The organism is Mesorhizobium sp. M0615, from assembly GCF_040320805.1.
Lineage (GTDB): Bacteria > Pseudomonadota > Alphaproteobacteria > Rhizobiales > Rhizobiaceae > Mesorhizobium.
In genome coordinates this window covers 1-57,334 of record NZ_JAMYQI010000017.1, presented here as the reverse complement: position 1 = coordinate 57,334, position 57,334 = coordinate 1, and the positions used below count along the sequence as shown (strand labels likewise).

Genomic DNA, 57,334 nt, shown 5'->3' with positions numbered 1-57,334 from the left:
GATGATGCTCCTGAGCTGGCCCGGGCTTCCCCAACCGCGAGCGGATCAGGATGTTCCATTGGGCGGAATCGCCGACAACGAGGAGCAAATTTCAGATAGCCTTCAAACAGATGTCCCTGGTGGCAACGCGGGCCTTGCAACCGGTCAGCACCGGATTGGTGGTCTCGTTGTAGTCGGCCATGGTCGGCAACGCGGCAGATTCGGCAAAGTTCCAGTCTGGCTCGCAATGCCCGCTTACGCACACCGCCGCTCGTTGACCTTGAGCTGGCTCGTTCCAGCCACTCCAACCCAAATTGCCAGTCCGGCTCCCGGCGGCGCGCTGTTTGTATTCCGTGGGAACATCAACAGCGCCAGCGAGTTCGGTATGTGCAGCGAGTTCCCTGTTCGCCGCATGGCCAACGTCCGGAACTCTTGACCGTCTCGCGTCTTCGCTCCTGGAGCGCGGGCCACTCCTCTTAGCCCAAGGTTGCGATCATGAGCAGAAACATTCCGGAAAAGCGGGCCAGGCAGGGTGGCTTGGGGCGACCGGTCCTTGGCGTGCTCTTGGCAGGCCTTGTCTTGGCGCTCGTTGCCTGGGGGATCGCTGAAATCTATGGCGAGCAGGCTAAGACACCGGCGACACAGCAAAACAGCCGGGTTCCATCGCCAGATACTTACAGCCCAAATCCTGGCCAAACGGACCCTGCAAACTCCAAGGCCGATGATGTGAATGGCGAACCGGTGGACCGAAATCCCAAGCTCGACAAGGATCCCACGCCGCGATCAAGCACTGGCGGGGATCAGCCAGGAACGCCGCCAGCTCAACCTGCTTCGCCATAGCGTTCGCACTAGTTGATAGACACAATTCAAACAGATGCGGAAATGTGGAGCGGCGATTTCAGCCAATTTCAAGAGCCGGGTCTGTCAATAATCGCCGGCGCTCTCTGATAGCTGGGGAGCCACAAAACCTCCGCTGATTCTTACCGCTTGCTGGATGGCACTGGCGGCTCCAGACCGACTGCGCGCTGTGTCACGCCGGCAGACCTTTGCACCTCTGGGCGCTTTTGAAGTTGCAAGTCGATGGAATCGGGCAAGCTGGGTGTAGATGATGCAGTCGTCATCTTATCGAGGTCCGGCAGCAACACCATCTTTGCGTAGCGTGGAGGAACCAGATGGCCTCCGAAAACAGCGAATATCCCGCACACGAATAAAGCGAGAAGCAGGGCCGTAAGCACATCTGTGAAAATCTCGACAAATCTCATGTGCTCGCTCCGCGCGTAAGGATCCCGCCGCGCTCTCGACAGTAAGAGCGGCGGGATCCTCAACCGGCGATGAAGGGACTTTGATCGACGGTCTTCTCCTAATGTGGCTTCCGGTTGCGTGTTCCCTGGTTCGGACCTTATCCACCGACTATGGGACTAAGGTCCGGAACCTAAATGGAACCAATGGGGAAGAGCGGAATCCATGTGCCTTTAAGAGGCTTCAACCTGAGGGCACGACGGCTGATCGTCAGCCTCCCGCCAGAGACAGTCCACGGGCGCGCTCGCGCAGCAACGCAAGCAGTTCGTCGCGCCGTGGCTCCGGCGTGTCGACGGGTAACACCAAACACAAGGTCCTTTTGATGGCGCCGTGGCCGTCACGGATGGGGGCCGCCATGCACCAGGTGAAACGGTCGGCCAAGGCTGTGGTCTCGCTGAAACCCTGCCGGTGGGCCAAGGCAACATCGGCAAAGAATTCGGCTGGTGCAATGATGCGGCCGTCGGGAAGCCTGTAGTCGCCAGATGGGATGAAATCCCTCAACTCTTGCTCGTTCATATGGCCGAGGAGCAGCCGTCCGGATGCCGTCCATGGGATCGGCACCTCAACCCCGACATCGCTTGAGATCCGGAACGGGCCCGGCGAATCTCGGCAGTCAAGAACGACGTATTTGTTGCCACGCAGGCCGCATAGCTGGACCGTCTCGCCTGTCTCGGCGGCCAACTTATCCAAGGTCTCGATGATGCGACGGTAATGGGCATTGTGATGTGAGTAGGCCCAGCCGAACAGATGCATGGCGCGTCCGAAATAGACGTAACCTTCACCGCCGACGTTTTCGAGCATTTCGGCGTCGAGCAGGCTGTTGACGATCTCGTAGGTGGTCGAACGCGGCGCGCCGATCATTTTGGCGATGTCGCCGACGCGCATTGGCGCGCGGTGCCGCAGCAACGCCTCGAGCAGCATGATGACGCGGTCAATGCCGCGTCGTCGTTCGCCGTTGCGCGGCTCCGCGCCGGCTTCCTTCCCGATCGCATCGTTAGTGCCGTCGCTCATGACCATCCACCAAAATCATTTCGGTTCTCGTCTCAAGGCGCTTGAAAGATGTCAAGGCTCGGTCTAGCATCCAGTTTGTCCGATATACAGACACATTGTCTGAAATACCAGACAAACTAACGAGCCTGACGCAGACAAATCCCGAGGCGACACACGGTTTCCAAGATCCGGCGACCGACGGGTTTCCTCGCCCTTGTTCTGCACGTCGAGGCCACAACCTCTGAAGGGAACAGTCATGATGAAATCACCGTTTTTCGCATCCGCCAGCGCGCTTTGCCTCGGTCTCGTGCTGAGCTTTGGCGCCGGCTCGGCAGCCAATGCCGCCGCCAACTGCATCAAGGGCGACCGCAAGGCGCCGTACACGATCGGCTGGGCCAACATCTATTCCGTGCCGACCTGGATGAAGCAGACCCAAGGCACGATCGAAGCCGAAGTCGAGACCCTGAAGAAGCAGGGACTGGTCGACAAGCTCGTCGTCACCGACGCTCAGGGCGACGCCAACGTCCAGATCCAGCAGATCCAGTCGATGATCGATTCCGATGTCGACGCCATCATCCTGATCGCCGGTTCGTCGACCGCACCTGCACGCGTTCTGGCCGATGCCTGCGCCAAGGGCATCGCCATCATCAACTTCGACAGCCTCGTCGATACCGACAAGGTCACCGCCAAGGTCAATACCGATTCTTCGCAGTGGGGCGACCAGGCCGCCAAGTTCCTGATCGACGCCATCGGCGGCAAGGGCAAGATCCTGATCCTCAATGGCCCCGCCGGGGTTTCGGTCAGCGATGACAGGCGCAAAGGCGCCGACGCTGAGCTCAAGGCCCATCCCGACGTGACGGTGCTTGCCGAGACCAACACGCCCTACAACGTCGCGCCGGCACAGGAAGCCGTCACCAGCCTGCTCTTCGCCAACCCCGAGATCGACGGCATCCTGTCGCTCGGCGGTGCTCTGTCGGCAGGCGCCGTGCTGGCCCTCGACAAGCAGGGCCGCGAACAGGTACCGATCACCGGTGAGAACGCCCGGCAGTTTTTGGAACTCTGGAAAGAAAAGGGCTTGAAGAGCTGGGCGACGATGCAGCCGAACTGGCTCGGCGCCTTCGCCACCTACACCGCCGTCCAGGCGCTGGAAGGCAAGGATGTGCCGGCTTTCGTCAAGATTCCGCTGCCGGTGATCGACAATTCCAACATCGACGAATACCTCGCCCGGGCCAAGGACTTCCCGGCTGACGGCTACATCTTTTCTCCTTACGATGAGGAGCTGTTCAAGAAGCTGCTGGCTCAGAAATAAGCCTGAAGGGTTGTAGCGTTGACAACCATGGCTCCGCTGCTCGCGGCGCGCGGGGTGTCGAAGTCTTTCTTCGGCAACCCCGTCCTGCGCGACGTTTCAATCGCTCTCCAGCCGGGCCGCGTGCATGCGCTGCTCGGCGAGAACGGCGCCGGAAAGTCGACCTTGATCAACCTTTTGTCCGGCGCCTTGAGACCGGATGGCGGGACGATCGAGGTCGATGGACGCGCGGTCTCACGCATGACGCCGGCTGTTGCGCGGCAGGCCGGCATCGCCGTCGTCCAGCAGGAACTCAGCCTGACGGCCAGTCTTTCCATCGCCGAAAATGTTGGTCTCGGCGCCTATCCCAAACGGTTCGGCCTGATCGACTACCGCGAACTCGCTGCGCGGGCGAGGGCCGCATGCGAACTTGTCGGGCTGCACGAGCCGCTGTCGACGCCGGTCGGGCATCTGTCGCTCGGCCGCCGCCAAATGGTGGAGATCGCCAAGGCGCTCTACCGCCGGCCGCGCGTGCTCATTCTCGACGAACCGACATCGTCGCTATCGGCAACCGAAACCAAAATCCTCACCGATCTGCTGCAGCGGTTGCGCGGCGAAGGCATCGCCATTCTCTACATCTCGCACCGACTGAACGAAGTCATGGCGCTGTGCCAGCACGTCACCGTTCTGAAGGACGGCACCTGCACGGCCGACCGCACCCTGGAAGGCACCGACGCCGCCGGGTTGGTTCGGCTGATGGTCGGCCGCGATCCCGGTGATCTTTTTCCGCAATGGCAGCCTTCCAGTTTGCCTGCCAACGCTATCTCCGTCCGAAATCTTTCGGCCGGCCTGATGCGCGACGTCGATCTGGATATCAAAACGGGCGAAGTGCTTGGCATTGGCGGCCTGGTCGGGCAAGGGCAGGAAGATCTGCTGCTCGGTCTCTACGGCGCCATTCCGGCACGGACGGCGTCGGCGACCGTCAACGGCGCCTCCGGCCTGCCCGGCGGCGTGCCGAAAGCCAACGCGCTGGGGCTGGCCTATGTGCCCGCGGATCGCAAGCGCGAGGGCCTGCACCTGATCCATCCCATCATCACCAACATGATGCTGCCCGCCTTTGCCAGGCTGCCGGCGCTGAAGCTGCGCAGCCGCCGCGCAGAGCGCGAGACGGCCAAAAGCCTTGCCGCCCAACTCGGCATCAAGGGCCACCTCGGGCGGGCGGCGCAGGCTCTATCGGGCGGCAACCAGCAGAAGGTGGCGCTGGCGAAATGGATGCCGCACGACCCGCTGGTGCTTCTGCTCAACGATCCGACGCGAGGCGTCGACGTCGAAACAAAACGTGAGATCTACATGATGCTTCGCAATTTCGCCGCCGCCGGCAAGGCGGTCGTGCTGCTCAGTTCCGACACGCCCGAACTCGTGCACCTTTGCGACCGTGTAGCCATCGTCCGCGAAGGCCGCATCGTCGCCATGCTGGCGCGTGGAGCGCTGAGCGAGGAAGCCATCGTCTCCGCCGCGATGGGCGCCGAACAGCGGAAGGTTGCGGCATGAACACATCTTCCTCCGCCCGGCAGACCGATGCGCTCTACTGGCCGGTGCAGCTGCGTCGCAATGTCGGCGTGCGCAGCCTGTTTGTCGTCGTCCTGGTGTTTCTCATCGCCTATGGCGTCCTCTTTCCGGGTCTGTTCACGGCGTCCGGCTTCGCCAAATTCACGCAGAGCTGGTTTCCATTGGCTCTGGTCGCGATGGCGCAGGCGATCCTGATGCTCACCGGCGGCATCAGCCTGGCCATCGGCGCGACGGTCAGCTTGGGCGCGGTCATCGCCGCGACGACGATGGCCGGGCAGCTGGGCGTCGCCGGGGGCACTGCCGCGGTGGCGCTGACGGGCCTCGGCATCGGGGCGGCGACCGGCTTCGTCGTGGTACGGCTTCGCCTGCCGGCGATCGTGGTGACGCTTGCCGGGTCCTTCATCATCGGCGGCGCCGCCCTGCTGATCCTGCCGCGGCCCGGCGGCGCAATCCCGGCGTGGCTGTCCGACCTGCTTGCCGGCAACACACCGGCGGCATTCGTGCTGCTGGTGGTCATCATTCTCCTGTGGAAGCTCTATCTCGCCACGCCGCTTGGCTTGAGCCTCTATGCCGCCGGCGAGAATCCGGTCGGCGCCTATCGCTCCGGCGTGCCGGTCGACAGCGCGCGCATTGCGGCCTATGCGATCAGCGGTCTGCTCTCCACCGGCGCCGGCTTGTTCGTCGCCGCACAGACCGGTTCGGGCGACCCGGTCATCGGCGCCGCCTTTACCCTGAACTCGATTGCCGCTGCGGTGCTCGGCGGCATCGGCTTCCTCGGCGGCCAGGGCACGATGCGCGGCGCGCTTGCCGGCAGCCTGCTGCTCAGCCTGATGATCAGCGTCATGTTCTTCCTCGGCTTCACGCCGGTCGCACAATATGTGGCCCAGGGCCTGATCATCATCGGCGCGGTCGCCATCCCGCAATTCCGCAAGGCACAGCAATGACAGCATGGAATGACAGCGCGGGCGGCAAACGCGCCCTGACGGTCCTGCGCAGCCGGCCGTTTCTCACCGTTGCCATCGTTGCCGCGGTCTGGATCATGGCGAGCTTCGTTTCGCCCGGCTTCGGCGCTTATGGCCATCTGCGCTATCTGGTGGAGCTCGGCGCCGTCATCGGCCTGGTTGCCGCGGGCCAGACTTTTGTGGTGATCGCCGGCGGCATCGACCTTTCCGTCGCGGCCATCGTCACGGTCAGCGCCGTCAGCCTGCCGCTGCTGTCGTGGCAGGTGGATCCGACCGGCATCACCGCCATCCTTGCCGTTCTGGTGCTAACCACGGCAATCGGCCTGGTCAACGGGCTCGGCGTCGCTTTACTGCGCGTCCACCCGATGATCATGACATTGGCCATGGCGACATTCCTGCAGGGTCTGTTGATCATCATCGCCGGCGGCAGCGCCGTGACCGCCGAGAACCCGCTGGTCCACTGGCTCGGCAATGGCCGGCCGGCCGGCATTCCCGCTGGCGTATTGTTGTGGGTGGTCGTCTCGGTGATCGTGCTGACCACGATGCATGCGACATCGCTCGGCGCCCGGATTTTCGCCATGGGCGCCAACCCGCTTGCCGCGGCGCTGTCCGGTGTTCCGGTCACGTCCACGACGCTTGCGGTCTACGGCATCAGCGGCTTCTGCTCGGGACTTGCCGGTGTGCTCGTGTTGGGCATGAACGGACAGGGCTATGTCGGCATCGGCGATCCCTATCTGCTCGCCTCGATTGCCGCCGTGGTCCTCGGTGGCACCTCGATCCTCGGCGGGCTTGGCACCTATGCCGGCACCATCCCCGGCGCCATCCTGCTGGTCACCATCACCGCGCTGATCACCGTCGTCAACGCATCGCCCGGCTGGCGCAGCATCCTGTTCGGCTCGCTGATCCTCGGCCTGCTGCTGCTCTCAGGCCGGGAGCAGGCGCGCCGATGACACATCGTCGAGCCGATAGATGCGCCTTGCGTTGCCGAAGAACAGCGCCGTCTGCTCGTCGGCGGAAAAGTCCACTGTGATGGTTTTGAAGCCGTCATATATGTCATCGAACGAGGCATGCAGGCCGGCGACCGGAAAGTCGCTGCCGAACATGGCGCGACCGGTGCCGAAACAATCGATGCAATGCAGGACGACGGCCTTCAGGCTGTCGAGCGTCCAGTCATGATCGTAGGCGACCAGATCCGATATTTTGATGGCGACGTTGTCGCATTGCGACAGAAGCCGCAGCCCGTCGCGCCACACCTGCATGCCATCGGCGTCGCGGTCGATCGGGCTACCGCAATGGTTGAGCACGAATTGCTGGTTGGGGAAGGCCCTGGCAAGCCGCCCCGCGTCGGCGAGCTGACGCGGAAACACCATCAGGTCGAAGCCCAGCCGATGCTGGCCAAGCAAGGCAAGCCCGGCGCGCCAGGCCGGATCGTCCATGATGCCGTCACGTGCCGCAAAACGGCGGGCAGGGTCGGGATCCCAGCTCAATATGTCGCGCACGCCGGCGACACGCTCGAACGCGGCTTGCGCTTCGATCAGCGCAGGCGCCTGGCGATCGGCGAGCGGCACGTGAACGACATAGCGGGCGGCGACGCCGCGCGATTTGTCGAGTGTTTCAAGCCAGCGCGTTTCTCCGATGCAGTCGCCACTCGCCCAGCCGGCTTCGACATGGACGGTCGCGAGGACATTATGCCCTATGGCATCGCGCGCATAATCCCCGGGCAGATAGTTCCGCCGCAAGGGGCCAAGCTCGCCGAGGCCGCCGCGCTCGCCGGCCGTGGCGGCGAGCCAGGGATGCCGTCCCAGTCTGAGATCCCAAAGATGATGATGGGCGTCGATGATCGGTCCGGCGTAAGGTTCTGGCACGTATCTCTCTCAGGCTGTGACCGGCGATCGATCCTGGCTTCGTTCTGCGACGGTAAAAGGGTTAGCATCGCATGACTGAAAACTCACCGGTTCGAGCCCTTTCAGTGCGCGAAAATTTTCGGCTCGACGACCGCATCCGCGGCGTGCCTCCCGGCACAACCGGGCTGGACAGCAGCCTTGTCGCAGCCGAGCACTGGCATCCGGCCGATGGACGCATGGCGCTTCCGGTGCTGACCCTCGACGAGGCGGCCTTCTCCGCCAATCGCGACCTGTTCCTGCGCTATGCGCGCGAACACAATGTTGCGATCGCTCCGCATGCCAAGACGCCGATGGCGCCCGACCTTGCCCGGTCGCTGGTCGAGGCCGGCGCATGGGGCACGACGGTCGCCGACATCAGGCAAGCGACAGTGATGCTGAAGGCCGGCTTGACACGGCTGATCATCGCCAATGAGGTTGGCGGAGCCGGCGGCGCCAACCGGCTGGCCGCGCTTGCTGGTGCCTGGCCGGATGCCGAGCTCTATGTCTTTGCCGACTCGGTCGACGCCGTGAACGCGCTTGCCGAGGCTTGGCGCGCCAATGCGGCGCTGCCGCCGCTGCGCGTGCTGGTCGAACTTGGTGCGGGCAGGGCGGGCGCCCGCACCACCGCGCAAGCCGAGGCCATCGCCGATGCGATCACGGCTGCCGGCGGGCGGCTGCTGATCGCCGGCGTTGCGACCTATGAAGGGGCGGCGGCGCAACCCGAGCCCGGTCGCACCGATGAGGTGATATCCGGCCTGCTGGCAATGACCGCCGACATGTTCCTGCGGCTGCGTGCCCGCGTCGGCGGCAACGCACCGCTGATCGTCACAGCCGGCGGCTCCGCCTTCTTCGACCAGGTGGTCGCGGCGCTTGCACTCCTCGTTTCCAGCGACGGCAACGCAACGCTGGTGCTGCGCAGCGGCGCCATCTTCTTCCACGACCACGGCACCTATGACCGTTCGCTCGGCGCCCTCGATGCCCGCAAGGGTTTTGCCATAGCCGGCATCAGCGCTTCGGCGCGGCATTCCTTTCGCCCTGCGCTACGCCTGTGGGCCGAAGTATTGTCGCGGCCTGAGCCGGGCCTCGTCATCTGCGGCATGGGGATGCGCGACGTGTCGTTCGACCAGGGCTTTCCAACGCCGCTCACCGTCTTTCGTGCCCGCAAGCCGCTGCCGATGCCGGCGGCGCACGCCGAGGTGGTCAAGCTCAACGACCAGCATGCCTTCCTGTCGATTGCGCCGAGCGACGACATCGCCGTCGGCGACGTCGTCGAATTCGGCATCTCGCATCCCTGCACCTGCCTCGACCGTTATCGCGTGATCTTCGGCGTCGACGCCACCGGCCACGTCCGCCACGCTTTTCCCACCTGGTTCGGCTGACCAGATCCCCCAAAAAGAGAACGTCGAAAGGATCCGATATGATCAAGTATTTTCAGTCCGGCTCGCGCATGTCGCAGGCAGTCGTCTATGGCGGCCTCGTTCACATAGCCGGCCAGGTGGCCAACGATCGCAAGGCCGGCATCGAAGGCCAGACCAGCGACGTGCTGGCCAAAGTCGAGGCGCTGCTGGTCGAAGCCGGCAGCAGCAAGTCGAAGCTGGTAGCGGTCAACATCTTCCTGCCGCAGATCGGTGATTTCGAGGCCATGAACAGCATCTACGATGCTTGGATCGATCCTGCCCGCCTGCCGGCGCGGGCCTGCGTCGAGGCGCGGCTTGCCGACCCTGATTTGCGCATCGAAATCACCGCGGTCGCGGCGGTCTGACCATGCACACCGGCCTCGCCCACACGCTCGATTTCGACCGCGACGGCAAGACGCTCAGCCATCTAAGCATTCCGTTCTCGATCGATCGCTCGCCCTACTTTCAGGTCAAGGTGCCGATCTGCCTCATCCGCAATGGCGACGGCCCGTCACTGCTTTTGATGGCCGGCAATCACGGCGACGAATATGAGGGCGAGCTGTCGCTGGCAAAACTGGCGCGCCGGCTCGATCCGAGGCGGATCAAGGGCCGCATCACCATCATGCCGATGGCCAACGCCCCTGCGGTGATGGCCGCCAAGCGCTGCTCGCCGCTCGACGGCGGCAATCTCAACCGGGCCTTTCCCGGCGACCCCTCGGGAACGCCGACAAGCCGGCTCGCCAATTTCCTCGAGACGGAGCTGTTTCCCCGTCACGACGTCGTCTTCGATATCCATTCGGGCGGCACGTCGATGGAGCATCTGCCGACCGCGCTGGTCGAACGCAACGCCGATCCCGAGCGCCACCGGGGTGGCGTCGAGCTGATGCGCACGCTCGGCATGCCCTACGGCTTTATCGCTGACAACGGCCAGGCCTCGCCAACCTCGATGGGCGCAGCGCGCCGCGCCGGCGCCGTCGGCGTCAGCGGTGAGTTCGGCGGCGGTGGCACCGCAACGGTCGATTCGATGGCGATCACGGCCCGCACGCTCGACCGTCTGATGACAGCAATGGGTGTGGTCGACGCGCCGGTTCTTGGCGCGGGCGAAAAGCCTTCGGCGCCGACAAGGCTGCTGTCCCTGTCCAGGCACAGCCAGGGCCTCTATGCCACCCGCCGCGGCTGGTTCGAGCCCGCCGCCAGGCTCGGCGACAGTGTCACTTCAGGACAATTGGCCGGCTGGTACCACGATCTCGAACGGCTCGATGTTGCCGAGGAGGCCCTGCATTTCGCCGAAAGCGGCTTGGTGCTGTCGCGCCGGCTGCACACGATGTGCGAGGCGGGCGACTGCCTCATGCAGGTCGCAGAGCCGGTCGACGGCTGAGCCAAACCCGGATCAGGCAGAGGATATTCAATGCAGCAACTGTCCATGTGGACCTATCCCTGGGACATCCAGGATCTCGGCCTGGAGACGGTCGAACGTGATCTTGTCGAGCGCGCCGGGCTCAACATGATCAGCCTGGCGACATCCTATCATGCCGGGCGCTTCCTGCAGCCGCGCAGTCCGCGCCGCAAGGCCTATTTCCCTGAGGACGGCACCATCTATTTCAAGCCGACCGCTGCGCGCTGGGGAAGTCTAGCCATCCAGCCCAAGGTGGCTGACGTGATCACCGAGGGCGGCGACGTGCTCGGTCAGCTCATCCGCCATCGCGATGCGGGCGGGCTAGGCGTTTCGTGCTGGACGGTCTGCCTGCACAACACCCGCCTGGGCATGCTGCATCCGCAGGCCGTCACCCGCAACGCCTTCGGCGATGCCAACTACTACAATCTCTGCCCCTCCCATCCCGATGCGCGCGCCTATGTCCGCGCGCTGATCGCCGACATCTCGCACAGCTACCGGCCGGACCGGATAGAACTTGAAAGCCCGTCCTTCATGGGCTTTGCCCATGAATACCATCACGAGAAGGACGGTGTCGGGCTGACGCCGGAAGACGATTTTCTTTTGTCTCTGTGCTTCTGTCCGTCCTGCGTCGCCGGTGCGGCAAAAGCCGGCATCGATGCCGAGGCGGCGCGCAAGCTCACCAGGCAATGGATCGTCGAGACCTGCGAGCGTGCGGTGCCTGAACGGCGCTTTCCCGATTTTCCCACCTGCGGGCTCGACGCCTTTGCCCCATGGCCGGAACTCCATGCCTATCTGTTGTGGCGATTCGAGCCAGTGACCAGCCTGGTCGCCGAACTGCGCGAGGTAGCCGATCCCACGACGCGGGTCGTCATTATCGATCTGAAAGACGGCTGGCTTGGCGGTTGCGATCTGGCAGCGCTGGGCAAGGTCTGCGACGGGGCGATCCTGTGCGCCTACGACATGCAGGCCGGCGATGTCGCCAGCCTGATGGCGGCCGGCCGTGCGGCAATGGGCGCGGACAAATTCCTCGGCACCGGCTATCGGCTGTTCTATCCGGAAATGGCCGGCCCCGACATCTTCGCGGCCAAGGTGAAGCCGGCGCTGGCGCCCGGTGTCGACGGCGTCAATTTCTACAATTACGGCCTCATTCCAGCCGCGCGGCTCGACTGGATCGGCGCTGTTCGGCAGCCTTGAGCCAGCCGGCCAATGCTCGCCGGCCACGAGGCGTTGAGGCCGGATTCGGGCGCGAGCGCTGCGGGGTGAATCAAATCAGCGAAACCTGAAGCCATCCATGGTGTAATCCGGGTATGCGTCCATCGTGTCGAACAGGTCGAACAGGTCAGGTGTGTCCGCCAATATTCCTGACAGAACCAGCACCGTGGCCACGCCGGCAGCAAGTCCGCCAGCGATGTCGTGTTCGACACTGTCGCCGACGCAGACCACAGTGCCGCGGTCTGGATTGCCTGCCAGCGCTAGTGCGGCGCCGAATATGGCGGGGTAAGGCTTGCCGATACGCGTGACGCTACCACCGAGGTCCTCGTAGAGATCCGCCAGCCGGCCGGCACCGAAGCGCGGCCCCACTGCCGTCAGCATGATCTTGTCAGGGTTGGTGCAGAAGCATGGCACCTGCCGCACCGCAGCCGGCGCAAGAAGTCGGCGATAGTGCTCAAGATCATAGCGGTCGCCCTCGCTGGCCGAAATCAGCACCAGCCCGGCATCGTCACCGTCCTTAGTCAATGCGAACGGCAGACCTTCGATCGCCGAGCGGTCATCGTCGCGGCTTATCAACAGGCATTTCGTGTTTGGCAGTAGCTTTCCGGATATCGCCATGTCGTGGAAGAACTCCCACGCGACCTCGCCGGAAGAAACAAAATGGTCCCAGCTTCCCGGTTCGAAGCCGAGCTTTAGCAGCCGGCTCTCGTTAGGCCCCGCCCGCTTGCCGGAGTTCGAGATCAGCACAATGGTCTTGCCGGCGCGCTTCAGCGCCGACAGTGCTTCCACTGCCCCTGGATAGGGGCTGGCGCCGTCATGCAGCACGCCGAACTGATCGAGCAGGAAAAAATCATAGCGCTCGGCCAGCTGGTTGACGCCGTTGAGGTGTTCGACTGTTTTCGCGCTCATAGAAGCCCCGCCGCGCTTGCGCCCATCAGCGCCAGCCGCGCTGTGCCGGCGGCGGCTTCGTCCGAAAGCGCCGGCAGGAAATCAACACCAAGTCTGCGCTGCCGGATCGCCGTCCAGGCGGCATTCGCCGCACCGCCGCCGACGCTTCTGACCGACGTCAGCTGCGGAGCGCCGAGCTCGGCGAGCCTGTCATAGCCGAGCGCCTCGATCGCGGCGATACCCTCCAACATGGCTTTCAGATAGTCGGCGTCCTCCACCGGTCGCGGCACAAGACGCGGCGGCAGTGCCGGATCGGCGATCGGAAAGCGTTCGCCTGCAGTGGCAAGAGGATAGTAGTCGAGGCCGGTCTCGGTCATCGGGTCGATCGCCATGCTCAGCTCGACGATGCGCGCCAGAGGGAAATGCTGTGTCAGCACCTTGCCGCCGGAGTTCGATGCGCCGCCCGCCAGCCAGACATCTCCAAGCCGATGGCTGTAGATGCCGAAGCGTGGCGCCGAGATAGGCCGGTCGGACAGGATCTTGACGGTCAACGACGACCCCAGCGCGGTGACGCCGTCGCCCATTGCCGCGGCACCTGTCGCCAGGAACGAGGCGCAGCCATCGGTCGTTCCGGCGACGACGGCGATTTCGCGCGGTAAGCCGAACATATCCGCGGCATCCGCGGTGAGTTTGCCGACGACATCGCCCGGCCTGGCGATACCGGGCAGCAACTCCATGCGCATTTCGGTGGCCGCAATCCAGTCCGGCCAGCAGCGGGCCGTGATGTCGTAACCGGTTTTCAAGGCATTGTTCTCGTCGCTGACATCGAAGCGACCGGAGAATTGTCCCGCGATCCAGTCCGCCTGATGCAGCACCGCGGCAACACCGGGCGTGCGCTGGAACCAGAGCGCCTTGGCGAGACCGGACGTCGCCCCAAGTGCGGCACTGGTCGCTGGGGCTTCGCGAGCGATCGCGACCAGAATGGCGTTGTCGGCGACCGTATCGTTGTACATCAGCGGCTCGGCCAGCGGCCGCCCGGCGCCGTCGACCGGCAGCAACGTACCTGAAGTGCCGTCAACAGCGATCGACCGGACCGCTGTTCGGTCGATGCCCGAAAGCAGTTCCGCCAGCGCTGCGCCGACCGCTGACCACCACACTGCAGGGTCGCGGGCATTCCGGCCAAACAACTCGAGCGAAACGGCGGAACGCGCGGCAATGGAAAAATCCGGACGCATGGCGACCGCGCGCGCGCCGGACGTGCCGATGTCGATGCCTATGGCAAGCGGCGTGTCAGCGGCTGGCGGCATTGAGTTTCTGGCGATACTTCTCGGCGTCCCAGTTGACCAGTTCATCGTTCTCGGCGGCGGTGAGGTAGTTCAGCCGCGCTGCAATGTCGATGCGTGCCGTCACGTCGGCAAGGCAGCGTTGCATGGCGTCGGCGCCCGCACTGGCATCGCCGCGCATCAGCACGCCCAGCCCGGGAAACAGGATCGCCACGGGGTTTGTACCGCACCGCTCGATGACGCGCGGCACATCCTCACCGGGCTTTGCCACCACCGACCCCCGACCCAGAAAGATGACGTGATCGGGGTAGAGGCTGCCCCCGGACGCCATGCGGCGGCTTTCGGGATCGATGGCGACCGCGTGCGCCTCGATTTCCGCCGGCAGCCTGTAACCGGTTTTCCCGGCCAGCGCCGCCAATCCCGCAACATCCGGTTCCGCCACTTGGCGCGCCGGCCGCGCCAGAAGCAGCGTGACGCGGCGCAGCAGCACTTCGGCCTCGGCGACGGTATCGGCCGCGACGACCAGCCCGTGATTGGCAAGGATCAGCACGTCGACCCCAGCCTGAAGCCGCTCGGCAATACCCTGGGCAAGCGGCAGGCCTGGCCGGAAATAAGGAACATACGCCCATTTGAGACCATCAAGGCGTCTGGCGGCTTCCACCTCGCAATTGGCCTGTACCGCCAGCGAAATGGTTTCGACGCAATGGACATGCAGGACGACGCGCTGCGGCATCAGCGCGTGAACGGTGGTTTCAATCGAAGGGCGCAGGCGCCGGGCGTTGAGCGTCTCGATGGCGAAGATCTGCGGCTGGTCGGCGGCGCTGTCGCGCTGTTCGACAGCCCTGAGCAGCGGCGCCATCGCCACCGGGACCATGATGTCTTCGGAGAGCGCATCCTTCAGCCATGTGCCGGAAGCCTTGATCCACAGCGTGTCGCCGGCTTTCAGCGAGGTGTTGCCGCCGGCGGCCTGGGTCAGATTTGGATCGCGCCCGATGCTGGCCGAAAGCGCCCGCAAAGCAGCCATTTCCTGCGCATCCGCATAGCTCGCCATGGCGCATTTCCTCTATCAGCTCCGTCAGCCTCGCAGCTTCGGATACCCGTCGTGGGATGTTGATGTGTATCGCAGATGCGAGCGACTTACGTCAATAGTGATCTAATGTCATCAAAGGTTCTTGCAATTGGAAAGATGTTGAGTAAGTTACGTCAAATGCCGTGGCAAAAACGGCTCCTGGGAGGAAAACGATTGAGCGACTCCGGCCGCCAGCGTCAGATCGTCGAGTTGCTGCGGGATCGCCCCTTCGCGTCGGTGCGCGAACTGCAGGAGCAGCTCGGCGTGTCGGCGGCGACGGTGCGGCGCGACATCGACAAGATCGACGAGGCCGGTGAAGCACGGAAGGTCTATGGTGGCATCTCGGCGCTCGACGGCGCTTCACAGGCGGGTGTTGCCTATGCCAGGCCCTATGACGAGAACCGCGACCTCGCGGTCGAGGCCAAGCGGCAGATCGCCGCTCTCGCGGCCACGATGGTGCGCGACGGCGATGCGGTCATCGTGCATGGCGGTTCGACCTGCTTCCACCTTGGGGTCAAGCTGGCTGAGCGCAGCATCCGTCTCTATACCAATTCGATGCCGCTCGCGGCCTATCTGAGCGACCACGGCCATTGCAGCCTGACCGTTGCCGGCGGCGATCTGCATCGTGAGCCGGGCATCATCCATTCACCGACCCAGGCGGAGCCGTTCTACGCATCGAAGTTCTTTCTCGGCGCGCAAGGCCTTGGCCAGGAGGGCGTGCTGGAATCGCACCCGCTGCTGGTCCGCTCCATCGCCGATCTCAGCCTGTGTGCCGACCAGATCGTGGTGCTGGCCGACAGCCGCAAACTGTCGATCCACGCCCGTAACATCGCGCTGCCCTTGTCGCGCATCGGCACGCTGGTGACCGATGACGGCCTGTCCGACGTCGACGCGCGCATGCTGGAAGACGCGGGCGTCATGGTGCGCATCGCTTCGGCTTCGGGAGCCATCCAGTGAAGATGGCCGTCCTCGATTTCGGCAAGACCAATTCGAAGCTGTTCGTCTTCGCTCAGGACGGGCGCATCGTCGACGAGCGCCGGACCCGGCCGAACTGGATGCGCAAAGATGGCTTCAGCGTGCTTGATGAGGCAGCACTTCACAGTTGGGCGGTTCGCGCCGTAAGCGAGGCCTCCGACGTCCATGGCGTACAGGGCGTGATGGTGTCGGGCCATGGCTGCACCTTTGCCCTGGTCGACGAGGCGGCGCTGACGCATCCGATACTCGATTATGAGCAAGAGCCGCCGGCTGATATTGCCGCGCAAATTGATCGCCTCGTTCCGGATTTCACCGAGACCTTCTCGCCGCGATTGCCGCTCGGCTTCAACTACGGTCGCCACATGCTGTGGCTACAGGCGGTGCAACCCGGTGCATTCACGGCCGCGAAATCGATCCTCGGCTATCCACAATACTGGAGCTGGCGGTTTGGCGGCCGGGCGGTCTCGGAAGTGTCCTATCTCGGCTGCCACTCGCATTTATGGGCGCCGCGCAAGCGCGACTTCAGTTCGCTGGTCGATATTGAGGGCTGGCGCGACCGGATGCCCGCTTTCGAGCGGGCGGGCTCGGTTGTCGGCGAGCAACGCCTCGGCGACACGAAGCGGCGGATCGCCATCCACAATGGTGTCCATGACAGCAATGCCGCGCTCCATGCCTATCGCCGGCAGGAGCTTGGCCCGGTCACCGTCGTCTCGACCGGCACCTGGGTCGTCGTGCTTAATCCGGATTGCCTGCTCGACGCGCTCGATGGCCAGCGCGACATGCTGGTCAATGTCGATATCGACGGCGGCCCTGTGCCGACCATCCGCTTCATGGGCGGGCGCGAATTCGCCACGATCAGCGACGGCTGGCAAGGCGCGATCGCGCCGGCGGCAGTGCAGCGGGTGATCAACGCCGGCAGCATGGCGCTGCCGAGCTTCGCGCCGGGCGGACCAATGCCCGGCCGCGCCGGCAAATTGGTCGGCCGCATGCCAAGCGCCGAGGAACGCGCAGCCGTGGCGCTGCTCTACGTCGCGCTGATGGTCGACCTCTGCCTCGACCAGATCCATTCGGACAACACCGTGATCGTCGATGGCGGACTGAACGCTGGCGGCCTGCTCGCCGGGCTAGTGGCGCAACTGCGTCCCAGCCAGGCCTTCCTGCAAGGGGCCACACTGGAGGGCAGCGCCACCGGGGCGGCGGCGCTGGCCTTCGAGACCGTCGGCCGCGAATTTGCCGCGGAAGTGCCGGAGCCCGTGCGTGCCGCAAGCTTCACCGGACTTGCCCGATATCGCGACACATGGCGTGGCCTCATCGGCGAGCAGGGCATCCCCCGCGCGGCAGCGGGAGGCGCACGGTGATTGTCGCTGCTCAGGCCGAAGTCACGCGCCAGCCAGTGCTGGAAATGCGGCACATCTCGAAGACGTTCGGGCCAGTCCGCGCCTTGCAGGACGTGTCGCTGACCGTCCATGCCGGCGAAGTCCATGCGCTGATGGGTGAAAACGGTGCTGGCAAGTCGACTTTGATGAAGGTGCTGTCCGGCGCCTATCGGCCTGATGCCGGCGGCGAGATACTGATCGACGGCGTGCCGGTCGCCACCGGCGACCCGATCAAGGCGCGGGCTCACGGCATTGCGGTTATCTATCAGGAACTGTCGCTGGCGCCCAACCTGACGGTCGCGCAGAACATCTTCCTCGGCAATGAGCCGAGGCGTTTCGGCATCGTCGACCGCGACCAATGCTACCGGCGCAGCAATGAGATCATCAAGCGTCTCGGCGTGTCCTTCTCCGCACGGGCTCAGGTTTCCAGCCTGTCGCTCGGCGAGCGTCAGCTGGTCGAAATCGCCCGCGCGCTTTCGACCAGCGCGCGCATCATCGTCATGGACGAGCCAACCACCTCGCTGACCTCGCGCGAGACCGACCGTCTCTTCGAGGTCATCGCGACGCTGAAGTCGCAAGGCATCGCCATCATCTACATCAGCCACCGCATGGAAGAGGTCTACCAGTTGGCCGACCGTGTCAGCGTGCTGCGCGACAGCGGCTATGTCGGCACACTCGAGCGTGCCGAGCTGAACGCCTCGCGCCTCGTCTCGATGATGGTTGGCCGCGACCTGTCCGCTTTTTACAGGAAGGATCATCGCCCGCCGGACAACAAGCGCGCGGTCGCCTTGTCGGTGCGCGGCATGGCGGACGGCAATCTCCTGAAGAACTGCTCCTTCGAACTGTACAAGGGCGAGGTGCTGGCTCTGGCTGGCCTTGTCGGCTCGGGCCGCACCGAACTCGCGCGACTGATCTTCGGTGCCGACAGACGCATCGCCGGCACGCTGGAACTCGACGGCAAGCCCGTAACCATCGGCTCGCCAAGCGAGGCACTGAATGCCGGCATCGCCTATCTCACCGAAGACCGCAAGGAGCTCGGCCTCTTTCTCGACATGTCGATCTCCGACAACATCAGCATGGGCGTGCTGGCCAGGGATGCGCGGCCCGGCGGCTTGCGCGATTTCAAAGCCGCCGAGAGACGTGCTGCCACTGCCGTTTCGGATCTCTCCATCCGCACCAGGTCGGTACAGGCCAATGCCGGTTCGCTGTCGGGCGGCAACCAGCAGAAAGTGTTGCTTGCCCGCCTGCTCGAGACCGAGCCGCAAGTGGTCATCCTGGATGAACCGACGCGCGGCGTCGATGTCGGAGCGAAGTCGGAAATCTACCGGCTGATCGACAATCTCGCCAAAAAGGGCATCGCCATCCTGATGATCTCCAGCGAACTGCCGGAGGTGATCGGCGTTGCCGACCGCGTGCTGGTAATGCGCGACGGCACGATTGCCGGCGAGGTTACGGCGTCCAAAGACCAGCCGCTGCGCCAGGAAGCAATCATGGAACTTGCAACGGGAGCGGCCAAGGGATGACCGACAAGGCGACCGAGATCAGTGGCCAGGTTGTCGGCAGGAGCCGGCGGTTGCGCACCGCCTTCGCCGCCCTTGGCATGCTGCCGATCCTGATCCTGCTGGCGGTCGGCTTCCAGTTGATGAACGCGCGCTTCTTCACCCAGACCAATTTGCTGATCGTCATGCAGCAATCGTCGATCAACATCGTGCTGGCAGCGGGCATGACCTTCGTCATCCTGACCGGCGGGATCGACCTGTCCGTCGGCTCGATACTTGCCGCCTCGGCGATGGTGGCGGTGATGGTGTCGCTGGTGCCCGATTGGGGACTGCTGGGCGTGCCGGCGGCCATTCTCGTCGGCCTCGGCTTCGGCGTCATCAACGGGCTGCTGATCGCCTATATCAGACTGCCGCCCTTCATCGTCACGCTGGGGTCGCTGACCGCTGTGCGCGGCGTCGCCCGCCTGCTCGGCCAGGACACCACGGTGTTCAACTCGGACCTGCCGTTCGACTTCATCGGCAACGGTTCGCTGTTCGGCATTCCGTGGCTGGTCATCATCGCCTTGTCGATCGTGGTGCTGTCCTGGCTGGTGCTCAAGCGCACCGTGCTCGGCACCTGGATCTATGCCGTTGGCGGCAATGCCGAAGCGGCGCGGCTGACCGGCATCAAGGTGCCGCTGGTGCTGCTCTTTGTCTATGGCGTTTCCGGCCTGCTGGCCGGCCTTGGCGGCGCCATGTCAGCGGCCCGGCTCTATGCGGCCAACGGGCTGCAGCTTGGGCAGTCTTACGAACTCGACGCCATTGCCGCGGTCATTCTCGGCGGCACCAGCTTCGTCGGCGGCGTCGGCTCGATCTGGGGTACGCTGATCGGTGGCCTGATCATAGCGGTGCTATCCAACGGGCTCATCTTGGCCGGTGTCTCGGACATCTGGCAGTACATCATCAAGGGATTGGTCATCATCGTGGCAGTCGCCCTCGACCGCTACAGGCTCCAGGCAGGAGCGAGAACGTGATTGACCTTGGTCGCCGGCGTAAACGACCGGTTTGTGTAACGCACCGTGAGAGGCGCGGGGCAATTGGAGGAAAGCAATGAAGACCATCGCTAAACTGCTCTGCGGCGTCGCACTCGCGGCCGCCGCCATCGCGCCCGCATCGGCCAAGGACCTCAACAAGGTCGGCATCTCGGTCGGCCTGCTCGGCAACCCCTTCTTCGTCGCCACCATCAAGGGCATCGAGGACGCAGCCAAGAAGATCAACCCAAAGGTCGAGGTAACCTCAGTGTCGGCCGACTACGACCTCAACAAGCAGGTCTCTCAGGTCGATTCCTTCATCGCCGCCGGGGTCGACGTGATCATGCTCAATGCGGTCGATGCCAAGGCGATCGGCCCGGCGGTGAAGAAGGCGCAAGCAGCGGGCATCGTCGTTGCCGCCTTCGACGTCTCGGCGCCAGGCGCCGACGTCACCGTGATGACCAACAACGTCAAGGCCGGCGAAGAGGCCTGCCAGTATCTGGTCGACCACACCGGCGGCAAGGGCGACTACGTTATCCTCAACGGCCCGGCGTCGTCGTCGATCCTGGAGCGGGTGAAGGGCTGCAAAGACGTCCTTGCAAAACACCCCGACATCAAGATCCTCTCCGACGACCAGAATGCCGAAGGCTCGCGCGACGGCGGCCTGAAGGTCTTCCAGTCGCTGCTCACCCGCTTCGACAAGATCGATGCGGTGTTTGCCATCAACGATCCGACGGCGATCGGCGCCCAGCTTGCGGCCAAGCAGCTCAATCGCTCGGAGTTCATCTTCACCGCAGTGGATGGCGCTCCCGATATCGAGAAGGAACTCGCTTCCGGCACCTCGATGATCAAGGCCTCGGCTTCGCAGGATCCCTACGTGATGGCTGGCCAGTCGCTGACGATGGCGGCTGAGCTGCTTGCCGGCAAGAAGCCGGCGGAGCCGACCGTGCTGCTCGACCCGAAGCTGATCACGGCCGAGAACCTGAAAGACTACAAGGGCTGGACCGCAGCCCGCTAAGCCTCCCAAGGCCGATGCGGCCGGGGCAACCCGGCCGCAACTCAATTCCAGAAACGGGAGACGATCATGTCGCGCATCGGTATTCATTCCTTCGTCTGGTCGGCGAGTTCGGCGCAAGGCGACCTCGAACGGACGCTGGCCAACACCAAGGAGGCCGGTTTCGACCTGATCGAGTTCTCCTATCTTGACCCCGCCAATGTCGACGTTGGCGGGCTGGCCAGGCGCATCGCCGACCTCAAGCTTGGCGTGGCGATCAGCATCGGCCTGCCGGCCGACGGCGACATTTCGAGTGCCGACAAGGCGGTTGCCGCGCGCGGCGTCGAGATCCTCAACGAGACGATCGCGCTCACCCGCGATCTCGGCGGCCAGAAGATTGGCGGCATCCTCAGTACCAGCCACGGCTTGCAGACGCAGGCGCCGACGCGCGATCAGTGGAACCGCAGCGCGGGTACACTTGCGAAGGTTGCGGAGACGGCCAAGGCCGCCGGCGTCACGCTCAATCTGGAGATCGTCAATCGCTTCGAAAGCAATCTTCTCAACACCGCTTCACAAGGCCTGGCCTTCATCGCGGACACCGGCTCCGACAACATCTTCCTGCATCTCGATACCTTCCACATGAACATCGAGGAGGCCGATGTCGGACTGGCTATCCGCCATGCCGCTGACAAGATCGGTTATGTCCATATCGGCGAGAGCCATCGCGGTTTCCTCGGCACCGGCAATATCGACTTTGCCGCCATCTTCGATGCGCTGACCGCGATCGGCTATAGGGACGACCTCAGCTTTGAATCCTTCTCGTCGAAGATCGTCGACGAGAACCTGTCACGGAAGACGGCGATCTGGCGCAATCTGTGGTCCGACAATATGGAATTGGCCCGGCATGCGCGCGCCTTCATCTCAATCGGTCTGGAGACGGCGCAGCGAAAGGCAGAGCTTGTTGCATCGAGACATCGTCCTTAGCAGGAGCGCGCTGCCAAAGCGCCAATGTTGTCGTTCATCCGGCCCGCGCCTTACGTGCAAGGAATCGACGTCGGAGGCGCTGAGTGTGGCGGAGGCAGTCGAGCGGGGTGACGCTGACGAGAGCTTTCTGATTTTGGCCCACGAAACGCAATAAAATCAACATCTTCATACGCCCTCCGGGGCCATCCGATCTCCATACTGGACGGGGATGACGTTTGACACAGCGCGGCGGAAAGAAGCAGGATGGCTGATAGAGTCGACATCGCATAATGATGTCACTATATAGCGGCGGCTTCGACCGTGTAGCTGTGGCGGTGTACCACGAAGCAGCAGAAAATGTGTTACGCGTTGTGATCCCTATTGTGATACAAATCGGCCGTCGACAGCAGGAAAAGATCGTAAGAACAATAGCATAGAGCCGAAGCCGATCCCGGCCAACGTACCACTCTATCAAACAATCAGAACGTGCTCATTGAACCCTTCCCTTCATTCGGCTCTTCGGACCTCCGACAAGATCAACTTGCCGGGCGAAGCCGACTCGGTTCGAATGGCAGCATGCATCCTTTACCGGGTGCGGACGTTTACGGTTACCAACCGGCATAGCCGCCAGGGAAAAGCAGTATGAGTGAACATGCGATCGAGTTCTTGCGCGGATGGATCGGTGAAAAGGTTCACTGCCAGCACTCGCCGGTAAAGATCGAGAAGCAGGCCGAGACCCTCGCCAAGGAGTGCGCGGCCAAGGCCGCTGAGGTCGGCATTCCGCTGGAAGATATCCAGGAAGAAGTCGGCGACATCCAGGAACTGATCGCATCGCGGCTCGAAGAGGCGGCCGAGGCCGACCAGAGCAACGCGGCCAAGCCGTGACGCAACAGGCCTGGCGCCGCCAGGCCTTGTCCTCTATCCAAATCGATCTTTCAGCCAGGCCTTCGGCAGCGCCGGCACGAAATTGCCGTCGCGTCCGCTCATATCCTCATTGGCGACCATTGCATTGAGGATCGCCTCCTCTACGCCTTGCGCCACCGCATCGAAGAACGGATCGATATCGACGTCCGGGATGTAAGCGGCGTTTGCGGTTCGTCCCGACGGTGCAAGTGCTGCTTGCGGATTGGCGGTGGTGAAGGCCAGAAAAATGTCGCCCGAACTGTGGTAGCCGAAGCCGCCTGTCATGGCGATGCCGAGCGGCACGCGCTTTGCCAGCCGCTTCATCTGGTGCGGCAGAAATGGCGCATCGGTGGCGACGATGGCGATGATCGAGTCCTTTTCGGCACGCGGCGTGCCTTCGCGCATCGCCGGCTCTACCAGATCGGGCCCGACGCGGGCGCCGCGCAGTGTGAAATTGCGCCGCTTGCCGAAATTCGCCTGCAAGAATACGCCGACCGTATGCCTGATGCCCTGCCACTCGACGATGCGCGATGCCGTGCCCGAGCCGGCCTTGAAGCCAAAGGCAATCATGCCGGTGCCGCCGCCGACACTGCCTTCCTCGATCGCTCCACCGGCGGCACCGTCGAGCGCGGCTTCGACATCTTCGAAGCCGACGTGATGACCGTTGATGTCGTTGAGGAAACCATCATAGGTCTCCGCCGCAACCGGCAGGCCCCAGCCGCTGTCGAGCGCCGCCGGCAGCACGCGTTGCATCCAACGCAGCGTGCCGTCGCGGGTGACGCCGCAGGAATGCGTGTTGGTGATCGTGACGGGCAGGTTGAAGGCGCCGACTTCCTCGATAATGTGCGACCCCGTCAACTCGCCATTGCCGTTCTGGCTGAAGACACCGGCAAACACCGGCGTGGCGAGCTCAGCCAACGGCCGCGGCAGGATGGCGGTGACGCCGGTGCGCACCGGCCCCGTGCCAACCTCGAGCAGACCCTCGCCGGAAATCAGCGTCGCATAGCCGACCGATACGCCGGGCACATCGGTGATGGTGTTGAAGCCGCCCGGCGTGCCCTCGAAGGCAATGCCGAAAGCACGGGCGCGCGGCTTGCCCGCCGGCGTTTGAAGATGCGGGTCATGTCCGGTCATGCGGTCCTCTAAAAAAGCGAGCCCTGATTGCCCGGTTCTTTCGGTTTGCTGGCCGTCGGCTTTGCGGCGGGTTTGCTGGCGGGCGGCGTGACCGCTGGTTTGGCAACGACCTGCACCCGCTCGGCGTCGCCGGTCGCGACTGCATTTACGATGCCGTCGGCGAACTCCAGCTGCAGGCCAGCGCCCGGCGCCACATCAACTGCCAGTTTGATCACCGCGCCGTCGGCATCCTTGACCAGCGCGAAGCCGCGGGCCAGCACAGCCTTGTGCGACAGCGTTGCCATCAGCCTCTCGGATTGGACGATGCGGCCGCGCAGTCGCTCCAGCCTGAGCAGTACCGCCTGCGTGCCGCGTCTCGTCAAAGCTGTCAGCAGATCCCTCTGCACGGTTTGCCGCCGTGCCGTTGGCTCGATCGTAATGCGGCCTTGCAGCAAAGCCAGTTGCTGCCTGTGCCGTTGCAGGGATGCTTTTGCGCATTTTGGCAGTTGATCCGCTGCGCGATTGAGTTCCGCGCGCCGGGCTCTCGCCAATGCGCGCAGCGCCCCCTGGGCGCGCAAAAGGTTGCGGTCGTTGGTTCGTCGCGCCTCGGCAATCCGCCGCGACAGCGTTGCCGGAGTGAGCTTCACGGCGAAGAACCGAGCTCGCTTTCTTTCGGTGGAGACCATCAGCCCCCGGCTAAGCCGGCTGGCCGCCTCGTCCAGCCGCCGTCGCGGCAGCGCCAGCAACTGGTCGGGCGAGGGCAGTGCCCGGGCCGCCGCACGCGAGGCCTGCCGCTTGCGTTCGAAATTGCGCAAGGTGGCTGCTTTGAGACGTGCGCCAAGACTGGCTAGTGTCGCTTCGAGGTCCGCTTTCACCGGCACCGCGATCTCCGCCGCACCTGTCGGCGTCGGTGCGCGGATGTCGGCGACGAGGTCGATCAAGGTCCAGTCGGTCTCGTGGCCGACGGCCGAAATCACCGGGATGCGCGAGGCGGCGACGGCGCGCGCCAGCCCTTCATCGTTGAACCCCCAGAGGTCCTCAAGGCTGCCGCCGCCGCGCGCCACGATCAGAAGGTCGGGCTGGGCAATCGCGCCATCCCAGGCCAGCGCGTTGAAGCCGTTGACGGCGGCCGTCACTTCCGCCCCCGCCGTCTCGCCCTGGACTCTTACCGGCCAGACCAGCACATGCAGCGGAAAGCGGTCCTTGATGCGATGGATGATGTCACGGATCACCGATCCGGTCGGCGAGGTGACGACGCCGATGGTGCGCGGCATGAAGGGCAGCCGCCGCTTGCGGCCGGCGTCGAACAGCCCTTCGGCCTGCAGTCGCCGCTTGCGCTCTTCCAAAAGCGCCATCAGCGCCCCGGCGCCCGCCGGCTCGAGATTGTCGATGACGATCTGGTAGTTGGATTTGCCGGGATAGGTGGTGAGTTTGCCGGTGGCGATCACCTCCATCCCCTCTTCGGGGCGGAATTTCAGCCGGCCCATCGTGCCTTTCCAGACCACCGCGTCAAGCCGCGCGCGGTCGTCCTTCAGGGTGAAATAGGCATGGCCGGAAGAGTGCGGCCCGCGATAGCCGGAAATTTCGCCGCGCACCCGCACATGGCCGAAGACATCCTCGACCGTGCGCTTCAGCGCGCCGGAAATCTCGCTCACCGTGTATTCGGTGGCATTGGTTCGTGATTCGGATTCTGCGTCGCTCATCGGCCGATTGAGCGGCTGTTGTCGCTCCGCGTCAAGATTCCATAACTTGATCTTAAGCCTGTCCTGATTGACTCTGGGCCAAGGAGGACGCATGAGCGCCCGCAGACAACGCAGCCCGTTGACGTTCCAGGTCACCCTGACGGTGCTGACGCTTGCCGTTTTTGCACTGGCCATCGTTGTCGGCTTCGGCCTTTACGCCACCATGCAGGCCGACCGGGTCTCGCTCGAGCGGCAGAAGGTTTTCCTGGCCAACGGCCTGCAGGACCAGGTCGCCGCGGTAAAGCGCGAGCAGGAAAGCGTCGCCGTCTGGGATGATTCCGTTATCAACGCCAAGGCCGGCAACCAGACCTGGATGGCAGAGAATCTCAGCGTCTGGATGTCCTCGTATTACGGCCACAACCGGGTCTATGTGCTGGACGACGCCAACCGGCCGGTCCACGCCATGCGCGAAGGGAAGGTCGTCTCGCCTGCCGTCTTTGGCGAGGACGAACCCGCTTTGCGGCCGACAATCGCCAGGTTGCGCCAGATGATGAGCAAGGACGCAAGCCAGGCCGGCGCAAAATTCGTTGCCGACGATCTGGTCTCGCTTGGCGGTCAGCCTGCCATACTCAGCGTCATGCCTCTGGTGCCGAGTTCGGATCGCGTCACCCAGGCATCCGGCAGCGAATATCTGCATGTCTCCATAGAGTTCATCAACGACGCGGTGATCGGCAAGATCGCGCAGAAATATCTTCTGGCGGGGGCGCATCTCCTGCCGATGGCTCAGCCGCTTGGCTCGGCTGCCATTCCGCTTATCGACAAACAGGGTGTCATCCTCGGCTATATTGCCTGGGACCAGGAACGGCCCGGCCTGACGCTGGTGGGCAAGGCCAGCCCGGCCCTGGCTCTGGCCGCGCTGGTTGCGGCGAGCGTGCTCGCCTTTCTGCTCCGGCGTCTGCGCCGTGCGTCATCGGCGCTGCAGACCAGCCAGGCCCAGGCGCAATATCTCGCCTTTCACGACACGCTCACCGGCCTGCCCAACCGGGCACTGTTCGAGGACAGGCTGCGGCGTGCCTTGCTTACCTCCGGCAATGAAAGCAAGGTCGCGCTGCTTTATCTCGATCTAGATCGCTTCAAGCATGTCAACGACACGCTTGGTCACCCGGCAGGCGACGAACTCGTGCGCCAGACGGCGGCCAGGCTTCAGCATACGGTTCGCGACGTCGACACGGTGGCAAGGTTGGGTGGCGACGAATTCGCGGTAATCCTGATCGATGTCCGCGACGTCAGGAACGCAGAGGATATTTCCGAGAGGGTGCTGCAGAAACTGCAGGAGCCGTTCAAACTGATGGACGATCAGGTCTTTGTCAGCGCCAGCATCGGCATAGCCTTGTCGACAGGCCCTGATGCCGATGCAGACGATCTGCTGCGCAAGGCCGACATCGCGCTCTACGAAGCCAAGAAGAACGGCCGTGGCCGCTACCAGGTCTTCGCCGGCGACATGGACGACCTTTTGCTGCGCAAGCGCAAGGTCGAGAGCGAGCTGCGCAGCGCGCTAAATGGCGGCACCGGTATCAAGCTCGCCTACCAGCCGGTCTTTGCCAGCGACGGCAAGACCATTGTCGGCGCCGAGGCGCTGATCCGCTGGGCGCATGAGGTCCATGGCGCACTGCCGGCGGCGCAGTTCATCGCCATCGCCGAGGAACGCGGCATGATCGGGCAGCTCGGCGCATGGGCCTTGCTGGAAGCCTGCCGCTTCGCTGTGAAGACAAAACTGCCGTGGCTCGCCGTCAATGTCTCGCCGCTGCAATTGCGCGACGCCGGCTTTGCCGAAGAGGTTGCCTCGATCCTCGCCGAAACGGGACTGGCGCCGAAGCGCCTGCAGCTCGAGATCACCGAAAACGTTCTCCTGGAAAACAACGACACCACCAGAGCGGCTCTGGCAGCCTTGCGCCAGTCGGGCGTCGGCATTGTGCTCGACGATTTCGGCACCGGCTATTCGTCGCTGAGCTATCTGCGCCGCCATGCCATCGACAAGCTCAAGATCGACCGCTCCTTCGTGCGGCTTCTCGACGGCGACGGCAATTCGGGCGCCATCGTCAAGGCGCTGATCGATCTCGCCGGCGCGCTCAAGGTCGAGGTCACCGCCGAGGGCGTAGAGACCGAGGTGCAAAAGGCGCTGCTGGTCGCCATGGGCTGCCAGCAGTTGCAGGGCTACCTCTTGTCGCCGCCGCTGGAGCCGGCGCAATTGGTGGCGCTGCCCGGCCTGTCGTCGGCCAACGCAACGACGGAGGCGGCAGCGTCGGCCTGATCGTTCCTACCAGCCAGGCAGGATCTGGTTCGGCTTGCTCCGCTTCATCTTGGCGAAGGCGAGCGAGGCGAAATCGAAGCTTCCCGTTTCTTCGCCGAGCGGCACGGAAATATTGTCGAGGCTTTCCGACATGTGCCGGGCCAGCGCGTCGACGATTTCGGGACGCGAGGTCTGGCCGCGCATGATGCCGATGCGGCAGTCGGGCAGGGCGCCAAAACCGTCGGCTTCGCCCAGCACTCGCATGCCGGGCCGCAGCGCGCATTCCGGCAGCACCGAGATCGCCAGCCCCGACAGCACCGCGGCGGTGATGACGGTGGCCGAGAAGCTGGTGAACAGGATTCGATAGTCGCGGTTTTGCCGGTCGAGCACATCGACGGCGGCGCGCCGCCAGATGCAGTTCGGCCGGCCGAAGGCCATCGGCAGCACTTCCTGTTCGTGCGTGGCATGGTTGGCCGAGGTCACCCATAGCAGCGGCTCGCGCCGCACCACTTCCGACTGGCCGCGCGTATCGTTGTGCGTCACCAGCGCAAGATCGAGATTGCCGCGCTTGATATGCTCGACCAAGCCTGGGGTAGGCTCGCAGATGACGGTCAGTTCGACGCGCGGGTTTGACCGTGTGAAGCGTGCCATGATTTCGGGCAGGAACCGGTCGGCATAGTCGTCGGGGGTGCCGATGCGGATGGTGCCTTCGAGCCGCTGGTCATCGAAGGCGGCCAGCGTTTCGCGGTTGAGATAGAGCAGGCGGCGCGCGTAGGAGAGCAGCTTGTCGCCTTCCTCGGTCAGCCTGTTGGTGCGGCCGTCCTTTTCGAACAGCGGCTTGCCGATCCGCTCTTCCAGCCGCCGCATCTGCATCGACACCGCCGATTGCGTGCGCAGCACTTCCTCGGCCGCGCGGGTAAAGCTGCCGGTATCGGCAATCGAGATGAAGGTCTGCAACTGGTCGAGATCGAGTGGCGCTTTCATCGGTCCAATCCATCACTAGCGTTGATGCTAAAGATTAGAAACATTCGTTGGATTAATCAATCGGTGCGTGGCAAATTCACATTGTCCGCATGAAGGCATGTGAATCGAGACCGGAACGGCCGCTGTCCTCAGCGCCGATCGCCTGGTCTTGTCCAGTTCGAGTCTGAAGGAGACCGACATGACCACGTTTGATTTCGCCACCGAGACCTCGCGCATAACCTCGCGTCCGGCCGTTGCGACGCGCGTGGCCAACACCCTTCTCAATGCCTACCAGGCCTGGAAAAATCGCCGGGCCTTCTATCGCCTCGGCGAGATGTCGGACGCCGAACTCGCCGATATCGGCCTGACACGCGCGGATCTCCATGTCGCCATCGATGTGCCGTTCGGCGCCGATCCGACCGTGAAGCTGCGTGCGATTGCGAGCGATCGTGCCGATACGATCGAAGATCTCGCCCGCCAGATAGCGTGATATCGGGCGCATTGTTTCGGTTGCCGTGAACCTTTCTCAGGCTCGCTGCGACCAACGAGTATAGCAGGCTCCCCACTCCCTACCGGTCCCCGCCGGCCAGCCTGCACACTGGCCCGGTCCTCCTCCAGGACCGGGCTTTTCTTTTAAAGCTCCGTCGTCATCGTGCGGTCTGCGCCGCGTCGCTTCGTTCCTTGCTCCGAAGCCGCGAAGGTCAGCGCCCAACTACCGCCAACTACCGCCGGTCCATGTCCCGCTTGAACTGGTCGAAGATCGTTTCCACGCCCTTCTGATACTCCTCGCGCTGCTGGGCGCCGGTCTCGAACATCTTGCCGAAAATATCGTCGAACGGATTGCGTGGCCTGCCGCTCGGATTGGCCTGCGGTTGCGGCGCCTGGCGCTCCTGCGGTGCCTGTCGCGGCTGGGGTGCTTGCGGCTGCTGCGGCGCCGGCTGCCCACCGGGCAGGCCGAAGCCGCCACCACCGCCTTGCCGCATCATCTCTTCAAAAATCTTGCCCAGCGGGTTATCGCCGTAAGGGCTCTGCGTCTGTTGCGGCTGTGTTGGCTGCTGCGGCCGGCCCTGCGGTTGCTGTGCCGCGCCACCGCCGAACATGTCCTGCAGCACCTTGCCCAGCGGATTGTCGCCATAGGGGTTGGGCGCCTGTTGCGGCTGGCTTTGCGGCTGTTGCGCGCCGCCGCCGAACATGTCCTGCAGCACTTTGCCCAGCGGGTTCTCACCGTAAGGATTGGGTGCTGGCTGCGGCGCAGGCTGTGCCCCGCCGCCGGCCTGCCGCATCATCTGTTCGATGATCTCGCCGAGCGGATTGCTGCCGCCGCCGAAGCCACCGGCGGCCTGCATCTGACCCCCGGTCAACTGGTTTGTCGTCTGCTTGAACAATCCGCCCATCACCATCGAAGCGATGGCCGGCAGCATCTGCTGCAAGATCTGCTGGCTGACGCCGGTCGCCTGCGCGGCCTGGCTGGCCACCGCGCGCGACAGCTCCTTCGAGCCGAACAGATGACCCAGAATGCCATTGCCCTCATTGACGCCTTGCGGTGAGAAAGCCCTGGTCGCGTCCTCGAAATATTTGGCGTGCTGGCCGCTCGCCATCGCCGTCATGAAGGCGCCTAGCCCATAGGGATCGGCGGTGTTGCGTTGCAGCCCTTGCGAGAAGGCCGGCAGCAGAGCGGCGACAGCCGCCTGCGTCTGCTGCATGGAAAGCCCGTACTGCTGGGCAAGCGCCTGCATGCCGTTGCCGTTCTGCGCCTGCGCCAATATGTCGAACAAGGTAGGCATCGGTTTCTCCTCCCGGAAATCCTCGAGGGAGAACCTAGTTCGTTTCGATGTTCGATTGAAGCGGCTTTTGCCGCTGCTCGAGGCGCGACGCTAATACGCATATTCCATGAACACCGGCTCGATCGAGCCGCCCCAGCGCGTGTGGTAGGCCGACAGCATTTCCTCGGCACTGGTGGTACCGCGTGCCACGACTTCGTCCAGCGTGTTGAGGAACGAGGTCTCGTCATAGCCGTCGCGGTTTTTCCTGCCGCGATTTTTGAGCCCAAGGCGCGAAATGGTCATTACATCGCGGCCGATCTCACGCAGCGTCGTGTTGCGGAACGGCGCGGAAATGCCTTGTTCCGGCACCGCATTGCGCATCGCCAGCGTTTCTTCATAGGTCCAGCTCGAAGTCAGCGCCTCGGCGGCGTCGAGCGCGGCCTCGTCATAGAGCAGCCCGACCCAAAAGGCCGGCAGCGCGCAGATGCGGCGCCACGGCCCGCCATCGGCGCCGCGCATTTCGAGGAAGCGCTTCAGCCTGACGTCAGGGAACAGGGTCGACAGATGGTTCGCCCAGTCGCCCATGGTGGGCAGTCCGTCCGGTACTTCATTGCGGGCAACGCCGGCCATGAACTGGCGGAAGGTGATGTGCGTCATGTCGTGATAGTGGCCGTCGCGGATGACGAAATACATCGGCACGTCGAGCGCCCATTCGACATAGTCGGCAAAGCCGAACTCGGGCGAGAAGCAGAATTCGAGCAGGCCCGAGCGTTGGTTGTCGGTGTCGCGCCAGATGTCGCCGCGCCAGCTCTGCAGCCCGTTCGGCCGGCTGTCGGTGAAGGGCGAGTTGGCAAACAGCGCCGTCGACAGTGGCTGCAGCTTCAGCGACACCTGCATCTTGCGGCGCATGTCGGCTTCGCTTTCGAAGTCGAGGTTCACCTGGATGGTGCAGGTGCGATACATCATGTCGAGACCCTTGGTGCCGACCTTGGGCATGTAGCGGGTCATGATTTCGTAGCGCGATTTCGGCATTTTCGGCGTCTCGGCCAGCGACCATTTCGGGCTGCCGCCGAGGCCGAGAAAGCGGATGCCCATCGGCTCGGCGATCTCGCGTACCTGCGCCAGATGCGCATTGCCCTCCCGGCAGGTCTGGTGGATCGTTTCCAGCGGCGCGCCCGACAGCTCGAACTGGCCGCCAGGCTCCAGCGAGATCGCGCCCTGTCCGGTCGGCTCGACCAGGCCGATGATGCGGCCGTCATCGATGATCGGGTCCCAGCCGAGCTTTTGCTGCATGCCTTCGAGGATGGCGCGGATGCCGCGCTCGCCGCCATAAGGCACCGGCGCGTTGCCGTCGACATAGAAGGGGAACTTCTCGTGCTCGGTCCCGATGCGCCACTTGTCGCGCGGCTTGTTGCCTTCGGCCAGATGCTCGACCAGTTCGTCGATGCCTTCGATTGGCCGGAAATCGGTTGTGTCGCGCGCCATGGGGCCCCCTCTGCGGCTCTCGGAGCCCGCCGGCGCTAAATGGACGAAATGTCAGCAGCCGATCAAGCGAAAAATCCTGAGCCACAGGTCAACAGGAATTGATCTTTACGCCTCTTACCAGTCTCCGACCGTCGCCTGCATCACCGCAAGCGCCGCTACAGCTGCTGTGTCAGCGCGCAGGATGCGCGGTCCGAGCGGGATGGCAGTGACGAAGGGGAGCGCCCGCAGCATCTTGCGTTCGTCGTCGGAAAAGCCGCCCTCCGGCCCGACCAGCAGCGCCAGCTTCCTCTCCGGCACCGCCTGCAATGCCGGCAGCGGGTTGTTGGTCGAGGCATCCTCGTCGCAGAAGATAAGCCGGCGTTCCTTGTCCCAGCCGGAGAGCAGGCGCTCGAATTTCTCGGCCTCGCGCACTTCCGGCACCGCCAGTATGCCGCATTGCTCGGCCGCCTCGACGACATTGGCGCGCAGCCGGTCGATGGAGGGTTTTGCCACTTGCGTGTGCTGGGTGATTACCGGCTGCAGGATGCCGGCGCCCATCTCGACCGCCTTCTGCACGAGATAGTCTAGCCGGCCCTGTTTCAGCGGCGCGAAGCAATAGATCAGGTCAGGCAGGGGCGGTTGCGGTCTCTGCGGGGCCAGCACCTTCAGCCGCACCGCCCTTTTCGACCTGGTGGCAATCGCCGCCGACCACTCGCCGTCGCGGCCGTTGAAGACCAGGATCTCGGCGCCTTCGCCGAGCCGCAGCACATGCGTGAGATAATGGCTCTGCTGCTGGCCGGCATCGAATTCGATGCCTGCCGCGAGGTCGTCCGGCACGAACAGCCGCTGCATCTTGTAATTGGCGCGCATCGCCGAGGAATGGGCGAGGCGGTGCCTGGCGTCAAGTCTCGGCGGAACGATGCCACACCGGTTCAAAACCGTGCCGCAGCACCGAAACGGTCGTGGCCGGTGTGAGCAGGCGCAGCGACCGGCCGGCAAGGCTGTCGAAGGCCGCCGCATCGCCATAGCCTGCGAACGACCAGGGCAGCGCGTTGCCGCCGCGCAGCGCATAGGCCGAGCCGCCATCCGCGATCATCGCTCCGTCCGGCAATTCGGCAAGCTCTCCCATGGTGACATCAGGTGGCTTGCCGCCGGAAGCCAGCCGCTCCTTGTGCAGCCGCTTGTCCACCATTGGCGCGCGCGGTTCGTTTACACCGAAGACTTTGCCGAAACGCCCGACAAAATCCGTGGCTCGCTCACGCCGGCAATAGAAACAGGGACGGTGCCCGGCGGCCAGCGCCGTCACCTCGTCGAGGAAGAACAACTCGGTCCAGCCGGCCCTGCCGCCCGGCCTGTTCCTGCCCATCGGCTCGCGCCGCGCATTGCGGAATTGGCAGACGCAGATGATCCAGGCCGGCAAGGCCCAACGCTTTTTCAGCAGCGTCTTGGTCTCAGGATCGTGGATGATGCCGCGATTGCCGGTGAACAGGCCGCGCTCGGATATGGCATGGATGGCGCCGAACGGATCGACCCGGTTCTGCAGTGGCATAGCTCTCTCCCGAATACGCATCTTGGCTGCAATACGGGCGACATGATATCGCTCGTCGCGTCATTTCATGTCAGCAGGGTTTTGCGATGCGGGTGCTGGTGGTCCAGAACTACGACAACACCGGCCTTGGCCAGGTTGGTGCCGCGCTCGCCGAAGCCGGCGCCGATCTCGACCTGCGCCGGCCCTACAAGGGCGATGCGCTGCCGGACGACGCGACCGGACACGATGCCATGGTGATGCTTGGCGGCGGTCAGAATGCGCTGGCCGACGATGACTACCCGTATTTCCCGGCGCTGCTCGAACTGACCCGCGATTTCGCCGCCAAGGATCGCTCGGTTCTCGGTATCTGCCTGGGCAGCCAGTTGGTTGCCCGCACTTTCGGCGGTGAGAACCAGATCGGCGGCGCCTCGGAATTCGGCTGGCACAAGGTATCGCTGACGCCGGACGCCAGAACCGATCCGGTGCTTGGCGCACTTCCCCAGGATTTCCCCATCTTCGAATGGCACGACGACACTTTCGCGCTGCCGTCAAATGCGGTGCGGCTTGCCGGCAGCGAAATTGCTGAGAACCAGGCGTTCCGAATCGGCCGCGCCGTCTACGGCTTCCAGTTCCATTTCGAGGCCGACCGGCCGATGGTGAGGGACTGGAGCACGTCCTTCGCGCCGCTGATTGCCGATCGCCATCCCGACTGGCACGATCGCCTCGACAGCGAAATGGCACGCAACGGCCCCGAGGCCGACGCCGCGGGCTTGGCCATTGCCCGCGCCTGGGTGGCGACGATCTGAGACTGGCCGCGCGCAGTCAGCAATTCCAGGAAAAGTGTGAAGCGGTTTTCCGTCCGAAATTGCGTCAGATAAAAGGATAGAGCGGTTCGCCGTAGCGGCGAACCGCTCTATCCGTTGCATAATTGGCACGCGGCGGGGAATCTGCCGGGGACAACTTCTTTCGTCCTTGGTTTGTGGCCGAACGCTATCCTACAAGGCGCGCGCTATACATCGGCAATGCAACCGCGATGAACCTTCTGTGTGATCCGCGCGACACACCGCCGATACAGAATCGACCTACAAGCGCGAAATCGTCGAAACTTTGAGACGAATTCTCGGTTTCAACCCATTGGTAACCGCCTCGTGCCCAGATGCAGGAAGCTCAACTAGAGATGACGTCCGTGAAAGCAGCGCTTCTGTCCTTTGTCATGCTGTCTGCCATCGTTTTGTGCGGTCTCGGCATTTATTCCGCCGATGCAGCCAACAACCATCAGGCCGTCGACGGCTACGGCGTCACCGCCGGGCTTCGCTAAAACGCTTTTCCCTGCACAGTCAGGATACGCTTGTCCGCGCCGTCCACGGCGAGCGCGCTGAGCATGCCTGACTGCCAGGCGAGCGTGTCGACATTGACGCGGTTCGGCATCACCTCCGCCTCCGGCACCGGTGTGTGGCCGTGCACGATCACCTTCGGGTAAAGCCCTGGATGGTTGTGGAAGACGTCGCGTATCCAGACCAGATCCTGCGGGCTCTGGCTCTCCAGCGGCACGTAAGGCCTGACGCCAGCATGGCAGAAGAAGAAATCACCTGATATCAGTGACAATTGCAGCGACCGCAGGAAGTCGACATGGGCCTGCGGTACAGCATTGACCAGTGCCTGGTGTCCCCGCCGTAACGCCTCGGCCTTGCCGAACCAGCTTGCGTGTCCCGCTAGGTCGACGCCATAGGATTGTGCCGTCTGCACGCCGCCATAGCGGATGAACAGCCCTTCCGGGTCAGGCTCGTCGAGAAAATCGAGGAAGCCGATATCGTGGTTGCCGGCGAGCATCAGATGCCGTGGATCGCGTTTCTGTGCCTCGATCAGGAAGTCTATGACGCCCTTGGACTCTGGTCCGCGGTCGACATAGTCGCCGAGGTGGATGACGCGCCAATCGCTGGTCGGCTTGTATTCGAGTTCGCTCTCGATGCGGCGATGCATGGCGGCGAGCAGATCGAGCCGGCCATGCACGTCGCCGATCGCATAGAGGCGCACGCCATCGGGCGCGCGCGCGTCGAGGTAGTGGATGCCGGTCTCGGTCAAGGCGGCTTCGTCTCCGTGATCCAGCGAGGCTAGGGTCTAATCGGTGAACAAGACCCTATCGCCGCAACTGGTCCTTGCCCATCTCGGTCACCAGCCGTTTGCCGCACAGTGCCAGCGTGATGTCCATCTCCTTGCGGATGATGTCCAGCGCCAGGGTCACGCCTTGCTTGCCCATGGCGCCCAACCCGTACAGGAACGGGCGGCCGATATAGGTGCCCTTGGCGCCGAGGCAAAGCGCCTTCAGCACGTCCTGGCCCGAGCGGATGCCGCCGTCCATATGCACCTCGATCCTGTCGCCGACGGCATCGGCGATCTCCTCCAGCGCCATGATTGACGACGATGCGCCGTCGAGCTGGCGCCCGCCATGGTTGGAAACGATGATGGCGTCGGCGCCGGTCTCGACCGCCATCAGCGCGTCCTCTTTGTCGAGAATACCTTTCAGGATCAGCTTGCCGCCCCAGCGCTCCTTGATCCAGGCGACGTCCTTCCACGACAGGTGCGGGTCGAACTGCTCCGTCGTCCACGATGCCAGCGAAGCGACGTCGCCGACGCCCTTGGCATGGCCGACAATGTTGCGGAAGGTGCGGCGCTTGGTGCCGGCAATGCCCATCAGCCAGCGCGGCCGCATGGCGATGTTGGCAATGTTGGCCAGCGTCATCTTGGGCGGCGCCGACAGCCCGTTGCGGACATCCTTGTGGCGCTGCCCCAGGATCTGCAGGTCGAGCGTCAACACCAGCGCCGAGCATTTTGCAGCCTTCGCCCTGTCGATCAGGTCGAGCACGAAATCCTTGTCGCGAAGCACGTAGAGCTGGAACCAGAACGGCTTCTTCGTCACCGACGCGACATCCTCGATCGAGCAGATGCTCATCGTCGACAGCGTGAACGGCACGCCGAATTCCTCTGCCGCCTGCGCCGCCAGCATCTCGCCATCGGCATGCTGCATGCCGGTCATTCCAGTTGGGGCAAGCGCCACCGGTATCGCCACTTTCTCGCCGATCATGGTCGATTCCAGCGAGCGGTTGCTCATGTCGACCAGCACGCGCTGACGGAATTTTATCTTCTGGAAGTCCTCCTCGTTGGCGCGGTAGGTGCTTTCGGTCCAGGCGCCGGAATCGGCATAGTCGTAGAACATCTTCGGCACCCGCCGGCGCGCCAGGTCCTTGAGATCGGCAATGGTGAGGATGTCGCTCATGGTGGTTCCTCGTTAGCCAGTCGTCTTGAAGCCGTCGTCGGCGTCGGAGCGCTGCTTAAGCCTGAGCCGCGACACGCGCTGCCAGTCGCCGCTGCGTTCGGCCTCGAGCATCGAGCGCTCGACATAGGAGATATGGTCCATCGCCGCCTGGCGGGCAGCTGAGGGATCGCCGGCCTTCACGGCTTTGTAGATCGCGCCGTGCTGGGCCAGCAGCGCCTCGCGCGCTCCGGGCACGCTGAACACCAGAAGCCGGTTCTGGAACACGCCTTCAGACAGCAGCCGGTAGCAGGAGCGCAGCGTGTGCAAGAGGATGATGTTGTGCGCGCATTCGCACACAGCATGGTGGAACTCGACGTCGATTTCCGCCTCGTCGTCGAAATCGCCGGTGCGGTGCGCCTCGTCCATGCGCGCCATGATGCGGTCGAGCAGCGCAATGTCGTCCGCTGTCGCGCGCCGCGCCGCATATTCGGCCGCAACACCTTCGATCTCGCGGCGGTATTCCAGATAGTCGGTCACCGCCTTGCGGTGCATCGAGATGAGGTCGGTCACCGGCTTGGTGAACAACTGGCCGATGACGTCGGCGACATGGGTGCCGCCGCCGGCCTTGGTGATCAGCAGCCCGCGCCCTTCCAGCGCCTTCAGCGCATCGCGCAGGATCGGCCGCGACACGTCGAACTGGCGCGCCAGCTCGCGCTCGCCCGGCAGCCGGTCGCCGGTGCGCAGCACGCCTTCAAGGATCAGGCTTTCGATCTGCTGCACCACCTCGTCGGCGGTGCGCGAATGCTCGATCCTGGAGAAAATATCGCTCAACGGGGGCCTGGGAAATTGAACCGGCGTCGCGCAAGATAAAGCCAGCGTCGCCAACTGGTCAAATTATTTATCCAATTCGCCCAATCGGGTCGGTCTGCGCGTCGCGCCGGCAGGACCTACGATGCTAGACTTTGGTGTTTACGCGCCTCATGGATTGCCTTTAGAGGACGCCATCACACGAAGGGTCGAGAACAGGGGGGACCACCGTGTCGGACGAGACGTCCAACCTCGAATTCCAGCCGCGCGCCCAGGGCAGCGTGATGGGCTTTCCCGCGCATGAGGGACGGCCCGGCGCGATCGGCGAGGTCCATGCCCGGCCGCATCCGCTGATCGAGAAGCCGCGCGTGCTTGTGCAACTCGCCTTCATGACCGAGGGCGGCGCCGGCGTCGACATGGCCGTGCTCTCCGAACTGTCGCGGCGCCTCGGCATCGCGGCGCCCGACCGTCATGCCCGCCACCACGCCATGAAGTGGGGCAAGGGTACGCTGCGCTGGGAGCGGCATACGGAATTTTCGACCTATCTGTGGGAAGGCCCGCTGGCCGAAAGCAGCAGGGCGGCGCAAGAAGACTGTCCCTTCGGCAACGGCTTTTCGCCGCCGGGAACGGTCATTTCAGGGATAAGGCTCGAAATCCGCAAATGGACGCAGGCGAGCGAAAAGCTGATCGCGGCCTTCGACCCGACGAGCCTGTGCTATTCGCTGGTCGAGCGCGGCAACGCGGCCATCATCACCGACTTCCGCCAGGACGGCGACGGCCTGACCCGCATCCTGGTGCTCGATCGCGGCCTCACGCCGGCGCGGACCGGCGCGCTGACGCAGCGGCTGATCGACCTCGAGACGTATCGCACGCTTGCCATGCTCGGCCTGCCGCTGGCGCTGACCCTGTCGAGCCGCGCCCGCCGCATCGAGGACCGGCTGGCGCAGACCACGCTGGAAATGAAGGTCGCTGAAACCCGCGACAGCCAGACGCTGCTCGCCGACCTGACCGAGCTTGCCGCTGAACTCGAGGCTGATGCCGCCTCCAGCCTCTATCGCTTCGGCGCCAGCCGCGCCTATGACGGCATCGTTGTCGAGCGGCTGCAAGCGCTGGACGAAGAAGCCGTGCCCGGCTATGACACTTGGGGCGGCTTCCTGCAGCGGCGGGTGGCGCCTGCCATGCGCACCTGCCGTTCGGTCGAGGAGCGCCAGGCCAACCTGTCGCGCAAACTAACCCGCGCCACCACGCTGCTGCGCACCTGGGTCGATGTCGAGGTCGAGAAGCAGAACCGCGATCTGCTGGCGTCGATGAACAACCGCGCCCGGCTGCAACTGCGGCTGCAACAGACGGTGGAAGGCCTGTCGGTGGCAGCAGTGTCCTACTATGTCGTCGGCCTGATCTCCTATCTCGCCAAGGGCGCCTCGATCTTCGGCCATGCCTTTGCACCCGAAATCGTCACTGCCGCGGCGGTGCCGGTCGCTATCGTGCTGGTCTGGTGGGGCGTGCGGCGAGTCAGGCGGATGCATTCCGAGCCGGCGAAACATCCGGGGGAGTGAGAAGCGGTCCGCGCAGCGGACGAAAAGCCAATTGCTTGGCTTTTCGAGCTTCGAACGCCCTGAGCCAGCGAAGGGCAAGGCGCTGGACGATCCGCCCTGCCGGGCCAGCGGCAGATTGCCGCTGCGGAAGGCTGGCAGTACGCTCTTTGCCCGACGCGGTGTTTGCAACATCCGAATGTAACTGGTAAAAGATTTTTACCAGCCAAGCGGAGGACGCTGCCGATGTCCGGCCTTGTCATGCCCAAGCCAGACGACGCCACGATGCGAAGGCGGGCGGAGATCGTCGCCGACATGCGCATCATCGTGCCGGGCGAGGGCGTCGTGGACGCCACCAATGAAATGCGCGCCTTCGAAAGCGACGGCCTCACCGCCTACCGGCAATTGCCGCTGGTCGTGGTACTGCCCGAGACGGTGATGCAGGTGTCGCGGGTGCTGAAATACTGCAACGACCGCAACATCCGTGTCGTGCCGCGAGGCTCCGGGACCTCGCTCTCCGGGGGCGCGTTGCCGCTTGAAGATGCCGTGCTGCTGGTCATGAGCCGCTTCAACCGCATCCTTGCCATCGACTATCCCGACCGCGTCGTCGTCGCCCAGCCGGGCGTCACCAATCTCGGCATCACTACTGCCGTCGAGCAGGAGGGCTTTTATTACGCCCCCGATCCATCCTCCCAGATCGCCTGCTCGATCGGTGGCAATGTCGCGGAAAATTCCGGCGGCGTGCACTGCCTGAAATACGGCCTGACCGCCAACAATGTGCTCGGCATCGAGATGGTGCTGATGAACGGCGAGGTGGTGCGGCTTGGCGGCAATCATCTGGACTCGGAAGGCTATGATCTCCTCGGCGTCATGACGGGGTCCGAAGGCCTGCTCGGCGTCGTCACCGAGGTCACCGTCCGCATCCTGAAAAAGCCGGAGACGGCCCGCGCTCTGCTGATCGGCTTTCCGACCAGCGAGCAGGGCGGCCAGTGCGTCGCCGACATCATCGGCGCCGGCATTATCCCCGGCGGCATGGAGATGATGGACCGGCCGGCAATCCATGCCGCGGAGGATTTCGTTAATGCTGGCTACCCCCTTGATGTCGAGGCGCTGCTGATCGTCGAACTCGACGGGCCGGGCGTCGAGGTCGATCACCTGATCGGTCTCGTCGAAGCGATCGCCTATAGGAACAGCTCCACCACCTGTCGCATCTCGCAATCCGAACAGGAGCGGCTGAGTTTCTGGGCTGGCCGCAAGGCGGCCTTCCCGGCGGTCGGCCGCATCTCGCCCGACTATTACTGCATGGATGGCACCATCCCGCGCAAGGAATTGCCGGGTGTGCTCGCCGGCATGCGCGAACTGTCGGAGAAATACGGCCTCGGCGTCGCCAACGTCTTCCACGCCGGCGACGGCAATCTGCATCCGCTGATCCTCTACGACGCCAACGTGCCGGGCGAACTCGACAAGGCGGAAAGTTTTGGCGCCGACATCTTGCGGCTCTGCGTCAAGGTCGGCGGCGTCTTGACCGGCGAGCACGGCGTCGGCGTCGAGAAGCGCGATTTGATGCCGGAGATGTTCAACCAGATCGACCTCGACCAGCAAATGCGCGTCAAATGCGCCTTCGATCCCAACCATCTGCTTAACCCGGGAAAAGTGTTTCCACAACTGCGCCGCTGTGCGGAGCTTGGGCGCATGCACGTGCATCGCGGCCAGGTGGCGTTTCCGGACATTCCGAGGTTTTGAGTGGCTAAGTTGGCGCGTGAATACCCCCCTCTGTCCTGCCGGACATCTCCCCCTCAAGGGGAGAGATTGGCAGCATGCGCGCCTTACCCTTCCTTCAAGGTCGGAGATTGGCGAAATCGGACGCGACTTCCGATCTCCCCCCTTGAGGGGGAGATGTCCGGCAGGACAGAGGGGGGCGCGAAGGAACTCGACCCATCTTCGCCATGACGACCTTCACTCCCACCACATCGGCCGAGATCCTCTCCACCGTCCAATGGGCGGCGGCGGAAGAGTCACCTTTGGAAATCATCGGCCACGGCTCCAAGCGCGGCATCGGCCGGCCACAGCAGAGCGAACACACGCTCGATCTTTCGAAGCTCACCGGCGTCACCCTCTACGAGCCGGCCGAGTTGGTGCTGTCGGCCAAGGCCGGCACGCCGCTTTCCGAGATCGAAAACCTGCTCGCCGAAAACGGCCAGCAGCTCGCCTTCGAACCTATGGATTACGGTCCTTTACTCGGCGGCGAGCCCGGCAAGGGCACGATCGGCGGCGTGCTTGCCGCCAACCTGTCCGGCCCGCGCCGGCTGAAGGCGGGCGCCGCGCGCGACCATATCCTTGGCATCAACGCGGTTGCCGGTCGTGGCGAAGCGTTCAAATCAGGCGGCCGCGTCGTCAAGAATGTTACCGGCTACGATCTGTCGAAGCTGATGGCCAACAGCTGGGGCACGCTGGCTGTATTCACCGATGTCACCTTCAAGGTGCTGCCGGCGGCCGAGATCGAGGTGACGCTTGCCATGCGCGGCCTACTCGACGATGCCGCCTCTGCCGCCATGGCGCTGGCGCTCGGCTCCAGCGCCGAAGTGTCGAGCGCGGCCCATCTGCCCGAACGCATCGCCGCGCGCGTTGCCGGGGGCAGTCTAGGCACTGACGCTGCAACGCTGCTGCGCGTCGAAGGGTTTGGCCCATCGGTCGCCTATCGCATTGAGGCGCTGAAGACCCTGCTGAAAAATGCCGGCCCGCTGCAGGAGATCGCAGGTGAGACATCGCATACCCTCTGGCGTGACATAAGGGACTGCACGCCATTCGCCGACCGTAGCGAAAAGCCGGTCTGGCGCGTCTCCATGGCGCCGTCTCAGGCCCATCAGATGGTGCTGACGCTGCGCATGCAGATCGGTGTCAGCGCCTTCTACGACTGGCAGGGCGGGCTGGTCTGGCTGCGCATGGAGGAGGGCGATCCCGAGGCCGCCCTGCTGCGCGGGCTGATCAGAAAGCATCGCGGCGGCCACGCGACGCTGGTGCGCGCCACCCCTTCGTATCGCGCCGCCGTTCCGGTGTTCGAGCCGCAGGCGCCGCATCTGGCCGCACTGTCGGCGCGGCTCAAGGCCGAGTTCGATCCCAAGTCCATCCTCAATCCCGGCCGCATGGCCCAAGGCTAAGATAATGCAAACCAACTTCTCCCTTGCCCAGCTTGCTGATCCGCATGTCGCGGAATCGGAGAAGATCCTGCGCAAATGCGTGCATTGCGGCTTCTGCACCGCCACTTGCCCGACCTATGTGACATTGGGCAACGAGCTGGATTCGCCACGCGGGCGGATCTATCTCATCAAGGACATGCTGGAGAACGGCCGCCCGGCCGACAAGGAGATCGTCACCCATATCGACCGCTGCCTGTCCTGCCTCGCCTGCATGACGACCTGCCCGTCGGGCGTCAATTACATGCACTTGGTCGACCATGCCCGCGCCCATATCGAGGAAACTTACAAGCGGCCGCTGCTCGACCGGCTCACCCGCGCCATGCTGGCCTTCGTGCTGCCCTATCCCGCGCGCTTTCGCGCCGCGCTGAAATTGGCGAGACTCGGCAAGCCATTCATTCGTCTGTTCGAAAAGGTGTCGGCCCTGAAGCCGCTCAGCGCGATGCTGAAGCTGGCACCGGCCTCGATCCCGACGGTCTCGCCAATGGCCTCTTCCGGCATTCATGCCGGGCAGGGGACGAAGAGAGGCCGCGTCGCCATCCTCACCGGCTGCGCCCAATCGGTACTCGACCCCGCCATCAACGAGACGACGATTGCATTGCTGACCAGGCTTGGCGTCGAGGTCGTGGTGCCGCAGGGCGAAGCCTGCTGTGGCGCGGTTGTCCATCATATGGGCCGCGAGGCAGCAGCCCTTGCCTCGGCCCGGCAGAATGTCGATGCGTGGACGCGTGCCATCGACCAGGGCGGGCTCGATGCCATCGTCATCACCGCGTCCGGCTGCGGCACAACGATCAAGGACTACGGCTTCATGCTGCGCCTCGATCCGGCCTATGCCGACAAGGCCGCGCGGGTCTCGGCGCTGGCCAGGGACATTACCGAATATCTCGCAAGCCTCGACCTGCCCGAGCCGGTGCGCAAACCCGGCACCGTCGTCGCCTATCACTCCGCCTGCTCGATGCAGCACGGTCAGAAGATCATCCGCCAGCCGAAGGAATTGCTGTCCAAGGCGGGCTTCGTCGTGCGCGAACCGCGCGAGGGGCATCTGTGCTGCGGCTCCGCCGGCACCTACAACATCCTGCAGCCGGAGATTTCCGCAAGGTTGCGTGACCGCAAGGTGAAGAACATCGAGGCGACCGACGCCGAAATCGTCGCCACCGGCAACATCGGCTGCATCACCCAGATCGCTTCCGCCGCGAAGCTGCCGGTGGTGCACACGATCAAGCTGCTCGACTGGGCCTATGGTGGTCCGAAGCCGGAGGGCGTCTCCGAAGGAAACCTGGTCGCCGCCGAGTAAGCAGCTATTCCGCTGCCAGCCGGTCCACCACGCCATACGTCGCCTGGTAGCGCGCGCGCTGGCGGCTGAGCGCGACCATTGTGTTGCGCAAGAGGATCGCCACAGTGATCGGGCCGACGCCGCCCGGCACCGGCGTGATCCAGGACGCGACTTCCTTCACGCTCTCGGTGTCGACGTCGCCGACGATGCGGCTCGTGCCGTCCGGGCCGATCTCGGAATTGATGCCGATGTCGATGACGGCCGCACCGGGCTTCACCATGTCGGCCTTGATCAGCCGCGGCTTGCCGACGGCGACGAACAGCGCATCGGCGCGGCGCGCATGTGCCGCCACCGAGCGCGTCATGTGATGGCACACCGTCACCGTTGCGCCTTCGCTCATCAGCAGGAAGGCAATCGGCTTGCCGACGATCTCGGAATGGCCGACGACGACGACTTCGAGCCCCTTGAGGTCGAGGCCGGTTTCCTTGAGCAGCTCGACCGAGGCCGCAGCCGTGCAAGGCGCGAGGTCGAGCTGGTTGTAGACGATATTGCCGATCGACGCCGGATGCATGCCCTCGACGTCCTTCAGTGGATGCACCGCCGCTTGCAGCGTCTTGATCGGGATATGCGCCGGCACCGGCCGCTGGATGATGATGCCGGTGACGCGCGGGTCGGCGTTCAGGCCGTGGATCGCCGCCTCGAGTTCGCCGGCGCTGATGTCGGCGGGGAACCGCCGCTCCTCGAAACCGATGCCGGCAAGCGCGGCCTTGGCGCGCTGGTTGCGCACATAGACATCGACGGCAGCGGTATCGCCGACGGTGATCGACACCAGCTTGGGCGGAAAACCTTCGGCGGTGGCGATGGCGGCATCCTCGCGCACGGATGCCATGATGCGCTGGGCGACCGGGCCGCCCCGGAGATAGCGGCTATCGTCTGGCGGAGACATGGCTGAACCTTTGCAGCGAGTTTGGCGCAGGGGAGTTTGGCCGTCCCTATAGCAGGGGAAATGCGGCAAGGCAGCGTGAAAGCGAACCGTCATCCCCCTGGCGCGACGTTCTGGCGCAGCCTGGCTCAGCTATAGCCGCAAAGAGAAAGGGCAGCGCGGTTTCCCGGGCTGCCCTTTCCTGACTGGCCGCATCCCCACACGGCCCGTCCCCCGTAAACTCTTCCCGATCCCTGAAGGTCTAGCCTTCTGAACCAGATGATTCGGTAGCCGACTATATCACGACCACGGTCGTTCCAACATTGACCCTCTCGTAAAGGTCAACCACGTCCTCGTTGCGCATGCGGATACAGCCGGAAGATACCGAGCCGCCGATGGTCCATGGCTGGTTGGTGCCGTGGATGCGGTATTCCGTCGTGCCGAGATAGAGCGCGCGGGCGCCGAGCGGATTCTCTTCGCCACCGGCCAGATAGGTCGGGAGGTAGCGGCCCCTGGCAGCCTCGCGCTTGATCATCTCCGCTGGCGGGCGCCAGTCCGGCCAGACGCGCTTGTTGGTGATCTTGTGCGTGCCAGACCATTCGAACCCAGGCTTGCCGGTGCCGACGCCATAGCGCCGCGCCTTGCCGTTCTTCTCGACCAGGAACAGGAAGTTCTGCGTCGTATCGATGACGATCGTGCCCGGCTTCTGCGGGCCGTCATAGGCGACTTCCTGCGGCAGATAGAGCGGATTGATCTGCGGCCGCATCACCACGCGCTTGGCCGGCGCCTGCACGGAAGCAGTGCGCACCCGATCGGGTCGCGCTGGCTGCGCATAGCGAAGGCGTGGCTGCTGCTGCACGAACTGGCGGCTCTGCCGCACGATGCCGGGCGCGCGGCCAAGCTGCAGCACCCAGGGCGCGGAAAGGTCGGGGCTCACCATCACCGGCGGCCTGTCGGCATAGCGGTCGTTGGCGGCAGACGAGGTGACGCCGGCGGCCAGAATGGCCACGGCGCCGAGCACGGAACGCAAAAAGATCTTCATCGGAACGCACCTTGATCGTCGAACGGACGGAGGCGGAACTTGCCCCCGGTTGCGCGATCCTTGGCGCGAAGCCACAACCGAAACATGAATCGGAATGCGTAAAATGCCGCTTTGTCAGTAAACCTTTTGGTGTGGTTACCGCCGGGTTCAGGAATCTGGTAAAGCCGCGGTAAATGCAGCGCGAAAGCGCGTTAACGGATGGATTGGCCATGGCGCAAGACAACACCGGACTGCTTACCGGCTCCGACGGGATCACGCGCTGCTTCTGGCACGGCAATCTGCCGGACTATCTGCACTACCACGACCATGAATGGGGCCGGCCGGTCGCCGACGACCGCAGGCTGTTCGAAAAGATCTGCCTCGAAGGCTTTCAGTCCGGCCTGTCCTGGCTGACCATTCTGCGCAAGCGCGAGAATTTCCGCGAGGCCTTCGCCGGTTTCGACTTCGACAAGGTCGCTGCCTTCACCGACGAGGATGTCGAGCGCCTAGTCGCCAATGCCGGCATCATCCGCCACCGCGGCAAGATCGTCTCGACCATCAACAACGCCAAACGGGCGTGCGAAATGGTCGACGAGTTCGGCTCGCTGGCCGCTTGGTTCTGGAAGTTCGAGCCGGGGCCGAAGGAGCGGCCGGCGGTGGTGGACATGGCGCATCTACGCGCCAACCCGACGACAGGGGTCTCGATCAGGATTTCGAAGGAGTTGAAAAAGCGCGGCTGGACCTTTGTCGGCCCGACGACGGTCTACGCCTTCATGCAGGCGATGGGTCTGGTCAACGACCATCTCGAAGGCTGCGTGTGCCGGGAGCAGGTGGAGAAGGAACGCAAGGCCTTTAAGAGGCCGAAGTAGGGCGCTGTCCCCCTACCTCCCCCTTGTGGGGAGGTCGCGCCGAAGGCGCGGGTGGGGGTATCTTGGCGCCGCACCCCCACCCCGACGCTACGTCGACCCTCCCCAAAAGGGGGAGGGTAAGGAACTCACGTCCCGCTGGCGCCCGTCAGAAAAAGCCCGGCGACAATCGCCGCCAGTGCCGCAAAGGCCGGATAAATCACCAGCAATCCAGTCATCAGCGCCTCGCGCACGGTGGAGCCCTTGCGCTCGTCGGCAGTGACCTCAAACGGACCGGGGCTCGCCGTCACCTGCGCACGGCTCTCGGCCGGCCGCAGCCGGACTTCATACGAGCCCTCGTCTCCAATATCGAATTTGCGTTCCGCCGTGGTCATGGGCCCACCCCCTTGTTTCGGCGCGCTTATCGGCTCTGATTGTGTCGGCACGATGCCGCGCCGATGGCGGAATTGTTTCCTTTTGGTGCGTTTTGTTTCGAATGAGAAGGAAAGAGCGCAAACCCTTGCCGCACCAAGCCGCTTCGGTTAGGACACGCCGACTCCAAATAAGTTATCGATTACTTAGCGAAAAGACCCATCCCATGGCCGACAAATCGGAAAAGACGAAAGCGCGGCTGCCGCGCGGCTTTGCCGACCGCAGCGCCGACGATATGCGCGCCGTCGAGAAGATGATGGCGACGATCCGTTCGGTCTATGAGCTCTACGGTTTCGAGCCGGCCGACCAGCCGCTGATCGAATACACCGATGCGCTGGGCAAGTTCCTGCCCGACCAGGACCGGCCTAATGAGGGCGTATTTTCTTTCCAGGACGATGATGAGCAGTGGCTGTCGCTGCGCTACGACCTGACCGCGCCGACGGCGCGCTACGTCGCCGAGAATTTTGAGAAGCTGCCGAAACCCTATCGCAGCTACCGCTCCGGCTGGGTGTTCCGCAACGAAAAGCCCGGCCCGGGCCGCTTCCGCCAGTTCATGCAGTTCGACGCCGACACGATCGGTACGCCGGGCGTCGCAGCCGACGCCGAGATGGCCATGATGATGGCCGACGTGATGGAAGCGCTTGGCATCAAGCGTGGCGACTACGTCATCCGGGTCAACAACCGCAAGGTGCTGGATGGCGTGCTGGAGGCGATCGGCCTTGGCGGTGACAACAATGCCGGCCGCCGGCTGACCGTGCTGCGCGCCATCGACAAGCTGGACAAGCTCGGGCCGGAAGGCGTGAAGCTTCTGCTTGGGCCGGGCCGATGGGATGGCGGCAAGGAAGGCGAGGGCGACTTCGCCAAGGGCGCTGGTTTGGACGACGGGCAAGCTGAAGCAGTTCTCCTCGCCACGGCAAGGAACGCACAGGTCGACCAGGTTTCCATAGTGAGCTCGAACCCGACTTACCAAGAAGGCGTCGGCGAGCTCGCGACGATTGAAGCCCTGGTCAGGGCGGCCGGATATGGCGAAGATCGCATCGCCATGGACCGCTCCGTCGTTCGTGGCCTCGAATACTACACCGGCCCGGTTTTCGAGGCCGAGCTTCTGGCCGAAATCCCCAACGAAGACGGCCAGATCGTGCGCTTCGGTTCGGTCGGTGGTGGCGGCCGCTATGACGGGCTGGTCTCGCGCTTCCGTGGCGAGCCGGTGCCGGCGACCGGCTTTTCGATCGGCGTCTCCCGCCTGATGACGGCGCTGAAGAACCTCGGCAAGCTGGACACCACCGATGTCATCGCGCCGGTCGTCGTGCTGGTGATGGACAAGGATACGGAAAGCCTCGGTCGCTACCAGAAGATGGTGGCCGATCTGCGCGCGGCCGGCATCCGCTCCGAAATGTATCTCGGCGGCGCCGGCATGAAGGCGCAGCTGAAATATGCCGACCGCCGCGGCAGCCCGGTCGCCGTTATCCAGGGCGGCGACGAGCGCGCCAAGGGCGAGCTGCAGATCAAGGATCTGATCGAAGGCGCGCGCATGTCCGCTGAAATCGCCGACAACGCCGAATGGCGCGCCGCAAGACCGGCACAGGTCACGGTGCCGGAGGCTGAGCTGGTCGCCGAGGTGAAGAAGATTTTGGCTGCGCAGGCCGCTGACCGTGCGAAGGGTGGCGCTTGAACGCCCCCCTCTGGCCTGCCGGCCATCTCCCCCTCAAGGGGGGAGATTGGATGTTGCGTAGGCTTTCGCCAATCTCCGCCGGTGAAGAAGAGGCGCTGCGCCGCAAGCTGCCAATCTCCCCCCTTGAGGGGGAGATGGCCGGCAGGCCAGAGGGGGGTGCCTCGCGCCGCCCATGACCTCCCGCCCCGCAATCGCGACGGAAATCACCAAGCTCTTCGCCACCCGCAACACCCATGCGGTCGAGGTCGCGGTGCTGCAGCCGGCCGACCCATTCCTCGATATGGCCGGCGAGGATCTGCGCCGCCGTATCTTTCTCACGGAAAGCGAGACCGGCAAGACGCTGTGTCTGCGGCCCGAATTCACCATCCCCGTCTGCCTCGACCACATCGCCTCGCAGGCCGGCACGCCGCGCCGCTATTCCTATCTCGGCGAAGTGTTCCGCCAGCGCCGCGAGGGCGGCAACGAGTTCTTTCAGGCCGGCATCGAGGATCTCGGCGACCGCGACATGGCTGAGGCCGATGCCCGTTCGCTGGCTGATGCGCATGCGCTGCTTGAGCTGGTTCTGCCGGCGCAACCTCTGGCGATCACGCTCGGCGACCAGACCATCTTCGAGGCGGTGCTGGCGGCCCTCGGCCTGCCGCGCGGCTGGCGCATGCGACTTGCGCGCGCCTTCGGTTCGGCGCCGATGCTGCAGGCAGCGTTGTCCGATCTCGCCAACCCGCCACGCAACGGTCAGCTTGACGGCGAAGTCGCGGCCCTTGTCCTAGATGGCGATCTCGAAGCGCTTTCCGCCCACATTGCCGGCGGCATGGAAGAGGCCGGCCTGCTGGCATCCGGCGGACGCGCGCCGGTCGACATTGCCCGACGGCTGATCGAAAAGGGCGAACTGCGCAGCGTGCGGCTGTCGAACGAGGCCTTTGCAGCACTCAGGGATTTTCTCGCCATCGACGTGCCGCTCGACGGCGCCAGCGCTGCGCTCGAAAGCTTTGCGGCCTCTGCCGGGCTTTCGCTGGGCGCGGCGCTGGAAAAATTCGCCGCCCGCGCCAAGGCCATCGAGGCGCATGGCCTGCCCGCAAAGACGATCCGCTATGACGCCGCCTTCGGCCGTCCGCTGGATTACTATACCGGCATCGTCTTCGAGATCGCGGCACTTGGCGGCGAGCGGCCGCTGGCCGGTGGCGGACGCTACGACCGGCTGCTGACCCTGCTCGGCGCCAAGACGCCGATCCCCGGCGTCGGCTTCTCCGTCTGGCTCGACCGCATCGCAGCGCTGCGGGGAGAGCCGCAATGATCACGCTGGCGATCCCATCCAAAGGCCGGCTCAAGGAGCAGGCGCTGGAAGTGTTGGCCAAAGCCGGACTCGCAGTCAGCCTGCCCGGCGATGAGCGCCAGTACCGCGCCCGCATCGACAATGCCGAAGGCATCGAGGTGGCGTTCCTGTCCGCGTCCGAGATCGCCGGCGAGATCGGCCAAGGCTCGGTCGACCTCGGCATTACCGGCGAGGACCTGCTGCGCGAAAACCTCGCCGACTGGGAGGCGCGCGCCGAAATCGTCGCCCGTCTCGGTTTCGGCCATGCCGATGTCGTGGTCGCGGTGCCCGGCATCTGGCTCGACGTCGATACTATGGCCGATCTCGACGATGTCGCCGCCGATTTCCGCCAGCGCCACGGCAGGCGGCTGAGGATCGCAACCAAATATTGGCGGCTGACGCAACAATTCTTCTCGCAAAAGCACGGCATCCAGGTTTACCGCATCGTCGAAAGCCTCGGCGCCACCGAAGGCGCGCCGGCGGCAGGCCTTGCCGATGTCATCGTCGACATCACCACCACCGGCTCGACCCTGCGCGCCAACCATCTCAAGGTGCTGGCCGATGGGGTTGTGCTGAAGTCGCAGGCCTGCCTCGTGGCTGCCAGGAAAGATCGTGCTGCTGCGGATGAGGCGCTAGTGCGGGAAATAGCCGCGAAGATGAGCGCGCTCCCTCCCCCTTGAGGGGAGGGTGGACAGCCGCCAAAGGCGGATGGACGGGTGGGGTCGCTCCGGCAGTGCTCGACGCGAGACCACCCAAGCCGGGTCGACCGTGACCAAGGAAGTCGAGCACTTCGCCGAGGACCCCACCCGCCTCGCTTCGCGAGGCACCCTCCCCTCGAGGGGGAGGGGAACCGCCTGTACTTTCCACCACCCCATCAGGCTGCTAGGCTCACTCATCGGGAGGAAACGGCGATGGCGATTAATCTCGACGAGCTTAAGAACGCCACCAATCTGCGCGGGCGCGGCAGGGCGTTCATCGCTCCGCTCGACGGCCGGGCACATGTGTCGGGCGACCGTTCGGTGCCGCTGCTCGACAAGACGATCCCTCAGCTTTTCTCCGACACGGTCGGCAGATACGCCACGCAGGATGCTGCCGTCTTCGTCGGACAGGACAAGCGCTTCACCTGGAGCGAATTGTCGGACACGGTCGATACGCTCGCCGCCGGCTTCCTGGCGCTCGGCCTCGAAAAAGGCGACCGTGTCGGCATCTGGTCGCCCAACCGCTGGGAATGGCTGGTCACCCAATTCGCCACAGCTCGCATCGGCCTGATCCTGGTCAACATCAACCCGGCCTACCGGCTGACGGAGCTGGAATATGCCCTCAACAAGGTCGGCTGCAAGGCGCTGGTCACCGCCGCCAGTTTCAAGACCTCCGACTATCTCGGCATGATCGAGACGCTGGCGCCGGAGCTCGCCAAGGCCACCCCCGGCAAGCTCAAGGCGCAGAAATTGCCGACGCTGAAGATCGTCATTCGCATGGGCGACGACAACTCGCCCGGCATGTTCAATTTCGCCGATGTGCTGTCGATGGCCGGCCGCGACGAGCATGACAGCCTCGACCGCATCTCCGAAGGGCTGAAGCCGGGCGAGGCCATCAACATCCAGTTCACATCAGGCACGACGGGCGCGCCCAAGGGCGCGACGCTGACCCACACCAACATCGTCAACAATGGCAATTTCGTCACCGCTGCGATCAAGCTCACCGTCGACGACCGGCTCTGCATCCCGGTGCCGCTCTACCACTGCTTCGGCATGTCGATGGGCACGATGGGCTGTGTCTCCAAAGGCGCAACCATGGTTTTCCCGGGCGAGGGTTTTGACGCCGGCGCCACGCTGAAGGCGTTGGCGCAGGAACGCTGCACCGGCCTTTACGGCGTACCGACCATGTTCGTCGCCATGCTCGACCATGCGGATTTCGCCAGCTTCGATCTCTCCAGCCTGCGCACCGGCATCATGGCGGGCTCACCATGCCCGATCGAGGTGATGAAGAAGGTGGTGTCGCTGATGCATATGGAAGAGGTGACCATAGCCTATGGCATGACGGAGACGAGTCCCGTCTCCTTCCAGAGCAGCGTCGACGACCCGCTGGAAAAACGCGTCTCCACTGTCGGGCGCATCCATCCGCATGTCGAGGTCAAGGCCATCGACGCCGAGGGCGCCACCGTCGCCATCAGCGCGCCGGGCGAGCTGTGCACCCGCGGCTATTCCGTCATGAAAGGCTACTGGGACGACGCGGAAAAAACCCGCGAGGCGATCGACGCCGACGGCTGGATGCACACCGGTGATCTCGCCACCATCGACGCCAAGGGCTATTGCAACATTGTCGGCCGGGTCAAGGACATGGTCATCCGCGGCGGCGAAAACGTCTATCCCAGAGAGGTCGAGGAATTCCTCTACCGCCATCCCAAGGTCAAGGAGGTGCAGGTGTTCGGCATTCCCGACGCCAAATATGGCGAGGAGCTGTGCGCCTGGATCGTGCTGAAGCCCAACCAGATCGCCACCGAGCAGGAGATCAAGAATTTCTGCGCCGGCCAGATCGCCCACTACAAAATCCCCCGCTACATCCGCTTCCGCACCGAACTGCCCATGACGGTGACGGGAAAACCGCAGAAGTTTCTGATGCGCGAGGCGATGGTGGAGGAACTGGGGCTGGTGGTGCAGAAGACGGCTTGAGGGTTGAACGCCGGGGGACGGGATTGCCCGCTTCGAAACGACATTGGGGTGCTCGACAGGCTTCCGCAAGGTTCGCCGAACGCATTGGGGCTTGAATGACTGGTTTCGCACGATCAGCGACTTCCTATGCGATGCCTTTGGCCGCGCTGGCACTGGCCGTTGCGGTCAGAGTCAGCGGGCTATCGATGGACGAAGGTTCGCCGAGCGTCAGGATTCTCGTCGGAGCGCTCTCGAGTGCGATCATGTTCATCACTATTTTCGTGGTGCTCGATCACGCCGAGGCGGTGGCCCACCGTGTGGGGGAACCCTACGGCACATTGGTGCTGACTTTTGCCGTGACGGCAATCGAGGTGTCGATCATCGTTTCCATGATGCTGCATGGAGAGAACAACCCCACGCTTGCACGTGAGTCCGTCTTCTCGACGGTGATGATTGCCTCCACCGGCGTTGTGGGGACGTGTCTCACGTTTGGCGGCTGGCGTCATCGCAAGCAGGCAATTGTCCGGCAAGGGACAAGCGCATATCTGGCGGTTCTGGCCGCACTGACCGTCATGACGCTTATCCTGCCGACCTATACACGGACCACCGATGCCGGCACATTTTCGGCAGCTCAGCTTGGCCTTGTGAGCGTACTTTCCGTGCTGCTCTATGCAAGTTTTGTGTTCGCGCAAACCGTCCGGCACCGGGACGACTTCATCGAAGGACTGGCACACGACCTTTCGGCGCGAACCGCCCCTCACAAAAGCATCTCTTCCAGCGCTCTGCTCCTGATAATCGGACTGATCGGAATTGTCATGCTCGCCGAGCAGGTCGCCGCAAGTGTTGAAAATGCGCTCGTTGCTTACCAGATGACCCAGGCTGACAGCATTGTGGGGGCAATGATCGCGGGTCTGGTTTTGATGCCGGAAGCCATTTCGGCGGTTCGTGCTTCACTCAACAATGAGCTGCAGCGCGGCCTGAATGTCGCAATGGGTTCGGCTTGCGCCACGATTGGCTTGACGATACCTGCGGTCGCAGCAGCCAGCCTGCTTACGGGACGAGGCTTAACCCTGGGGCTCCCGGAAGCTGACGCAGTACTTTTGGTTTTAGCGCTTTTCATATGCGGCGTAAGCTTTAGCAACGAAAGGACGACCTTCCTGACCGGAATCGTCCATGCCGTTGTGTTTTTTACGTATGTATTTCTGGTATTTATCCCTTGAGGCTTTGGTGCGATCTGGCGACCAGCCACCAAGGCGGGTATTCTCGAACGCGCCTGATTTGAGCTTTTTTTCGGGGTTCCCAAGGCGACATCCAAGACCCAAACGACTCACCCCCCCATCACCATCCCACCCAGCCCGCGAATGATCTTCGCCAACTCGACGCACTCATCATGCCGCACCTTGTTGCGGCGCCAGGCCAGGCAGATCGTGCGTTGCGGCATTGGCTCCTGGAACGGCACGATCTTGAGGTCCGGCATGGCGCTGGCCGGCCTTGCCGCCATTTCGGGGATGAGCGTGACGCCGAGACCATGCGCCACCATCTGCAAGAGCGTCGTCAGGCTGGTGGCGCCATAGCTTGCCATTGCCACCGGGCGCACGCTGCCGCACAGGGCCAGCGCCTGTTCGCGCAGGCAGTGGCCTTCCTCCAAAAGCATCAACCGCTCCAGCGCCGGGCTTTCCGGCGGCACCGGTGGCGAGGCGAAGGCTGGATCTCCGGCTGGCACGGCGAGGAAGAAGCGGTCGGCGAACAGTTCCTCGGTGACCAGGCCCGGCTGCTCGAGCGGCAGCGCGGCGATGAAGGCGTCGAGCCGTCCGGTTGCCGTGTCCTCGACCAGTGATGCCGTCACTGCTTCGCGCAGTTCGAGCTGCAGGGACGGAAAATGCCGCTTCAGCTCCGGGAGCACATGCGGCAAAAGATACGGCGCCACGGTCGGGATGATGCCCAGCCGGAAGCGGCCTTCCATGGCCGGGCGGCCGCGCCGGGCCGTCGTCTCGACGTCGCTGATGTCGCGCAGGATGCGCTCGATGCGTGGCAGCAGCGCTTGCGCCTCTTCCGTCATCCGCACCGCCTTGCCGCCGCGCTCGAACAGCCGGCAGTTCAGCCTTTGCTCCATCTCGGCGATCTGCGCGGACAGCGCCGGCTGGCTGACACCGGCGAGTTTTGCGGCGCGGCCGAAATGCAGCGTTTGCGCCAAAGCCTCGAAATACTGCATCTGCCGCACCGTCAGGCCAATCATAAGGAAAACCTATCGCAACAAACAGGAAAGGCAATTTGTTTTTATCGAAGAGACGGCTTAGTCTGGAACCATTCCAGAGTGGCGCGGCTCCCGGCCGGCCCGGAAAAACCAACACATAAATCAGCAATTCGGAGGCCAAGATGGACGCGATGACCGACGACAACAGCGCCGGCAAATGCCCGGTCGCGCATGGAACCTCCGCCAGGACCAACCGCGACTGGTGGCCGAACCAGCTCGACATCGGCGTTCTCCACCAGCAGTCGAGCCTTTCGGACCCGATGGGCGAAGCTTTCGACTACGCCGCGGAGTTCAAGACGCTCGACCTCGATGCGGTGATCGAGGATTTGCACAAGGTGATGACGGATTCGCAGGATTGGTGGCCGGCCGATTTCGGCCATTACGGGCCGCTGTTCATCCGCATGGCCTGGCACAGCGCCGGCACCTATCGCATCGGCGACGGCCGGGGTGGCGCCGGTGCGGGCCAGCAGCGTTTCGCGCCGCTGAACAGCTGGCCGGACAACGCCAATCTCGACAAGGCGCGCCGGCTTTTGTGGCCGGTCAAGCAGAAATACGGCCGCAAGATCTCTTGGGCCGACCTGTTGATTCTCACCGGCAACGTCGCGCTGGAATCGATGGGCTTCAAGACCTTTGGCTTTGCCGGTGGCCGCGCCGATGTCTGGGAGCCCGAGCAGGATGTCGACTGGGGTTCGGAAACCAAGTGGCTCGACGACAAGCGCTATTCCGGCGACCGTGAGCTGCACGGCCATCTCGGCGCGGTGCAGATGGGCCTGATCTACGTCAACCCGGAAGGGCCGAACGGCAAGCCGGATCCGCTGGCCTCGGCCCGCGACATCCGCGAGACCTTCGCGCGCATGGCAATGAACGATGAGGAAACCGTGGCGCTGATCGCCGGCGGCCACACATTCGGCAAGACCCATGGGGCCGGTGATGCAGCACTTGTCGGCGCCGAGCCGGAAGGCGCGGGCATCGAGGCGCAGGGCCTCGGCTGGTCGAGCAAGCATGCCACCGGCATTGCCGGCGATGCGATCACGTCCGGCCTCGAAGTTACCTGGACGACGACGCCGACCCAGTGGAGCAGTAACTTCTTCGACAATCTCTTCAACTTCGAATGGGAGCTGACCAAGAGCCCGGCCGGGGCCCATCAGTGGACGCCGAAGGGCGGCTCTGGCGCGGTTACGGTGCCGGACGCGCACAATCCCTCGAAGCGTCATGCGCCGGCAATGCTGACCACCGACCTCGCGCTGCGGGCCGACCCGGCCTATGAGAAGATCTCGCGCCGCTTCCATGAGCATCCGGAGCAGTTCGCCGATGCCTTCGCCCGTGCCTGGTACAAGCTCACCCATCGCGACATGGGGCCGGTCGTGCGGTATCTCGGCCCGTTGGTGCCGAAGGAAGAGCTGATCTGGCAGGATCCGGTTCCGGCCGTCGACCATGAGCTGGTCAGCGACCAGGACATTGCATTGCTGAAGGCCAAGATCCTGGCTTCGGGCCTCAGCGTTTCGCAATTGGTCTCGACCGCCTGGGCCTCGGCCTCGACCTTCCGCAACTCCGACAAGCGCGGCGGCGCCAATGGCGCGCGCATTCGCCTGGCGCCGCAGAAGGACTGGGAGGTCAACCAGCCTGTCGAACTGGCTACCGTGCTGGCGGAGCTCGAAGCCATCCAGAACGAGTTCAACGCAAGCGGCAAGAAGGTCTCGCTGGCCGACCTCATCGTGCTCGGCGGCGTCGCCGCGGTCGAGAAAGCCGCAACGGATGGCGGCAATGCGGTGAAGGTCCCCTTCACGCCCGGCCGCACCGACGCCTCGCAGGCGCAGACCGACGTCCATTCCTTTGCGGCGCTCGAGCCGAAAATTGACGGCTTCCGCAACTATGTCAGGGGCAAACCGCCGATGTCGGTCGAAGCCATGCTGGTCGACCGGGCGCAACTGCTCAACCTGACGGCGCCGGAGATGACGGTGCTGGTTGGTGGCCTGCGCGTGCTCGGCGCCAACACCGGCGGCTCGAAGCATGGTGTGTTGACCGACAGGCCGGGCACGCTGACGAACGACTTCTTCGTCAACCTGCTCTCGATGAGCACCATCTGGGATCCGGCCTCCGAGCCCGGCTCGCATGAGGTCTACGAAGCACGCGACCGCAAGACCAGGGCAGTCAGGTGGACCGCCACACGCGCCGACCTGATCTTCGGCTCGCATGCGCAGCTGCGCGCGCTGGCCGAGGTCTACGGGTCGGCGGATGCCGGGCAGAAATTCGTTGGCGATTTCGTCAAGGCGTGGACCAAGGTGATGAACGCCGACCGTTTCGACATCGCTGCCTGATACAACCTCCCAAACGAAGGGGGGGGGGCCGGGGCCCCGCCCGGGGGGTTGTGGAGGGGGGGAGAAAGTGGGGTTTGGGGGTGGGGGGCGGGGGGGGGCGGCCCCCCCGTGGGGGC

Annotated in this window: 49 protein-coding genes; 30 read left to right on the top strand and 19 right to left on the bottom strand. The window is 64.1% G+C overall.

Annotation, left to right across the window (positions count from 1 at the left end):
- Positions 1-1,488 precede the first annotated feature (1,488 nt).
- Positions 1,489-2,295, bottom strand: a complete 807-nt coding sequence (locus tag NKI46_RS26135; RefSeq protein ID WP_023723361.1) for an IclR family transcriptional regulator — start codon at positions 2,293-2,295, stop codon at positions 1,489-1,491.
- Between the two features lie 229 nt (positions 2,296-2,524).
- Here NKI46_RS26135 and NKI46_RS26130 point away from each other — a divergent pair, with 229 nt between their 5' ends.
- The 4 genes from NKI46_RS26130 to NKI46_RS26115 are packed head-to-tail and all read left to right on the top strand — an operon-like array spanning position 2,525 to position 7,034.
- Complete coding sequence (locus NKI46_RS26130) at positions 2,525-3,577, top strand: ABC transporter substrate-binding protein (protein ID WP_023723360.1); 1,053 nt, start codon at positions 2,525-2,527, stop codon at positions 3,575-3,577.
- Between the two features lie 27 nt (positions 3,578-3,604).
- Complete coding sequence (locus tag NKI46_RS26125) at positions 3,605-5,104, top strand: sugar ABC transporter ATP-binding protein (RefSeq protein ID WP_352460429.1); 1,500 nt, start codon at positions 3,605-3,607, stop codon at positions 5,102-5,104.
- On the top strand, positions 5,101-6,066 hold the full coding sequence (locus tag NKI46_RS26120) for an ABC transporter permease (RefSeq protein WP_352460430.1): 966 nt from the start codon (positions 5,101-5,103) through the stop codon (positions 6,064-6,066). Before NKI46_RS26125 ends, NKI46_RS26120 begins: the two co-directional genes overlap by 4 nt.
- Positions 6,063-7,034, top strand: a complete 972-nt coding sequence (locus NKI46_RS26115; protein WP_352460431.1) for an ABC transporter permease — start codon at positions 6,063-6,065, stop codon at positions 7,032-7,034. Before NKI46_RS26120 ends, NKI46_RS26115 begins: the two co-directional genes overlap by 4 nt.
- On the opposite strand, the gene NKI46_RS26110 is transcribed toward NKI46_RS26115, so the two are convergent.
- Positions 7,008-7,949 (bottom strand): amidohydrolase family protein, encoded by a 942-nt coding sequence (locus tag NKI46_RS26110; protein WP_352460432.1) that lies wholly within the window; start codon positions 7,947-7,949, stop codon positions 7,008-7,010. The genes NKI46_RS26115 and NKI46_RS26110 overlap by 27 nt on opposite strands.
- Positions 7,950-8,020: 71 nt before the next feature.
- Between NKI46_RS26110 and NKI46_RS26105 the strand changes: the two genes are divergently transcribed.
- Genes NKI46_RS26105 through NKI46_RS26090 form a run of 4 tightly spaced genes read left to right on the top strand, consistent with a single transcriptional unit; the run spans position 8,021 to position 11,954 of the window.
- Positions 8,021-9,346, top strand: a complete 1,326-nt coding sequence (locus tag NKI46_RS26105; protein ID WP_352460433.1) for an alanine racemase — start codon at positions 8,021-8,023, stop codon at positions 9,344-9,346.
- Positions 9,347-9,384: 38 nt separating this feature from the next.
- The gene (locus NKI46_RS26100) at positions 9,385-9,729 is read left to right on the top strand and encodes a RidA family protein (protein ID WP_023670576.1); all 345 of its coding nucleotides are present in this window, start codon (positions 9,385-9,387) and stop codon (positions 9,727-9,729) included.
- A gap of 2 nt (positions 9,730-9,731) precedes the next feature.
- Positions 9,732-10,742 (top strand): succinylglutamate desuccinylase/aspartoacylase family protein, encoded by a 1,011-nt coding sequence (locus tag NKI46_RS26095; protein WP_352460434.1) that lies wholly within the window; start codon positions 9,732-9,734, stop codon positions 10,740-10,742.
- A gap of 30 nt (positions 10,743-10,772) precedes the next feature.
- Complete coding sequence (locus NKI46_RS26090) at positions 10,773-11,954, top strand: hypothetical protein (protein WP_352748714.1); 1,182 nt, start codon at positions 10,773-10,775, stop codon at positions 11,952-11,954.
- Positions 11,955-12,029: 75 nt separating this feature from the next.
- Here the strand turns inward: NKI46_RS26090 and NKI46_RS26085 are convergent, their stop codons facing one another.
- From NKI46_RS26085 to NKI46_RS26075, 3 genes are read right to left on the bottom strand one after another with little or no spacing between them, the layout of a single operon-like run.
- Entirely contained in the window at positions 12,030-12,881 is an 852-nt protein-coding gene (locus NKI46_RS26085) for a TIGR01459 family HAD-type hydrolase (RefSeq protein ID WP_352748711.1), read from the bottom strand.
- A complete protein-coding gene (locus NKI46_RS26080; RefSeq protein ID WP_031199271.1) occupies positions 12,878-14,167 on the bottom strand; it encodes an FGGY-family carbohydrate kinase in 1,290 nt (429 codons plus the stop codon). The genes NKI46_RS26085 and NKI46_RS26080 overlap by 4 nt, the downstream gene beginning before the upstream one ends.
- Positions 14,151-15,194, bottom strand: a complete 1,044-nt coding sequence (locus tag NKI46_RS26075; protein ID WP_352748708.1) for a class II aldolase/adducin family protein — start codon at positions 15,192-15,194, stop codon at positions 14,151-14,153. The genes NKI46_RS26080 and NKI46_RS26075 overlap by 17 nt, the downstream gene beginning before the upstream one ends.
- Positions 15,195-15,386: 192 nt before the next feature.
- Here NKI46_RS26075 and NKI46_RS26070 point away from each other — a divergent pair, with 192 nt between their 5' ends.
- From NKI46_RS26070 to NKI46_RS26040, 7 genes are all read left to right on the top strand, one after another.
- Positions 15,387-16,169 carry a DeoR/GlpR family DNA-binding transcription regulator gene (locus tag NKI46_RS26070; RefSeq protein ID WP_023701285.1) on the top strand — a complete coding sequence of 261 codons (783 nt, stop codon included), beginning with the start codon at positions 15,387-15,389 and terminating at the stop codon, positions 16,167-16,169.
- Positions 16,166-17,545, top strand: a complete 1,380-nt coding sequence (locus tag NKI46_RS26065; protein WP_023701286.1) for an FGGY-family carbohydrate kinase — start codon at positions 16,166-16,168, stop codon at positions 17,543-17,545. The genes NKI46_RS26070 and NKI46_RS26065 overlap by 4 nt, the downstream gene beginning before the upstream one ends.
- A gap of 44 nt (positions 17,546-17,589) precedes the next feature.
- Complete coding sequence (locus tag NKI46_RS26060) at positions 17,590-19,086, top strand: sugar ABC transporter ATP-binding protein (RefSeq protein WP_050588083.1); 1,497 nt, start codon at positions 17,590-17,592, stop codon at positions 19,084-19,086.
- Positions 19,083-20,075, top strand: coding sequence for an ABC transporter permease subunit (locus NKI46_RS26055; protein ID WP_023701287.1), 993 nt, complete (start codon positions 19,083-19,085; stop codon positions 20,073-20,075). The genes NKI46_RS26060 and NKI46_RS26055 overlap by 4 nt, the downstream gene beginning before the upstream one ends.
- A 76-nt stretch (positions 20,076-20,151) precedes the next feature.
- The gene (locus NKI46_RS26050; RefSeq protein ID WP_023670567.1) at positions 20,152-21,090 is read left to right on the top strand and encodes an ABC transporter substrate-binding protein; all 939 of its coding nucleotides are present in this window, start codon (positions 20,152-20,154) and stop codon (positions 21,088-21,090) included.
- Positions 21,091-21,156: 66 nt separating this feature from the next.
- The gene (locus NKI46_RS26045) at positions 21,157-22,050 is read left to right on the top strand and encodes a sugar phosphate isomerase/epimerase family protein (RefSeq protein WP_023707957.1); all 894 of its coding nucleotides are present in this window, start codon (positions 21,157-21,159) and stop codon (positions 22,048-22,050) included.
- A 621-nt stretch (positions 22,051-22,671) separates the two neighbouring features.
- The gene (locus tag NKI46_RS26040) at positions 22,672-22,914 is read left to right on the top strand and encodes a DUF768 domain-containing protein (protein WP_023670565.1); all 243 of its coding nucleotides are present in this window, start codon (positions 22,672-22,674) and stop codon (positions 22,912-22,914) included.
- Between the two features lie 33 nt (positions 22,915-22,947).
- Here NKI46_RS26040 and NKI46_RS26035 read toward each other — a convergent pair whose 3' ends face one another.
- Positions 22,948-24,066 carry a DmpA family aminopeptidase gene (locus tag NKI46_RS26035; RefSeq protein ID WP_352748707.1) on the bottom strand — a complete coding sequence of 373 codons (1,119 nt, stop codon included), beginning with the start codon at positions 24,064-24,066 and terminating at the stop codon, positions 22,948-22,950.
- A gap of 8 nt (positions 24,067-24,074) precedes the next feature.
- Positions 24,075-25,748 carry an exodeoxyribonuclease VII large subunit gene (gene xseA / locus NKI46_RS26030; RefSeq protein WP_352748704.1) on the bottom strand — a complete coding sequence of 558 codons (1,674 nt, stop codon included), beginning with the start codon at positions 25,746-25,748 and terminating at the stop codon, positions 24,075-24,077.
- A gap of 91 nt (positions 25,749-25,839) precedes the next feature.
- Between xseA and NKI46_RS26025 the strand changes: the two genes are divergently transcribed.
- The gene (locus NKI46_RS26025; protein ID WP_352748703.1) at positions 25,840-28,038 is read left to right on the top strand and encodes a bifunctional diguanylate cyclase/phosphodiesterase; all 2,199 of its coding nucleotides are present in this window, start codon (positions 25,840-25,842) and stop codon (positions 28,036-28,038) included.
- 6 nt (positions 28,039-28,044) lie between these two features.
- Here the strand turns inward: NKI46_RS26025 and NKI46_RS26020 are convergent, their stop codons facing one another.
- A complete protein-coding gene (locus NKI46_RS26020; protein WP_352521132.1) occupies positions 28,045-29,001 on the bottom strand; it encodes a LysR substrate-binding domain-containing protein in 957 nt (318 codons plus the stop codon).
- Positions 29,002-29,179: 178 nt separating this feature from the next.
- Here NKI46_RS26020 and NKI46_RS26015 point away from each other — a divergent pair, with 178 nt between their 5' ends.
- Positions 29,180-29,470, top strand: a complete 291-nt coding sequence (locus tag NKI46_RS26015) for a DUF1127 domain-containing protein (protein ID WP_023670560.1) — start codon at positions 29,180-29,182, stop codon at positions 29,468-29,470.
- Between the two features lie 232 nt (positions 29,471-29,702).
- Here NKI46_RS26015 and NKI46_RS26010 read toward each other — a convergent pair whose 3' ends face one another.
- The 4 genes from NKI46_RS26010 to NKI46_RS25995 form a co-directional block, all read right to left on the bottom strand.
- Positions 29,703-30,764, bottom strand: coding sequence for a DUF937 domain-containing protein (locus tag NKI46_RS26010; RefSeq protein WP_352748701.1), 1,062 nt, complete (start codon positions 30,762-30,764; stop codon positions 29,703-29,705).
- Positions 30,765-30,854: 90 nt separating this feature from the next.
- The gene (locus NKI46_RS26005; protein WP_023670558.1) at positions 30,855-32,228 is read right to left on the bottom strand and encodes a glutamate--cysteine ligase; all 1,374 of its coding nucleotides are present in this window, start codon (positions 32,226-32,228) and stop codon (positions 30,855-30,857) included.
- A 114-nt stretch (positions 32,229-32,342) separates the two neighbouring features.
- Entirely contained in the window at positions 32,343-33,077 is a 735-nt protein-coding gene (locus tag NKI46_RS26000) for a 16S rRNA (uracil(1498)-N(3))-methyltransferase (protein ID WP_352748699.1), read from the bottom strand.
- Between the two features lie 31 nt (positions 33,078-33,108).
- The gene (locus tag NKI46_RS25995) at positions 33,109-33,756 is read right to left on the bottom strand and encodes a hypothetical protein (protein ID WP_023686822.1); all 648 of its coding nucleotides are present in this window, start codon (positions 33,754-33,756) and stop codon (positions 33,109-33,111) included.
- Positions 33,757-33,842: 86 nt separating this feature from the next.
- Here NKI46_RS25995 and NKI46_RS25990 point away from each other — a divergent pair, with 86 nt between their 5' ends.
- Together NKI46_RS25990 and NKI46_RS25985 are read left to right on the top strand one after the other, a co-directional pair.
- Positions 33,843-34,541: a type 1 glutamine amidotransferase gene (locus NKI46_RS25990; protein WP_023701293.1), complete on the top strand. Its 699-nt coding sequence runs from the start codon at positions 33,843-33,845 to the stop codon at positions 34,539-34,541.
- A 371-nt stretch (positions 34,542-34,912) separates the two neighbouring features.
- Positions 34,913-35,053 carry a hypothetical protein gene (locus NKI46_RS25985; protein ID WP_352748776.1) on the top strand — a complete coding sequence of 47 codons (141 nt, stop codon included), beginning with the start codon at positions 34,913-34,915 and terminating at the stop codon, positions 35,051-35,053.
- Here the strand turns inward: NKI46_RS25985 and NKI46_RS25980 are convergent.
- The 3 genes from NKI46_RS25980 to NKI46_RS25970 are packed head-to-tail and all read right to left on the bottom strand — an operon-like array spanning position 35,050 to position 37,819.
- On the bottom strand, positions 35,050-35,817 hold the full coding sequence (locus NKI46_RS25980; RefSeq protein ID WP_352748696.1) for a metallophosphoesterase family protein: 768 nt from the start codon (positions 35,815-35,817) through the stop codon (positions 35,050-35,052). The genes NKI46_RS25985 and NKI46_RS25980 overlap by 4 nt on opposite strands.
- A 55-nt stretch (positions 35,818-35,872) precedes the next feature.
- Positions 35,873-37,009 carry an alpha-hydroxy acid oxidase gene (locus NKI46_RS25975; RefSeq protein WP_023715638.1) on the bottom strand — a complete coding sequence of 379 codons (1,137 nt, stop codon included), beginning with the start codon at positions 37,007-37,009 and terminating at the stop codon, positions 35,873-35,875.
- A gap of 12 nt (positions 37,010-37,021) precedes the next feature.
- Entirely contained in the window at positions 37,022-37,819 is a 798-nt protein-coding gene (locus NKI46_RS25970) for an FCD domain-containing protein (protein WP_023695102.1), read from the bottom strand.
- A 206-nt stretch (positions 37,820-38,025) separates the two neighbouring features.
- Here NKI46_RS25970 and NKI46_RS25965 point away from each other — a divergent pair, with 206 nt between their 5' ends.
- The 4 genes from NKI46_RS25965 (at position 38,026) to glcF (ending at position 43,815) form a co-directional block, all read left to right on the top strand.
- Positions 38,026-39,351: a DUF3422 family protein gene (locus tag NKI46_RS25965; protein WP_352748692.1), complete on the top strand. Its 1,326-nt coding sequence runs from the start codon at positions 38,026-38,028 to the stop codon at positions 39,349-39,351.
- Positions 39,352-39,573: 222 nt separating this feature from the next.
- Positions 39,574-41,070 (top strand): FAD-linked oxidase C-terminal domain-containing protein, encoded by a 1,497-nt coding sequence (locus NKI46_RS25960; protein WP_352748689.1) that lies wholly within the window; start codon positions 39,574-39,576, stop codon positions 41,068-41,070.
- Between the two features lie 203 nt (positions 41,071-41,273).
- A complete protein-coding gene (gene glcE, locus NKI46_RS25955; RefSeq protein WP_352748686.1) occupies positions 41,274-42,485 on the top strand; it encodes a glycolate oxidase subunit GlcE in 1,212 nt (403 codons plus the stop codon).
- Between the two features lie 4 nt (positions 42,486-42,489).
- On the top strand, positions 42,490-43,815 hold the full coding sequence (gene glcF / locus NKI46_RS25950; protein ID WP_023681832.1) for a glycolate oxidase subunit GlcF: 1,326 nt from the start codon (positions 42,490-42,492) through the stop codon (positions 43,813-43,815).
- A 4-nt stretch (positions 43,816-43,819) separates the two neighbouring features.
- Here glcF and NKI46_RS25945 read toward each other — a convergent pair whose 3' ends face one another.
- Together NKI46_RS25945 and NKI46_RS25940 are read right to left on the bottom strand one after the other, a co-directional pair.
- Positions 43,820-44,740: a bifunctional 5,10-methylenetetrahydrofolate dehydrogenase/5,10-methenyltetrahydrofolate cyclohydrolase gene (locus tag NKI46_RS25945; RefSeq protein WP_023670547.1), complete on the bottom strand. Its 921-nt coding sequence runs from the start codon at positions 44,738-44,740 to the stop codon at positions 43,820-43,822.
- Between the two features lie 271 nt (positions 44,741-45,011).
- Positions 45,012-45,758, bottom strand: a complete 747-nt coding sequence (locus NKI46_RS25940) for a L,D-transpeptidase (RefSeq protein WP_023670546.1) — start codon at positions 45,756-45,758, stop codon at positions 45,012-45,014.
- 209 nt (positions 45,759-45,967) lie between these two features.
- Here NKI46_RS25940 and NKI46_RS25935 point away from each other — a divergent pair, with 209 nt between their 5' ends.
- Positions 45,968-46,606: a DNA-3-methyladenine glycosylase I gene (locus tag NKI46_RS25935; protein ID WP_023670545.1), complete on the top strand. Its 639-nt coding sequence runs from the start codon at positions 45,968-45,970 to the stop codon at positions 46,604-46,606.
- A 125-nt stretch (positions 46,607-46,731) separates the two neighbouring features.
- Here NKI46_RS25935 and NKI46_RS25930 read toward each other — a convergent pair whose 3' ends face one another.
- The gene (locus NKI46_RS25930; RefSeq protein WP_023701296.1) at positions 46,732-46,977 is read right to left on the bottom strand and encodes a hypothetical protein; all 246 of its coding nucleotides are present in this window, start codon (positions 46,975-46,977) and stop codon (positions 46,732-46,734) included.
- 203 nt (positions 46,978-47,180) lie between these two features.
- Here NKI46_RS25930 and hisS point away from each other — a divergent pair, with 203 nt between their 5' ends.
- The 5 genes from hisS to NKI46_RS25905 all read left to right on the top strand — a co-directional run bounded on the left by hisS (position 47,181) and on the right by NKI46_RS25905 (position 53,866).
- Positions 47,181-48,686 (top strand): histidine--tRNA ligase, encoded by a 1,506-nt coding sequence (hisS, locus tag NKI46_RS25925; protein ID WP_352748682.1) that lies wholly within the window; start codon positions 47,181-47,183, stop codon positions 48,684-48,686.
- A 172-nt stretch (positions 48,687-48,858) separates the two neighbouring features.
- Positions 48,859-49,977, top strand: a complete 1,119-nt coding sequence (locus tag NKI46_RS25920; protein ID WP_352748679.1) for an ATP phosphoribosyltransferase regulatory subunit — start codon at positions 48,859-48,861, stop codon at positions 49,975-49,977.
- A complete protein-coding gene (hisG, locus tag NKI46_RS25915; RefSeq protein ID WP_023740501.1) occupies positions 49,974-50,675 on the top strand; it encodes an ATP phosphoribosyltransferase in 702 nt (233 codons plus the stop codon). Before NKI46_RS25920 ends, hisG begins: the two co-directional genes overlap by 4 nt.
- Positions 50,676-50,906: 231 nt before the next feature.
- A complete protein-coding gene (locus NKI46_RS25910; protein ID WP_023738278.1) occupies positions 50,907-52,667 on the top strand; it encodes an AMP-binding protein in 1,761 nt (586 codons plus the stop codon).
- 95 nt (positions 52,668-52,762) lie between these two features.
- Positions 52,763-53,866 (top strand): calcium:cation antiporter, encoded by a 1,104-nt coding sequence (locus tag NKI46_RS25905; protein WP_023738279.1) that lies wholly within the window; start codon positions 52,763-52,765, stop codon positions 53,864-53,866.
- A gap of 107 nt (positions 53,867-53,973) precedes the next feature.
- Here the strand turns inward: NKI46_RS25905 and NKI46_RS25900 are convergent, their stop codons facing one another.
- Positions 53,974-54,882: a hydrogen peroxide-inducible genes activator gene (locus NKI46_RS25900; protein ID WP_023749153.1), complete on the bottom strand. Its 909-nt coding sequence runs from the start codon at positions 54,880-54,882 to the stop codon at positions 53,974-53,976.
- Positions 54,883-55,022: 140 nt separating this feature from the next.
- Between NKI46_RS25900 and katG the strand changes: the two genes are divergently transcribed.
- Complete coding sequence (gene katG, locus NKI46_RS25895; RefSeq protein ID WP_023738280.1) at positions 55,023-57,218, top strand: catalase/peroxidase HPI; 2,196 nt, start codon at positions 55,023-55,025, stop codon at positions 57,216-57,218.
- Positions 57,219-57,334 lie beyond the last annotated feature (116 nt).

Coding starts and splice junctions, on each gene's coding strand:
- NKI46_RS26035 (WP_352748707.1), bottom strand. CDS start 24,066: ATGACCGGACATGACCCGCATCTTCAAACGCCGGCGGGCAAGCCGCGC.
- NKI46_RS26085 (WP_352748711.1), bottom strand. CDS start 12,881: ATGAGCGCGAAAACAGTCGAACACCTCAACGGCGTCAACCAGCTGGCC.
- NKI46_RS26115 (WP_352460431.1), top strand. CDS start 6,063: ATGACAGCATGGAATGACAGCGCGGGCGGCAAACGCGCCCTGACGGTC.
- NKI46_RS25990 (WP_023701293.1), top strand. CDS start 33,843: ATGCGGGTGCTGGTGGTCCAGAACTACGACAACACCGGCCTTGGCCAG.
- NKI46_RS26075 (WP_352748708.1), bottom strand. CDS start 15,194: ATGGCGAGCTATGCGGATGCGCAGGAAATGGCTGCTTTGCGGGCGCTT.
- NKI46_RS25945 (WP_023670547.1), bottom strand. CDS start 44,740: ATGTCTCCGCCAGACGATAGCCGCTATCTCCGGGGCGGCCCGGTCGCC.
- NKI46_RS26100 (WP_023670576.1), top strand. CDS start 9,385: ATGATCAAGTATTTTCAGTCCGGCTCGCGCATGTCGCAGGCAGTCGTC.
- xseA (WP_352748704.1), bottom strand. CDS start 25,748: ATGAGCGACGCAGAATCCGAATCACGAACCAATGCCACCGAATACACG.
- NKI46_RS26135 (WP_023723361.1), bottom strand. CDS start 2,295: ATGGTCATGAGCGACGGCACTAACGATGCGATCGGGAAGGAAGCCGGC.
- NKI46_RS25940 (WP_023670546.1), bottom strand. CDS start 45,758: ATGAAGATCTTTTTGCGTTCCGTGCTCGGCGCCGTGGCCATTCTGGCC.
- NKI46_RS26105 (WP_352460433.1), top strand. CDS start 8,021: ATGACTGAAAACTCACCGGTTCGAGCCCTTTCAGTGCGCGAAAATTTT.
- NKI46_RS26090 (WP_352748714.1), top strand. CDS start 10,773: ATGCAGCAACTGTCCATGTGGACCTATCCCTGGGACATCCAGGATCTC.
- NKI46_RS26005 (WP_023670558.1), bottom strand. CDS start 32,228: ATGGCGCGCGACACAACCGATTTCCGGCCAATCGAAGGCATCGACGAA.
- NKI46_RS25960 (WP_352748689.1), top strand. CDS start 39,574: ATGTCCGGCCTTGTCATGCCCAAGCCAGACGACGCCACGATGCGAAGG.
- NKI46_RS26050 (WP_023670567.1), top strand. CDS start 20,152: ATGAAGACCATCGCTAAACTGCTCTGCGGCGTCGCACTCGCGGCCGCC.
- NKI46_RS26055 (WP_023701287.1), top strand. CDS start 19,083: ATGACCGACAAGGCGACCGAGATCAGTGGCCAGGTTGTCGGCAGGAGC.
- NKI46_RS26095 (WP_352460434.1), top strand. CDS start 9,732: ATGCACACCGGCCTCGCCCACACGCTCGATTTCGACCGCGACGGCAAG.
- NKI46_RS26060 (WP_050588083.1), top strand. CDS start 17,590: ATGCGGCACATCTCGAAGACGTTCGGGCCAGTCCGCGCCTTGCAGGAC.
- NKI46_RS26025 (WP_352748703.1), top strand. CDS start 25,840: ATGAGCGCCCGCAGACAACGCAGCCCGTTGACGTTCCAGGTCACCCTG.
- NKI46_RS25930 (WP_023701296.1), bottom strand. CDS start 46,977: ATGACCACGGCGGAACGCAAATTCGATATTGGAGACGAGGGCTCGTAT.
- hisS (WP_352748682.1), top strand. CDS start 47,181: ATGGCCGACAAATCGGAAAAGACGAAAGCGCGGCTGCCGCGCGGCTTT.
- NKI46_RS26130 (WP_023723360.1), top strand. CDS start 2,525: ATGATGAAATCACCGTTTTTCGCATCCGCCAGCGCGCTTTGCCTCGGT.
- NKI46_RS25900 (WP_023749153.1), bottom strand. CDS start 54,882: ATGATTGGCCTGACGGTGCGGCAGATGCAGTATTTCGAGGCTTTGGCG.
- NKI46_RS26125 (WP_352460429.1), top strand. CDS start 3,605: ATGGCTCCGCTGCTCGCGGCGCGCGGGGTGTCGAAGTCTTTCTTCGGC.
- glcF (WP_023681832.1), top strand. CDS start 42,490: ATGCAAACCAACTTCTCCCTTGCCCAGCTTGCTGATCCGCATGTCGCG.
- NKI46_RS26000 (WP_352748699.1), bottom strand. CDS start 33,077: ATGCGCGCCAATTACAAGATGCAGCGGCTGTTCGTGCCGGACGACCTC.
- katG (WP_023738280.1), top strand. CDS start 55,023: ATGGACGCGATGACCGACGACAACAGCGCCGGCAAATGCCCGGTCGCG.
- NKI46_RS26120 (WP_352460430.1), top strand. CDS start 5,101: ATGAACACATCTTCCTCCGCCCGGCAGACCGATGCGCTCTACTGGCCG.
- NKI46_RS25920 (WP_352748679.1), top strand. CDS start 48,859: ATGACCTCCCGCCCCGCAATCGCGACGGAAATCACCAAGCTCTTCGCC.
- hisG (WP_023740501.1), top strand. CDS start 49,974: ATGATCACGCTGGCGATCCCATCCAAAGGCCGGCTCAAGGAGCAGGCG.
- NKI46_RS26045 (WP_023707957.1), top strand. CDS start 21,157: ATGTCGCGCATCGGTATTCATTCCTTCGTCTGGTCGGCGAGTTCGGCG.
- NKI46_RS26010 (WP_352748701.1), bottom strand. CDS start 30,764: ATGCCTACCTTGTTCGACATATTGGCGCAGGCGCAGAACGGCAACGGC.
- NKI46_RS25910 (WP_023738278.1), top strand. CDS start 50,907: ATGGCGATTAATCTCGACGAGCTTAAGAACGCCACCAATCTGCGCGGG.
- NKI46_RS26020 (WP_352521132.1), bottom strand. CDS start 29,001: ATGAAAGCGCCACTCGATCTCGACCAGTTGCAGACCTTCATCTCGATT.
- NKI46_RS25995 (WP_023686822.1), bottom strand. CDS start 33,756: ATGCCACTGCAGAACCGGGTCGATCCGTTCGGCGCCATCCATGCCATA.
- NKI46_RS26080 (WP_031199271.1), bottom strand. CDS start 14,167: ATGCCGCCAGCCGCTGACACGCCGCTTGCCATAGGCATCGACATCGGC.
- NKI46_RS25985 (WP_352748776.1), top strand. CDS start 34,913: ATGACGTCCGTGAAAGCAGCGCTTCTGTCCTTTGTCATGCTGTCTGCC.
- NKI46_RS26040 (WP_023670565.1), top strand. CDS start 22,672: ATGAGTGAACATGCGATCGAGTTCTTGCGCGGATGGATCGGTGAAAAG.
- glcE (WP_352748686.1), top strand. CDS start 41,274: ATGACGACCTTCACTCCCACCACATCGGCCGAGATCCTCTCCACCGTC.
- NKI46_RS25905 (WP_023738279.1), top strand. CDS start 52,763: ATGACTGGTTTCGCACGATCAGCGACTTCCTATGCGATGCCTTTGGCC.
- NKI46_RS26015 (WP_023670560.1), top strand. CDS start 29,180: ATGACCACGTTTGATTTCGCCACCGAGACCTCGCGCATAACCTCGCGT.
- NKI46_RS25975 (WP_023715638.1), bottom strand. CDS start 37,009: ATGAGCGACATCCTCACCATTGCCGATCTCAAGGACCTGGCGCGCCGG.
- NKI46_RS25935 (WP_023670545.1), top strand. CDS start 45,968: ATGGCGCAAGACAACACCGGACTGCTTACCGGCTCCGACGGGATCACG.